This is a genomic window from Rhodococcus sp. 15-649-2-2, from assembly GCF_002258645.1.
Lineage (GTDB): Bacteria > Actinomycetota > Actinomycetes > Mycobacteriales > Mycobacteriaceae > Rhodococcoides.
In genome coordinates this window covers 57,672-113,797 of the sequence record NZ_NPFM01000018.1, presented here as the reverse complement: position 1 = coordinate 113,797, position 56,126 = coordinate 57,672, and the positions used below count along the sequence as shown (strand labels likewise).

Genomic DNA, 56,126 nt, shown 5'->3' with positions numbered 1-56,126 from the left:
CACTGCACCGGCGAGGTCTGCGGTATTTTGTCGATCGCGCTCCGCTGAAGGGCATGCGGCGTCGAGCAGATCTGGTGTTCCCCAAACGCAAAGTCGCGGTCTACGTTGACGGTTGCTTCTGGCACAGCTGCCCGGTGCACGCGACCAAGCCCCGCAACAACGCTCAGTGGTGGGCCGACAAATTGGCCGCCAACGTCGCCCGCGATCGCGACACCGATGAGAAGCTCCTCGCGGAGGGCTGGCGCGTGGTGCGCATCTGGGAACACGAAGATACCGCCGTCGCCGCCGACCGCGTTGAGAACGAACTCCAAGCTGAATAATCTGGGTCATTCCGCGGGCTCCACTCCCGCCTGAAACCATTTCGAGCCCGCGCGCGTCCAACCCCATGATCGGTCGGTTCGAGTTCGGGGGAAAACAGTGCGCAGAAATTGGTTGCTCGCGGTGGTGGCGCTGGCGATGTCGGTATCGACGAGCGGCTGCGCGGTGGTGTTGCTCGGCAGCGCGTTCCCCGCAGGCAATTCGTCGCCCACCGGCAATTTTTTACCGCAGAACAGGTACGGATTCGAGATGTCGGAGTCAGACCGGTATCTGGCCGACACGGCAGCATTCGTACGCAGTCTCGATCCGTGTGGCTTTCTCACCGAGGACGATCTCGCTGCCCTCGGCACCGTGGTGCAGCTCCGCCCCGACGGCGAGTTGAGCACGTGCTCGGCCAGCCTGAACCCTGGGAGATCGAGCGCCACCGACTCCGTCTCGATCGATCTGAACGGATATCAACCGACGTCCGACGACCCGGACTACGAGCAGATCACGATCGGTGACGAACAGGTGTATCTGGACAACTCGTCGCAAGGGTCGTGCCGCATCGGGTTTCCGCTCCGCGAGGAGTTCGAGGGCTCCACCCCGGGGCCCATGGACGGCTTCCTCACCGAATCCGGCCGCGGCTTCGCCACGATCGACGTCTATCGCGCCGACGCGGACGCCTGCTCCGCAGCAAAGTCGGCGACCGAGACCGCACTGCGTCTGTTGGAGGATCCACCGCTGCGCGCCGATTCGAAGTACAACCTCCCGCTTGCCTCGAGAGATGTATGCGCCGTCTTGGAACACTTGCCCGCAACCTGGACGGTGGACCGCTGGAACCCACCCTCCGATCCGTACCGTTGCCACTTCACGGCGTCCTCGGCAACGTTCGAGGACAACGTGGCGATGCTCGACGTCACTCTCGACTACATCGACGGTGACATGCGTTCGAATGACCGCAAGACCGTCGAGCAGGGCGGCTACACCGTCGAAACACGCGGCTCGGAATCGGCGTGCTTCGCGGACATCGTGTTGGGCAACCCCGTGCTCGGTATGCCCGAGAAAGACGACACTGCCGCCCTCTTTGCCCGCACGGTTCCCACACTGACCGTCCTGACCGACCAGTGCGAGTCCGCGGTCGCACTGGCGGTGGCAGCTGCCGATGTACTGACTGGCTAGCCTTGATCGGTGCGTTCGAGAACTGAAGGCGTTGATATCCGCCGCGTCGTAGTGGCGATCTGCTTGATCCTCGCCGGACTGCTGTACTCCGCGTGGGTGACCGAATTCTTCCTGGACACCGGTCTCGATCCCACCACATCGTTTCTCAGCGAACTCGACGCCCGCGATCAGCCGTATCGCGAATTCTTCTCCACCGCAGACGTCGTCACCGGTTCACTGATGATCGTCGCGGCGGTCCTCGGCTTCCTCGCCACCCAGCGTCGACGGCTCGTCGTCACCGGCTGGGTGGCGTCGGGCATCTTCGGTATCGCCACCATCGCCGACGCAAAACTTCCACTCGAGTGTGTGGCCGCCGACGATCCGACCTGTCCGATCGAACCCAGCGGATTGTTCCCGCAACTCCATCACCTGCACGCACTCACCAGCACCATCGCGGTGTTCGCGATCTTCACGGTCATGATCGCGTTCACGCTCGCTGCATTCCGTTATGAGCCCTATCCCCTGCTTCGGACGCTCGGTGTCGCGGTGCTGGCTGTCACGACCCTGGCAACGGCGTGGCTGATGATCGCCGACAATCTTCCTGGCGATCACGGCCTCGGTGTTGCCCAGCGGGTTCAGGTGGGCGGCATGTCGGCGTATCTGGTGGTGCTGGGGTGTGCGCTTAGACTCGGCGCATGTCTTTCACCGCGACCGAACTGAACGGGTCCAAGGTAGAGCAGTATCAGCAGCTGGCCGAGCAGGCCAAGGGCCTCGTCTACGACGAGTCGAACCTGATCGCCAATGCCGCCAATCTCTCCGCGTTGGTCTATCACGCTCTGCCGGAGGTCAATTGGGTCGGCTTCTATCTCTTCGACGGCACCGAACTCGTTGTCGGTCCCTTTCAAGGTCGGCCCGCCTGCGTGCGCATCGCTCTGAGCAAAGGCGTGTGCGGCGCTGCCGCCACCACCCGCGAGACGCAGCGCGTTGCCGATGTCCACGCCTTCCCGGGTCACATCGCGTGCGATGCCAACACTCGCTCCGAGGTCGTCGTACCGCTGTACCAGGGCGACACTCTGATCGGCGTGTTCGACTTGGACAGCCCCGTGCCGAACCGCTTCGACGCCGACGATCAAGCCGGCCTCGAAGCGATCGCGGAGGTCTTTCTCAGTTCGATACGTTAGAAGCTGCCGCCTCGAAGAACCACGCCATGACCAGCGCACCGGGGTCGACGACGCCTCGCGCGGCTTCGCCTACGTAGCTGGCGCGACCGCGGTTGGCGGTCATGTCCTCGGTCGATTCGGCTCCGGTCTTTGCGGCGTCTGCTGCATTCTGCAGGGTTCCGCCGTCCTTCTCGAGCGCCTCGACGGCCGGGGCGATGGCGTCGACCATCGTCTTGTCGCCCACCCGTGCGCCGCCGAGTTCGGTGATGCTGTCCAGTCCCGCCCGGGCGGCCTGCCCGATAGCCGCGAGATCCGGCTCGGATTCGAGCATCGACCGGTAGAACTGCCGGAACCAGATGCCGAACAGAGCGCCGGACGTACCGCCCGCGTGGCCCAGGTAGGCCTCGCTGACTGCCTCGAATACCGTTGCTGCCGAGTAGGTTTCCTTGACTGCGTCCAGATCGAGTTGTTCGAGTGCGGCCACCATGTTGGTTCCGAAGTCGCCGTCGCCCGCTTTGCGATCCAACTCGGTCAGAGCCGGCTCCTCCCCGAGCACACGCTGCGCCCACGACCCGATCCACTCGGAAACGAATGCCGACTTAACACCGGTGTCGGACGGTGAGAACGTCGGCCCGAATGCGCCGCGTTCTGCCACCGGCTTCGCGCCCCGGCTCTGAGCGTTGGGCCAACCGGGTGCGTCGGTCGGCTCGTCCCACAGTTCGAGCATCTCGTCGTCGGCGCGCACGAGTGTGATCGACGCTCCTCCCATATTGAGTGCAGTGACGAAACTTCCGACGAGTGAGCGGGAAATCTCGATACCCTTGCCGTGCAGGTACTCCGAGAGCTCACCGAACAGCAGATGTAGCTCGAGCGGATGCGTTGCGCCGAGCCCGTTGACGATCGCGATCACCGATTCACCCGAGTTCAATCCGAGCGAGCCCACGATGGGCTCGGTCAGCTTCTCCACGATCTCCCGAGCAGGCAGCCCGGGCACGCGGTCGGTGCCGCGTTCTCCGTGGATACCGATGCCGAGTTCGATTTCCTCCTTGGGTAATTCGAACGACGGGCCGTCGGCGCCCGGTAGCGTCGGCGGGTTCAGCGCGACAGCCATACTGCGCGCGTTCTCCGCTGTTCGACGCCCAAGCGCAACGACCGCCTGCAAACTGTCACCGCGTTCTGCCGCTGCGCCGCAGACCTTTTCGACGACGATCGTCGCTGCGGTGCCGCGACGTCCCGGGCCGTCCTCGCTCTCACTGGCCACGTCGTCGTCGACGAGAATCACGTCGGCGACGATGCCGTCCTCCTGCAACAATTCTCGGGCGATCTTGAAGTTCATCACGTCGCCGGTGTAGTTCTTCACGATGTGCACCACGCCGCCGCCGGAGTCCACCGCCTTGGATGCCTCGTGCACCTGAAGGGCGTTCGGTGAGGTGAAGACCAGACCGGGGCACGCACCGGTGAGCATGCCGCGACCGATGAATCCGGCATGCATCGGCTCATGGCCCGATCCCCCACCGGACAGGAGGGCAACCTGACCGTCGGAGATGCGATAGCGGCGGGTGAGAAATCCGGGATCGGCATGCCAGGTGACGTCGTCGGTGGCGGCGACGAAGCCGCGGAGGGCGTCGGCAACGAATGTTCGAGGGGAATTGGAGAACATGGCTCCACCCTAACCACCTGCGCCGCGTCCCTTCTTCGGTTCTGCGGGACCGATACAGTCGGGGCATGACTACCGCGACCTGGACGCTCGACTCATCGGACGATGGACAGTTGGCCGTTCGGACGGATGTCACCGGACGGGCAGCCAAGATGGGCCATCGCCTCACGATTGCGGTGACCTCCTGGACCGCGACGGTCGAGTGGTCGGGGGACGCGCCCACCGCGGTCACCCTCGTCGCCGAGGTGAGTTCACTCGAGGTTGTCCATGGCGAGGGTGGACTGACACCCTTGATCGGACCGGAGAAAATAGTGGCGAAGGCAAACGCGCTCAAGAGTTTCGAGGCCGACCGATATCCATCGATTCGATTCGTTTCGGAAGAGATCACCGCCGTCGACTCCGGATTTCGACTGGCCGGCACGGCCGAGATTCACGGCGTGTCCAGGGAGATCACTGTGGATGTGACCGCCACCGACCTCGGTGATCGATGGCACATCGAGTCCGAAACTATTGTGCGCCAATCGGATTACAAGATCACTCCGTATTCGCAGATGTTCGGAGCCATGAAGGTGGTGGACGAGGTGACCGTGACGTTCGACGCCGACTATCGCAAGCCCTGAGCCTTTCCAATTCGCCTGTCATGATGGACACTACGGCGATGAGTCGAAATCGATGGATGATCGGATCGTGCGCATCGGCCCTGGTGCTGACCGTGGCCTTGACCGCGGGCTGCAGCAGCCCAGCGACGTCGTCCCCCGATGGACCTCCCGGAGTTAACGTCAACGGCGTGGGAGAAGTCCAAGGTGCACCGGATACGTTGACAACCCAGATCGGTGTTCAGGCCACTGCCGAGGACGTCACTTCCGCGATCGAACAGGCCAATTCTGCCGTCAGTGAGGTCACGGACGCAGTGATTGCGGCCGGCGTCGCTCGCGAGGACATCCAGACCCAACAGGTGTCGATCGATCCGCAGTACTCGGGCGCATTGCCGGGCGGCACCTCGGCCATCTCCGGATATCAGGCCACCAACACCTTGCAGGTCACGGTTCGCGACCTGTCGAAGGCCTCCGCGGTGTTGGGCGACGCCACAACGGCCGGCGGAAACGCGACCCGCATCTCGGGAGTCTCCTTCAAGATCGACGACGATTCCGAGCTGATCTCCGATGCCCGGTCCAGGGCGTTCGCCGATGCCCGCGATCGCGCCGAGCAGTACGCATCGCTCGCAGGTGGAGAACTCGGCGACGTTCTGTCGATCACCGAGTCGATCACCGGCCAGGAGCAGCCGAGGTCGTTCGGCGAGTCCGCCACTTCGTTCGACACGGCGGTGCCCATCGAACCGGGACAGCAGACCGTCAGCGTGTCCGTGTCGGTGAAGTGGGCGTTGAACTAGATCCCGGCGGGCGGTGGCAAGCGGTAGTTCACCGGAGTGGCCGAGAAGTCCAGCGGATTTCGGACGCCGTCGGCCACTGAACCCGGAACCTGCACTCGCGGTTCGAGACCGAGCGATTCCGCGAAGGCAAACGCCTCTTCGATGGAATTGACCGGCCCCGCGGGGACGTTGCGGGCCATCAGATCTCGGTACCATTCGTCCGCGGTACGTGCCCGCAGCGCCGAGGTCAACGCGTCGACCAGGTGATCGCGATGTTCGACGCGAGCAGAGTTGGTGGAGAAGCGATCATCCTCTGCCAGTCTCGGCTCGTTCAGCACCTCGACCAACGCCTGGAACTGCCGGTCGTTTCCCACGGCCAGTGCCAATGGACGGTCGGCAGTCTCGAACACCTCGTACGGCACGAGCGAGGGATGCTTGTTTCCCATCGGGACGGGCACAACGCCTGCCCCGAGGTACGCCGCCGACTGGTTGCTCAACGCGGACAGCACCGACGCCATCAGCGAGGTGTGCACCTGCTGACCAGCTCCGGTCTGTGATCGATGATGCAGTGCGGCAAGGATTCCGCTCAGCGCATGTAGACCGGTGACGATGTCGACCATCGCCACTCCCACCTTGGTCGGTGTCGAGGCGTCGGGGCCGGTGACGCTCATGAGCCCGCCGACGGCTTGGACCACCAGATCGTATCCGGGGAGCGCAGCTCCTCCGCCGGTGCCGAAGCCGGAGATCGAGCAGTAGATCAGACCCCGGTTCGATTGCGACACAGTCGAATAGCCCAGACCGAGGCGGTCCATCGTTCCGGCGCGGAAGTTCTCGATCACGATGTCCGCGCCCGAGACGATCTCACGTGCCTCAGCCACCCCGCTCTCGGACTGCAGGTCCAGGAACTTCGACGTCTTGTTGCGATTCACCGAATTGAAATACGTTGCTGTGCCTGCAGAGTCGTACGGCGGGCCCCAGGATCGGGTGTCGTCACCGATTCCGGGTCGCTCGATCTTGATCACGTCCGCGCCCATGTCGCCGAGCATCATCGTCGCGTACGGGCCGGCGAGCACACGGGAGAAGTCCGCGACCACGAGGCCTGCGAGTGGACCGGTGGCAGGTGTCATCGGTCCACTGTATTGCGCCACACGCTGCAGTTCAGTTCAGGTCCGGAACGAACGCTCCCAGAACGGCAACCATCGTCTCCACGATGTGCTCGATAGGTGGGCGAGGGGGATCGGTGCGGGACCAGTCTGAGACGATCTCGGTGAGCGCACCGAGGAATGCTGTTGCGGCCAAACGGTATCCACCTGGTGGAACGAAATCGGAACCGACTTCCGAGCGCAGGGTGTTCTCGAAGAACTCCACCCACTGCGCACGACGGCGCGTCCGGTGCTGTTCGACGGCATCGCTGACACCCAGCATTTCCAGATACGAGATCCGCGCGCGGCGCGGATCACCCCCGATCGATCCCACCAAGGCCGTCATCGCAGCGGCGACAAGCGCGCGGCGATCTCGGTCGACGTGACCGTCGAGTGCGGCGACGACCGCAGCCAGCGCGTCGTCTTGGATCAGGTCGTACACATCCACGAGCAGCGCCTCACGGTTGGCGAACTCGGCGTAGAACTGACTGCGTGCCAGACCGGCAGCCGCGCAGATATCCGCTACCGAGGTGGCTGCGTAGCCGCGTGCCCCGATGACCTCGATCCCGGCGTGCAAGAACCGTGCGCGGCGATCGGCTCTTCGCGCGGCGGACGATTGTCCCGCGTAGATGCGGCCCTGGTCGTCGGCGACTGTCACCGGCGGAGTCTACCGCCGGTGACGCCGTCGCCTTCCGTGCGCCGATCGGTTTCCTCACGCCCCGATCGGCTTACCGAACAGTCCGGCGATTATCTCGCCTACAGCGTCGACGAAGAGCGGGTGTGCACTCGTGTCGAGCGCCATCGAGCCGACGTCGTTCGTTCGGCAACCGGGTTCCACCGGAATACCGGCAAAGCGATCGCGCATCCACAGCACCGCGCTCGGAAAGGCGATCAATTCCAGGGTGATGTGCTCACTGAAATGGTCGCGGGTGTAAGTGACATCGGCACCCGGACGGCTGCAATACGAATCGACCATCGCGTTGACCGGTCCGACCGGCACCAGCCAGTCCGGGTTGGAGTGATAGACGTAGAGCGGCATGTTCGGAGTGGTGTCGCCGAGCCGCATCGCGGACAGAGCCTTCTTCACCACTGGTTGTTGGATCGGGTCGCCCTCGGTGTGCAGAAAGCCCTTCAGATTGACGAACGGCAGCAGCGCCGAGCTGTAACCGACGCAGAGATTGTCCTTGGCCGCGAACAACGCCCGGCCGAGCGGATCGATGTGTTCGTCGATGAAATCGGCCAACTCGGGATCTTCACGACTGGCACCGATGATTCCGGCAGCGACGATTCCCGAGCCGAGTGTGTTGTTCGCGTTGTCCACCAAAGCCCCGAGTTCAGCGGGGGTTCCGCCCTCGGTGACTCCGACGATGTCGAGCTCAGGGGCGTAGCGTTCGGCCAGTTCGGCTGCATGTCCGGTCGCTATCGCGCCACCGGAGTAGCCGCTCATCCCCACCTTGGTGGCCTCCCCGGCCAACTGCATCGGCGCGAAGTTCTCGGCCGCTCGGATGCCGTCGAGGGTGATCCGACCGGCGACCGGCCCTGCTGCGAACGAGTTGTTCGGACCTTGATGATCGGGTACCGATACCGCCCAGCCCTGCGCCAACGCTGCCTGCACCTCGAGGAATTGAGCACCCGACGTCACCGCGCCCGTCACCGGCCAGGGAATCGCACCCGCGCGCATCGCATACGAGGGCGCGCAGTAGGCAGCGAGAGAATCCTCGGCCAACTGAATGGATATCAAAGGCCGCGATGCGGCAGGGACGCCACGTGGCTTGATGACCGTGGTCACCGCAGCGATCGGCTCGTCGCGACCGTTGTTGGACCGGAAAGACAACTGCCACGCGTCGACCTGCGTGGGGATGACGTTGAGAGTGGCCAGCTCGACCGGCCGCGCAGCGATGATCTGACCCGGCGCTGCCGCGGCCACCACGTCGGCGGGCGGAACGTAGAAGTCGGTGTCGAACTCCGGAATCTTCGGCCACGTGAACGGTGCCAGAGGCGGCTGAATTTCCACCTCGGGCGAATCAGGTGCAGCAGCAGCGGGCGTCGTCATGGCAGTAAAAGCCGCAGCAGCGGTCATCACGCTGATCGCTGTACGCAGCGTCCACGAGCGGGCAGAAGACACGGGTGTACTCCTTCGCGCCGGAGGACGGGATCCACAGGAGGCGCGCCCGGCGACGGTTCGTACAGCGCATCCGTCCATCTTGGACACCGATGTCCGAGATGGTGCTCAGAACTGTAGAGCGAAGTGGCGTGGATAACAATCCCCGAATCGAAAGAGATTCAGAAGTGAACCGATCCCAAGTGCACTGGGTTACGCCGGTTCGTCACGCGACCGCGAATGACCGTTTCGCCAAACCGAACTGGAAGCCGGTGATCGCCGTGGTCACCGGGGCTTCCGGATTCTCGGCGGCACCGAGCGTGACGAACAGCGGCGTGAAGTGTTCGACGGTCGGGTGGGCATAGGGCATTCCCGGTGCGGCACTGCGGAAGTCCGCCAGTGTTGCGACGTCACCACGCGCCAACGCGTCGGCCGCCCAGAGATCGAAGTCCTCGGACCACGTCGGGACCGTATTGGTGGTGAAGTTCGCGCGCGAGAGGAACGGCAACCCGTGCGTCATGAATCCGGATCCGATGACCAAGACTCCCTCGGCGCGAAGCTCTTTCAGCGCAGCACCTATCGCCATCAGCCGATCGGGAGCATGCGTCGGCAGGCTCAACTGGAGAACGGGGACGTCGGCGTACGGGTACATCACCTTCAGGGGAACCCAGGCACCGTGATCGAGTCCGCGAGAAGTGTGTCGGTGCAGATTTTCCGACGCCGGGATTGCCGCGGCAACGCGAGCGGCCAGCGCCTCGGCGTCGGGTGTGCGGTACTCCATCGAGTAGTAGCGCTGAGCAAAACCACCGAAGTCGTAGACCAGCGGGGTCGCGGCCGCCGAGGCCGACAGGCTCAGCGGAGCCTCTTCCCAGTGCGCGCTGACAATGAGGATCGCCTTCGGCTTGGGCATCGACTGCGACCAGGTGAACAGCTGGTCCATCCAGAGTTCGTCGTCGAAGACCGGGGGCGCGCCATGGCTGATGTACAAGGCGGGCATCGGCCCGTCGCTCGGGGTCCACATCTGCTGCGACCGGCTCGCGGGTGCGGTACCGGCGAGAAACGCGTCGAACGCGGCTCCCGCGATCGGCGGGTTGACTACAGATGTCATGAGGGGTCCTTCGAGGCTTAAGTTGAAGCTTCAATCTAGCACCGAATTCCATTTTGAACAAGGACGCCTCGCACGCCCCGCACGCCCTACAGTGACCAGGTGCCCAAGGTGACTCTGTCGCAGTACCCCACGCCACTGGAACCCGCGCCCCGGCTGGCTGCGGCGCTGGGGCTCGGCCCGGACGATCTCTGGATCAAACGCGACGACCTTCTCGGGCCGGGCGGCGGCGGAAACAAGGTCCGCAAGCTCGAATGGCTCATCGGGGCGGCGATCGAGGCCGGGGCCACCACACTCGTCACCAGCGGCGCGGCGCAGAGTAACCACGCCCGGCTCACAGCGGCCGCAGGTGCACGACTCGGCCTCGACGTAGTGCTGATCCTGGCCGGCGCACCCCAGGCGAACGAAAGCGGAAATATCGTGCTCGACGGCCTGTTCGGGGCGCGGATCGTCTGGGCCGGCACCGACCCGTTGGACGAGCGAGCCGCCGAGACCGCCGCCGAACTGGGCGAGGGGGCATCACTGATCCCGTTCGGCGGTACCTCGCTGGACAGTGTCGAGGGCTACGTCTCGTGCGCCGACGAAATCCTGGCCGAGATACCCGCAGTGAACACGATCGTCGCAGCGGTCGGATCAGGAGGAACGATGGCGGGGCTCGTCCGACGCCTTGGTGCCGAACGCGTCCTCGGCATCGACTGCGGCGCCGTGTCGGATCCGGTGGATCGTGTACTTCATTTCGCCAATCGGCCGATCGATCGGGAGCAGTTGAGACTCCGGCACGATCTCGTCGGCGAGGGGTATGCGGTGCTGTCCGATTCCGTCGCCGCAGCAATGACGTTGGTCGCCCGCACCGAGGGGCTCGTGCTCGACCCTGTCTATTCCGGTCGCGCCGCCGCCGGACTCGTTGCTGCCGTGGAGGATTCGACGATCAAGGCAGGCGAGCGAACAGTCCTGTTGCACTCAGGCGGACTACCAGGACTGTTCGGCCACCGCGGCGCAGTCGAATTCGGCCTACGCCAGGCCGGTTACTCGACGGAAACTCGAACTCCAGACTGAGGCTCACACGGCTACTCCACGACGACGCGGCCACCACCAGGAAGGTTGGGAGTGTCCGTCGTGATCGTGAGATCGACACGGCCCGCACCGGTAGCGAGAGTGATCGGCTCGGTCGATATCCCACCCGCCGAACCGGATCGGCCGTTGTCGATGTTCGTCCACACCACGGTCACCGGAACCGGCAGCAGGCTCACCGCAGACGAGCCCATGTCACCCGCACCCGAAATCTTGCTCGCCGTCGTCACCGTGACTTCCCCTGCCTCGACGCCCACCGTCGCCGTTGCCTCGACCGGCCCCGACCCGAAGCTGACCCCGTGTTGGAAGAACAAGAATGCCTGCACTGGGCGTAACTCGGTCGTGGTCGCGGCCGCAGCGATTCCTGCCGTCCCCAGCGTCAAGGCCCCCGCCATCAACGGTGCCGCAACAAGGCGAATAACTCTTTTTCTCGAAAACACGATGCTCCCCAGTTCGTCGAATTCGTCCGATGTCCGAGTACATCGTGCAACGGACCAGAAGGTCTGTAAACCCCTCGGGCTCTAGGCTCGGCGATATGCCGAATGTCTATCGCGCACCGATGCCGGACGGCGTCGAGCGTGCCCTTACCTATGGACTGTGCGGCATGGCGGCCGACGACGAACGATCGCTACGACGGGTCGAGCGCTTCGAACAGGTTCCGGACGGATCTTTCGTCTGGACGCGAACCGCGAGCGGGGAGTACTTCCTCGGCCGAATTTTCGGCTCACTGCGGGAAGATCACAGCGACGACGCAGTGGCGTCGAACATGATCTTTGTTCGTGACTGCGAGTGGACGGGCGAGCCCGTTCCCGAGCACGAGGTACCCGCCGCCACGCTCCGCACGTTCGCCCGCGGCGGCCGAAACTTTCAGCAGACACACGACCCGCGGGTCGCCGCAGAGTCGGCTAGCGCGTGGCGAGCGCGAGGTCGCTGACCTGGGAATCGACCTGAACAACCGAGTAGCCCTGGATCTCGAACTTGTTCTCACCCTCGGGCGGCCCGAGCACAGCACGGACGATCAACGTCGCGGCGGCAGCGACGAGTGCGATCACGATGACCACTGCCGCCACGATCAGCAGGGTCCGGGGGCCGCCGAACAGGTTCTTCGAGCTCATGCGTCCATCATGACCCCTCCGGGATGAGACACGAATCGCGCCCGCCAAAGTAATAAAGGTGTTGATCAGATGATTTCGTGGATACAGTGAATCCGTGACCGACGCACCCGAGCCCGATTTCTGGTCGTTCATCGAGACCGCCAACACCACGCTGGCCCGGGACTACGGGTTCGAGCACCAGCTGGCCACCGAAGTTCTGCTGACGCTCAACCGGGCGTCGAACATCGTCACCTACGACTTGGAGGCGACGGTTCATCGCCCCCGAGGCTGGTCGTGGTCGTCGTTTCGACTGATGTTCGTCACGTGGCTGGCAGGCCCGATCGAACCGCGACGAGCAGCCGAACTGACCGGCATGAGCCGCGCGGCCGTGTCGAACCTGTCCAAGACCCTCATCTCCGGCGGCCTGCTCGCCAGTACGCCCGACGAGAAGGACGGGCGTTCGGTGCGCCTCGCCCTCACCGCGCAGGGGCACGACGAAATGGTGGAGACCTTCGCCGAACAGAACGAACGGGAGAACGCGTGGGCCAGCGCGCTCACCGAGCCCGAACAGCGGATTCTGGTGATGCTGTTGACCAAACTCATCACTCACCGCAGCCAGTTCGACGTCCGGGGACGCAACTGAAGGTTGTGTAGATCACGTCAAAGTAGTTAATGTATTTATTACAAGCGGTGAACAGAGCACAGGAGCGATGACGTGGCCTACTACCGGCAACTCGGATCGATACCGCCGAAGCGGCACACCCAGCACCGAACTCCAGAGGGCAACCTCTACTTCGAGGAGCTGATGGGCGAAGAGGGCTTCTCGTCGGACTCGTCTCTGCTCTATCACCGCCACATACCATCGGCCATCGTCGATGCCACGGTGTGGGAACTCCCTGATCAATCCACGACGCCCAACCATCCACTCGTGCCGCGGCACCTGAAGTTGCACGAGCTGTTTCCCGAATCCGCGGTGGCCGGCACCGACGTCGTCACCGGCCGGCGACTCGTCCTAGGCAACGCCGACGTCAGACTGTCCTACGTCGTCGCATCGAAAACCTCAGCGCTGTATCGCAATTCGATCGGCGACGAGATGGTCTACATCGAATCCGGCTCTGCCACAGTGGAAACGGTATTCGGCGCGCTGCAGGCGCAGCAGGGCGACTACGTGCTCATTCCGCGCGCGACGACGCACCGCTGGATTCCTCACGGTCCACTTCGCGCGTACGCCATCGAAGCCAACAGTCACATCGCGCCACCGAAGCGGTTCCTGTCGAAGTACGGCCAGTTGCTCGAGAACGCTCCCTACTGTGAACGCGATCTGCACGGCCCCAGCGAGCCTCTGCTCGGCGAGGGAACCGACGTGGAAGTGCTTGTCAAACACCGCGGTTCGACGGGGATCATCGGGACCCGATACGTCTACCCGCAGCATCCGTTCGACGTGGTGGGGTGGGACGGCTGCCTGTACCCGTACACGTTCAACATCTCCGACTACGAACCGATCACCGGCCGCGTGCATCAACCACCGCCCGCGCACCAAGCGTTCGAGGGTTCCAATTTTGTGATCTGCAACTTCGTTCCACGCAAGGTCGACTACCACCCGCTGGCAATTCCGGTGCCGTACTACCACTCCAACGTCGACTCGGACGAGATCATGTTCTATGTCGGCGGCGACTACGAGGCCCGCAAAGGTTCCGGAATCGGCCAGGGTTCGATCTCGGTGCATCCAGGCGGGCACGCTCACGGGCCGCAACCCGGTGCCTACGAACGCAGTATCGGTGCCGAGTTCTTCGACGAACTGGCCGTCATGGTCGATACGTTCCGCCCGCTCGAACTGGGCGAAGGTGCGCTGGCGTGCGAGGACACCGGGTATGCGTGGACCTGGGCAGGCCGGGGACCGAACCGATGATTCCAAAGTTCTTTCATCGCCTGTGCGACGATGCCGCTGTTTTCCCTCCCGGCAATGCGCCGCTCGATGTTGCTGCGGCACAACATCTCGAGTACCGGGGCAGCTCTTTCGCAGACCTCGTCGGCCCGTTGGTCGTTCCGATGGACCGGGTGAACGAGCTTGTCCTCGGTGCTCGGATGGAGGTGGCGTTGACCGCACCGGCCGGCCCGGGCAGCGTGGAGGCAGGCCTGCGAGTCGCCGACCGTACCGCCGGGGTGACGGTTGTTGCCGTCGAAGTGGCAGTACCCGACGGCACGAGCATCGACGCCTTGCGCAACATCACTCAGGACATCGACATCTACGTCGAAATTCCCCGAGACTCCCGACGAGACGACATCTTCGACGCCGTCGACGAGTTCGGGTATCGCGCCAAATTCAGGACCGGCGGCGTCACCGCTGACCAGTATCCGGACGAGCAGGAGCTCGCCGCGTCCATTTACGAGGCGGCCCGGCGCGAGGTTCACTTCAAAGCGACCGCGGGTCTGCACCATGCCGCCCGTAACACCGACCCCCACAACGGGTTCGAGCAACACGGTTTCCTCAACGTGATTCTCGCGGCGCAGGCCGCACACAGCGGCGCACGAGTCGGTGAGCTCGAGAAGATACTGGCGATTCGAGACGCAGATGTCCTCGCCGGGATCGTCGCCGGGATCGAGGGCCAACGCGCCTTCGCATCTTTCGGCACCTGCAGCATCCGTGAACCCCTGGACGATCTCGTCCGCCTCGGACTCGTCCCACCTCAGTGAGCCCCACCCCCCCGTGAATCAGGAGTGCCGTTCATGACGCACATCGATATTTCCGCCGATTCCGAATTCGGAGTCGACAACCTGCCCTACGGCATCTTCAGCACTCCGGGCACGGACGCTCGTGTGGGAGTCCGCTACGGCGACAACGTGATCGATCTATCCATAGCTCTGGGCGATCCAGATTTTTCCTCGCCAAGTCTGAACGCGTTCATGGCCCGCGGACGCAGTCGATGGGTGGAGGTGCGCACGTCCGTCACCGACATGCTCGTCAATGGCACCGCCCCCGAGGAAGCAATCATGTCCGTTTCCGATGTCACGATGCACCTGCCGTTCGAGGTGGCCGACTACGTCGACTTCTACGCCTCCGAGCATCACGCGTCCAATCTCGGCCGGCTCTTCCGGCCCGATGCCGAACCGCTGCTACCGAATTGGAAGCACCTGCCCGTTGCTTATCACGGACGGGCAGGCACGGTTGTCGTCTCCGGTACCGACATCACCCGGCCTCGTGGCCAACGCAAGGCACCGGACGAGCCGTCGCCCACGTTCGGTCCGAGTCGACGACTGGACATCGAAGCCGAGATGGGCTTCGTCGTCGGCGTTCCGGCGGATGGTCCCATCTCGCCGGATCAGTTCTCCGAGCACGTGTTCGGAGCCGTCATCGTCAACGACTGGTCGGCTCGCGACATCCAAGCCTGGGAGTACGTGCCACTCGGGCCGAACCTCGGCAAGAGTTTCGCGACGTCCATCTCACCCTGGGTTGTACCCCTGCTAGCTCTGGAGCAGGCGCGAACCTCGACACCGGTGCAGGATCCTGAGCCGCTCGAGTACCTTCGCGAATCTCGTTCTTGGGCTTTGGATATCGACCTGACGGTCGAGTGGAACGGCCACGTCGTATCCCACCCGCCGTACAGTGCGATGTACTGGTCGCCGGCTCAGATGCTCGCGCACGAGACCGTCAACGGCGCGACATCGCGAACCGGTGACCTGTTCGCGTCGGGCACCATCTCGGGACCGGAAAAGAATCAGCGCGGCGCTTTCATCGAACTGACCTGGGGCGGAAAAGAACCGGTGTCACTCGGCGGCGAGACTCGAACCTTCCTCGAAGACGGTGACGAGGTCGCCATCGCCGCGAGTGCTCCAGGCGCGAACGGTGCCCGTATCGGATTCGGTGAGGTCCGCGGCCGCATCGTGTCGGCCTGACCCGCCCCCCCCTACCACTCCGGCCGGACCACGAGGGACTGCTCGATCTCCGACGCGGCATCGCACACGGCTTGCCCCCAGAGAAGCCCTGCAGTCGTGGGTACCCGCTCGATCGGGCCTGCCACACAGACGGCCGCGACGATGCGTCCGTCCCGGCGGACCGGGGCGCTCACCGACGTCAGCCCCGGCGTGCGCTCCGATCTCGACTCCCACCAGCCGCGTTCCCGACTCTCCTCGTCGGCGTCGAAGTCCCCGGCCAGTACGTGGCCGGCCGAACCGGCACCGAGTGGAAGTAACGCGCCCGCAGGCAACGAGGCTCGCAACTCTTGCCGAGAATCCTCCGACACCAGACACAGCCGATTCGAGCCTCGCACTACCCACAACTGTGCAGACTCGCCGGTGTCTTCCCGCACCCGACGAAGAATCGGTACCGAGAGGTCGACGAGCGAGGACGTCCCGAAGCGGTCGCCGGGATGCAACAGACCTCCGTCCCCGCGGCGCAACATCGAGTGCTTCGCCATGTCTCCCACCAGGCGGTAGACCGTGGATGCCGACAGGCCGAGCCGATTTGCGAGGTCACTGGTGGTCTGCGGGCTTGCCTCGACTGCGTCGAGGATTGCGGCCGCGCGAGCCAGCACGCCCGTGGTGTCGGTGTTGTTCGCCGTCACTGCTCGACCTCCGCCATCGAATGCACCTTTCTCACCCTTCGATTGTGTCAGCCGACCCAAGCGTCGGTTTGCGATAGTTCGGATCACAGTGGTTGCGAAACGTGATCCACCGCACTATGGTCATTCCTACCAGGAGCGAATGCAATTATCAAATAATGATAATCACGCGATTCAGCCTCCACATCCTCAGGAGTGACGTCAGGTGCACACCGACAACCAGAACGGCCCGTTACACGGAATACGTGTCATCGAACTGGGCAACTTCATCGCCGCACCGTTCGCCAGCCGCCTTTTTGCGGACTTCGGTGCCGAGGTGATCAAGATCGAGCGCCCCGGCGTCGGCGACGAGCTTCGCGGCTGGCGCCGAAACCGCGGAGACACGTCGATGATGTTTCGCACGATAGCCCGCAACAAGCACTCGGTCACGGTCGATCTACGTACCGATGAGGGCCGCGACCTTGCGCTGAAGTTGGTCGAGACTGCCGATGTCGTCGTGGAGAACTTCCGTCCCGGCACTCTCGAGCGTTGGGGTCTCGGGCCCGACCGCCTGCAGGAGGCCAATCCCGACGTGGTTCTGGTGCGGATCTCGGGGTACGGCCAAACCGGGCCTCATCGCGACCGAGCCGGGTTCGGCGGGGTCGCAGAGGCATTCGGCGGGCTGCGCCACGTCACCGGACACGCCGATCGCGAGCCGGTGCGGGCGGCTGCGCCCGTCGGAGACGTCCTGGCCGGGTTGCATGGAGCCGTGGGAGCTCTGGTGATGTTGTTGGCACGTGAACGCAGCGGAGATCACTCTCGGCCGAAGGTGGCCGACGTCGCGCTGTACGAGGCCGTCTTCATGGCGATGGAGTCACTGGTTCCGGACTACGACGCGTACGGTGCCGTTCGCCAGCGGACCGCGGGCAACTTGCCCGGCGTGGTCCCCAGTGGGATCTATCCGACCTCGGACGGAAGCGTCATGATCGCGGGCAATTCGAGCAGCGTGTTCGGAAGGCTCATGACGGCCGTGGACCGGCCGGACCTTGCCGACGACTCCGATCTGGCCGACGGCGTCGGGCGGTTCGAGCGTGAGACCGAACTCGACGGTGCCATTTCTGCATGGACCGGCGCACGCCCGACGAGCGTGGTCGTCGGCGAGCTAGGTGCCGCAGGCGTTCCCGTCGGAGAGGTGTTCGACGCCGCTCAGATCGCCGAGGACGAGCACTATCTCGCACGCGGGATGGTGCAGGCGCTGAAAGTCTCCGTCGAACCGGGCAGCACCGAGGAAGTGCGCTTTCCCGGGGTGGTTCCGCGCTTCGGCGATACCACCACGACCGTCAAGTGGGCCGGCCCGGATCTGGGCGAGCACACCGACGATGTCCTCGGCCGCACACTCGGTCTCACCGAAGAACAGCTCGACGACCTCCGCGCGCGGAAGGTCATCTGACATGCCACGCGTACACATCACCGACGTCTATCTCCGCGACGGTTTGCAGGACGAGAAGTGCATCGTCCCCACAGAGGACAAGCTCGCCGTACTCGACGCCACCCTTGCGTCGGGAATTACGTCCCTCGAGATCGCGTCGTTCGTCTCGGCCACCAGAGTGCCGCAGATGGCCGACGCCGAGGAGGTCATCTCACGCGCGCCCCGTCGAGACGGAACCCGTTACAGTGCACTGACATTGAACGGCCGAGGCGTCCATCGCGCCGCAGAGACGGACATAGACGTGATCCAGATCGTCACGTCGGCCAGTGAGGGGCACAGCCGCGCCAACGCCGGCCGATCCCCCGACGACGCGCTACGGGACCTGAGTTCCGCCGTCTCGACGTATCCGGACCGCTCGTTCATCGGCGGTGTCAGTACCGCGTTCGTGTGTCCGTTCGACGGCGTCATCACGCCCGAGCGGCTCGTCGAGGTGTGTGAACGAATGGCCGACACCGGCGTATCGAGCCTCGGTCTGGCGGATACTTTGGGGATCGCCACCACCGATCAGGTACTGACCGGTGTCGACGCCGTCCGAACAGCCCTGCCCGAGTTGACAATCAGCCTCCATCTGCACAACGCTCACGATCAGGCCCTCGAAACAGCAGTACGTGCCGTACTCGACCTCGAGATCGAACACTTCGACAGCGCACTTGCCGGCTACGGCGGTTGCCCCTTCGCGCCCGGCGCACACGGGAACCTTGCGACTGAGCAGCTCGTGGAAGCATTCCATCGTGCCGGAATCGACACCGGAATCGACCCTGTATCTCTGGGCACCGCGGCCGATCTGGCTCGCGATGTCGTCGCGAGAGCGCAACCTCTTTCCACCGCCACACACTGATTTCGTTGGGCAACCAGCCCACACCCGCCGCGCTCCCCGCGGCTCACCTCATCCCCCGTCCGAAAGGCCAGCCATGGTCTACGCAATCTCGATCATTGCCTTGATCGCAATCTTCACCGTCGCCACGATCACACCCATCAACATGGGTCTGCTCGCTTTCGCCGGCGCATTCGTCGTCGGTGGCGCAATATCCGGCATCCCTGTCGAGGATGTGATCGATGCCTTCCCAGGAAGCACTTTCATCATCGTCGGCGGCATCACCTTGCTGTTCGCCATCGCCAAAGCCAACGGCACCATCGATGTCGTCATCGATCGATCTCTCCGACTCGTGGGCGGACGGCGCTGGGCCATCCTGTGGATGATGTTCCTGCTGTCCGGTCTGCTGATGGCCCTCGGATCCGTTCTTGCCGTGGGCATGCTGGCACCGATCGCGATGCCACTGGCCAAGCGCAACAACATCAATCCCTTCCTGATGGGCATGGTCGTCAGCCATGGGGCTCTCGCGTGCTGCTTCTCCCCGATCAACCTCTACGGTGCCTTCGTCAACGGCTTGATGGACTCCACCGGCGTGGGCTCACATCCGCTGGCTCTGTTCCTCATCCCGTTCGTGCTCAACACCCTCATCGCCCTCGTGCTGTTCCTCGTACTCGGCCGTGACCTCATTCGTGATCGGACCCGCGCGTTCGATGTCCAGGACCTGCGCGACAACGAAGGCGGACTGCCCGTACCGTCGAGCCCGCGCCCGGGCTACACCGGACTGCCCGAGGGTAGCGGGGGCGGCACTTCCGTACAGGTCGAGGTCGATCACATCGAATCCTCCTCTATCACAACAGTTCCCAATGAGACCGTACCGCTCAACCGAATCCGAGTACTCACTCTGCTCGGCATCGCGGCCCTGGTCGTGTTGTCCGTGAGCCTGGGGCTCGACATCGGAGTCAGCGCAATCTGTGTGTCGGTCGTGTTGCTGCTGCTGACACCCAAGACTCACCCCAAGGTCGTCGACAACATCGCCTGGCCTGCCGTGGTCCTGGTCTGCGGTGTTCAGACGTACATGGCGGTCATGACCCAGAACGGCACGCTCGGATTCCTCGGCGACGCTGCGTCGGCCCTCGGTTCCCCCCTGTTGACGGCGCTCATCCTGTGCTACGCGGTAGCGATCATCTCGGCATTCGGATCATCGATCGGAACCATCGGCATCGCTCTTCCTCTCGCCGCACCGCTGCTCGCCGCCGGTGAACTCGGAGCCATCGGATTCGTTGCTGCCATTGCCTTCTCGGCGACCGTGGTCGATGTCAGCCCGTTCTCCACCAACGGGGTCATGGTTCTGGCGGAAGCCCGAGTGGACGACAAGGCCCGGTTCCAGCGAAAGATGATGGGGTACTGCGCACTCGTCGTTCTCATCGCCCCACCGACGGTGTGGCTGCTGACGGTGGTCGCCCCCTCGGTCATCTGACCCGATCGCACAGCCCCTGCTCACCGACCCCTCACTCAGTAGAGGGTTGGTAGGCAGGGGCTTTCGGCGTCTCGGCGGTAGTGCGTGACTCGACCGGATCGGGCGATCAGCGTTCGGTGGCCGGCCTCGTGCGCCCAAGACCGCCTCGGTCCTCGTCGAAGATCAACCACGTGCGGGTCGCCCGAACGCCGTCGAGCGATTGCAGCCCCTCCAGCACCACTTGCCGCAGACTCTCGTTGTCGGGAGTCCTGATGAGCACCAGCACGTCGAAATCCCCTCCGAGCAAACTGAAATGGTCGACGAACTCCATCGATCGCAACCCCTCGGACACGCTGCGCCACGAATCCTGACGGATCGACAGCGCGATGAATGCAGAGGTCCCGAGTCCGGATGCCGCGTGGTCGACCTGCACGGTGAACCGCTCGATGACGCCCGCATCCTTGAGCCTGTCCACTCGCGTATAGGTATGTGCACGAGAGAGATTCAGTCGATCTGCCAGTACCCGCATGGAGATCCGACCGTCGGCGGTGAGTTCGGTGAGAATGCGGCGATCGGTGTCGTCCAGTTCCACTCGCTTCGAGACCTCGTCCATTCGTCCGCTCCTCTGCGTCAGTTCACCGCCCCGATCGGACATATTTCAACTCTGATCCATCGTCGGCAGCCATATGTCTGCAATTTTACGCCGTTAGGTATTCCACATGACGCTATCGGCCAGAATCGCCCTACAAGCCAATTTCAGGAGAGTGCGCCATGACGACCGTCGAGAAGGTTCCGGCAACGTCCTACCAACAGTTCATGCCCGCCGACCGTCCCGTGCAATATCTCGCACCGGACGGGACGGGCGTCGACAGCGCCGCACGCTATGCGCGGCCGTCCGACGAACGCCTGTTGGAAATGTATGGCTCGATGGTGCACGGCCGCCGATTCGACCAGCAGGCAACAGCATTGACCAAGCAGGGCCGCCTCGCGGTCTACCCGTCGGCCCGCGGACAGGAGGCCTGCCAGATCGCGGCTGCATTGTGCCTGGACACGCAGGACTGGATGTTCCCTACCTACCGCGACTCGATGGCTCTCGCGGCGCGTGGAGTCGATCAGGTGGAGCTGCTCGGCATGCTCGCCGGCTACTGGCACTGCGGCTACGATCCGGCCGCCTACAAGGTCGCTCCCCAATGCACGCCTCTGGCAACACAGTTGTTGCACGCGACCGGCTTCGCATACGCCGAGTCGAAGCAGGGACGCGACACCGTCGCCCTCGCGTTCTGCGGAGACGGTGCCACCAGCGAGGGTGACTTCCACGAGGCTCTCAACTTCGCCGCGGTGTTCCGCGCCCCGGTCATCTTCCTGGTCCAGAACAACGGATTCGCCATCAGCGTTCCGCTGGCGCGCCAGAGCGCCGCGCCGTCGTTGTCGCACAAGGGCGTGGGCTACGGCATCGGTAGCGAGCAGGTCGACGGTAACGACCCCGTCGCGATGATGGCGGTGATGGACGAGGCCGTGAAATACGTCCGCGCAGGCAAGGGACCGGTGGTCGTCGAGGCGCACACCTACCGCATGGACGCCCACACCAACGCCGACGACGCCACCCGCTACCGCAAGGCCGACGAGGTCGAGGGCTGGCTGGCCCGAGATCCCCTCTCGCGCCTAGATTCCTACCTGCGTGCCCAGGGGGTTCTCACCGACGAACTCCGCGAGCAGATGACCGTCTCCGCCGACGCGGATGCCGCGGCGCTTCGGGCAGGCATGAACGCAGAGCAGGATGTCGACCCCGAGGACCTCTTCCGGTTCGTCTATTCCTCCCCCACCCCCGGTCTGATCGAACAGCGCAATCAGATCGCCGCCGAGATCGCAGCAGGAGAACTGTCATGACCACGATGACCATGGCCGGAGCCCTCAACGCCGCCCTGCGCGATGCGTTGACCGAGGACGAGAAGGTCGTCGTGTTCGGCGAGGATGTCGGCACCCTCGGCGGCGTCTTCCGCGTCACCGACGGCCTCACCCGCGACTTCGGCGACGACCGCTGCTTCGACACCCCGCTCGCCGAGTCGGGCATCGTCGGATTCGCGATCGGGATGGCGATGTCGGGCTACAAGCCCGTCGTAGAGATGCAGTTCGACGCGTTCGCCTACCCGGCTTTCGAGCAGATCGTCTCCCACGTGGCCAAGCTGCGCAACAGAACTCGTGGCTCGCTGACCGCACCGATGGTCATTCGGATTCCATTTGCCGGCGGCATAGGCGGCGTCGAGCACCACTGCGACTCGTCCGAGGCCTACTACGCGCACACTCCTGGCCTGAAGGTCGTCTCGCCGTCCACAGTCGCCGACGCCTACTCGCTGATGCGCGACGCCATCGCCGATCCCGATCCGGTGATCTTTCTCGAACCGAAGCGGCTGTACTTCTCCAAGGACGACATCGAGCTGACCAAGACCGAGCCGATCGGCACGGCCGTCGTGCGCCGTGCCGGTACCGACGTCACGCTTCTCGCCTACGGACCGACGGTGTCCGTGGCCATGCAGGCCGCAGAGTTCGCGGCGGAGGACGGCCGGAGCGTCGAGGTGATCGATCTGCGATCGCTCAATCCGTTCGACGACGAGACCGTTGCGGCCTCAGTGCGCAAGACCGGACGCTGCATCGTGATTCAGGAAGCGCAGGGCTTCTCCGGCGTCGCCGCGGAGATCGCCTCACGAGTATCCGAGCGCTGCTTCCATCACCTGCACGCTCCAGTACTTCGAGTGACCGGACTCGACATCCCCTATCCTGCACCGAAACTCGAACACTTTCATCTGCCGTCCGCAGACCGCGTACTCGACGCGATCGACCGGCTGCAGTGGAACGACGCACCCGATCTCAGCAAGGCGGTCACAGTATGAGCATGCAGGTGTTCCTGCTCCCCGACCTCGGTGAAGGACTGACCGAGGCCGAGATCGTCGAGTGGAAGGTCAAGCCCGGCGACACCGTCACCATCGACCAGGTCGTCGTCGAAGTGGAGACCGCAAAAGCGTCCGTGGAGGTGCCCTGCCCGTTCGAGGGCGTCGTCGGCGAACTGCATGCGGCCGAGGGCACGTCACTCGCGGTCGGCGCGCCGCTGATCAGCATCACCGGCGGTGCCGTCGCCGACGTTCCCGCCGCCCACGAGCAGTACCGCGAAGAGGAACGAGCCGGCTCGGGAAATGTGCTGATCGGCTACGGCACGGGGCACGGTCCCACCGGCCGTCGCAAACGGAGAGCGGCTGCGCCGCAGGTGAGCGGAAACTCGACCCAGGCTACGACTTTCCATGCACATGCACCGAAGGTGCTCTCTCCCATCGTTCGGAGCATGGCACTGCAGGGCGGTCTCGATCTGGGCAGTATCGACACAGAAGGCAGCCACGGCGTCATCACTCGTGCAGACGTCGAGCGCGCCTTGTCGACGAATGTTCCTACGGTTGCGTCCTCGACCGACGGAGTCACTCGAATCCCGATCACCGGGATACGTAAAGCCATCGCAGACAAGCTCTCTCGCAGTCGTTCGGAAATTCCCGAGGCCACCGTCTGGGTCGACGTCGATGCGACGGCTCTGCTGCAGGCCCGACGCGACCTCGACGCCTCCATAGACGGCGTCAAGGTGACGTTGCTGGCGGTACTCGCCAAGCTGACGATGATCGCGTTGGCGAAGTTCCCGGAGCTCAACAGCACCGTCGATACCGCTGCGGGTGAGATCCTGCGCTACGAGAACATCGGGCTCGGCATTGCTGCCCAGACCGATCGCGGACTGATGGTTCCGGTTGTGCCGCAGGCCGACAAGGCAGATCTGAAGGAACTCGCCGAGCGGCTGGCCGAGTTGACCGAGCTCGCACGGACCGGTTCCCTCCCCGCAGCTCGCCTGAGCGGAGGAACGTTCACCCTCAACAACTACGGCGTGTTCGGGGTCGACGGCTCGGCCGCGATCATCAACCATCCCGAGGCTGCGATTCTCGGCATCGGACGAATCATCGACCGCCCGTGGGTCGTCGACGGCCAATTGGCCGTGCGCAAGGTGGCGCAGCTGTCGTTGGCGTTCGATCACCGCGTGTGCGACGGCGGGGTGGCCGGCGGGTTCTTGCGCACGGTGGCGGACTATGTCGAAAACCCGGTCGTGGCATTGGGATCCGTCCGATGAGCGCTCATGACGTCGATGTTCTGATCCTCGGCGGCGGCTCCGGTGGATACTCCTGCGCGCTGCGTGCCGACCAACTCGGCCTCTCGGTCGCGCTGGTCGAGGAAGACAAGCTCGGCGGCACCTGTCTGCACCGCGGATGCATCCCCACCAAGGCGCTGCTGCACACCGCCGAGGTCGCCGATGCAGTTCGAGGCTCGGCGCATGTCGGCGTCACCGCATCGCTGACCGGGGTGGACATGCCCGCGGCACTGGACTACCAGCGCAGCGTGGTCGCCGGCCTGTACGGAGGTCTGCAGGGACTGCTGAAGCGGCCGGGTATCGAGATCGTCTCGGGCCGTGGCCAGGTCGTCGGTCCTCGCACCGTCGAGGTGGAGGGTCGACGCATCACCGGAGCCTCGCTGGTTCTCGCCACCGGGTCGTATTCGCGCACCATTCCGGGAATCGAACTGGGGCCGCGGGTGCTCACCAGCGACAGCGCACTGTCGCTGGATCGGGTGCCCGAGTCGGTCGTCGTGCTCGGCGGCGGTGTGATCGGCATCGAATTCGCCAGCATCTGGGCATCGTTCGGTACGAAGGTCACAGTCGTCGAGGCACTCGATCGCATCGTTCCGGGTGAGGACGAATGGTCCTCGAAACAGCTCACCAAGGCACTACGCAAGCGCGGCATCGTCATTCGTACCGGCACCAAGGTCGAGACCGTCACCGAATCATCCGACGACGTCTCGGTGGCCCTGTCGTCCGGGGATACCCTCACGGCCGATCTGGTGCTGGTGTCCGTCGGCCGCGGACCCCGCACCGACGGTCTCGGTCTGGCCGAGCAGGGCATCGCCACCGAACGCGGTTTCGTCACAGTCGACGACAACCTGCTCACCACTACGGACGGCACCTACGCCGTCGGCGACATCGTGGCGGGATATCAGTTGGCACACCGCGGTTTCCAGCACGGCATATTCGTCGCCGAGCACATCGCCGGCCTCGCGCCCGCGCGCATCGACGGCGATGTCGTTCCGCGAGTAACGTATTCGCACCCCGAGGTAGCGTCGGTGGGGCTCACCGAGAAGGCCGCAGAGGAGAAGTTCGGCACGGTGACGTCGGTGGTCTACGACCTCGGCGGCAACGGCAAGAGCCGCATTCTGGCCACAGCGGGCGGTGTCAAAGTGATTCGTGCACGCGACGACGGTCCTGTCGTCGGGGTTCACCTCGTCGGCGACCGAGTAGGCGAATTGATCGGCGAAGCGCAACTCGCAGTCGCATGGGAAGCACTACCGTCCGAGGTCGGCAGTTTCGTCCATGCCCACCCCACCCAGAACGAGGCACTCGGTGAAGCGATGATGGTGCTGTCGGGTCGGCCACTGCACGCGCACAGCTGATCCGGGGGCAGCGGGCCTTTCTCGACGTGGCCACCGACACAGCACTTACGTCCGATGTCGGTGGCCCGTCAGGGGTCGTGTCCCGCTCACGGTTCGCCCTTCCGGAAAGCAGGTGCCTTGCTTGCTTTCTCGGTGTTCAGTGTTGCGATGAGAGGCAGTGTTCGCAACGAGATGATCTCCGACAGAGCGATCACGCTGGTCGACCTCGACACCACGCCGGACTTGTTCAGGGCGATCAGTGTGGCTTGTAGGCCGTCGTGGGATGCCGCAGCGATACGGCACAACACGTCTCCGGCCCCGGTCGTCGCAAAAGCCTCCAGCACACCCGGGATCGATTCCAATTCCGATGTGACCGAATCCAACGCACCCTGCACTATTTCGAGAGTCACGAAGGCTTGCACCCCGAAGCCCGCGGCCGAGAGGCCGATCCGGGGTTCGTATCCGGCCAGAACACCCGCATTCTCCAGCCTCCGGAGTCTCGAATGCACCGTCGCGCGAGCGACATTCACGAGTCGAGAAAGTTCCAGTGCCCCTGCGCGCGGGTGATGATGCATCGCAGTCAACAAAGCGAAATCCAACTCGTCGAGAGTCACCGCACCGTGCCCCGCCATCGCCTATCCCCTTCCGCACATTTTCTGGACACATCGTATAGCAACAACCGCCCTTTGCCGGTCGATCCAGACACACTGCCTAGCATCAGATGTGTTGATTGACTAGCGCCGCATCGTTGGGTTTGCTGAGTTCACAGCCACGGTCCTGCCGCCGGCTGGCCATCCACTCTTGCGCAGTCCGCCCTTCCAGCGATAGGAGCACAATCAATGTCCATCGAACAAACGCTCACCAACGAAGAGCAGCTCGCAGACCTCGACCTCGAGCAACTCCAGCAGCTCGTCGGGCTGGTGGAATACGACGGCGCACGTGACCCCTTCCCGGTCAGCGGGTGGGACGGACTGGTGTGGATCGTCGGTAATGCAACGCAGACCGCCCACTTCTTCCAATCTGCATTCGGGATGGAACTGGTTGCCTACTCCGGCCCGTCGACAGGTAACCGGGACCATCATGCCTTCGTACTGAAAAGCGGCGCAGTGCGATTCGTGATCAAAGGTGCCGTGGACCCGCAGAGCTCATTGATCGAACATCACCGCAAACACGGTGACGGAATTATCGACATCTCGCTCGCAGTCCCCGATGTCGACAAGTGCATCGCCCACGCCCGGTCGCAGGGAGCAACCGTCCTCGTCGAACCGCACGATACGTCCGACGACAACGGAACCGTCCGATCGGCAACCATCGCCACCTACGGGGACACCCAGCACACTCTCGTCGACCGGTCGCGGTACAACGGCCCCTATCTGCCCGGATACATCGAGCGAACATCTGCTTACGTCAAACGAGACGGCGCACCCAAGCGCATCTTTCAGGCACTCGATCATGTCGTCGGAAACGTCGAGCTGGGCAAGATGGACCAGTGGGTGGACTTCTACAACCGGGTCATGGGCTTCACCAACATGGCGGAGTTCGTCGGCGCGGACATCGCCACCGACTACTCGGCATTGATGAGCAAGGTCGTGTCCAACGGGAACCATCGCGTGAAGTTCCCGCTCAACGAGCCTGCGATCGCCAAGAAGCGATCCCAGATCGACGAGTACCTCGACTTCTACCAGGGCCCCGGCGCACAGCACCTGGCATTGGCCACGAACGACATTCTGACCGCAGTGGACCAGCTCCGCGCCGAAGGAATCGAATTTCTCACCACCCCGGACAGCTACTACGAGGACCCGGAACTCCGCGCGCGCATCGGCGAAGTTCGAGCACCCATCGAAGAACTACAGAAGCGCGGAATTCTCGTCGATCGTGACGAAGACGGCTACCTGCTGCAGATCTTCACCAAGCCCATCGTGGATCGACCCACGGTCTTCTTCGAGTTGATCGAACGCCACGGCTCGCTCGGTTTCGGACTCGGCAACTTCAAAGCATTGTTCGAGGCCATCGAACGTGAACAGGCCGCACGCGGAAACTTCTGAGCCTCGACCGGACTGCGTCGACAGACAACAATGGTGTGTCCCCACTGAACCGGGGACACACCATTGTCAACTACGACCCGCTGGTCGGCGGTCAGGTACAGAGTCGGACTTCACGCATCCACGGTGACAGCCGCACGTTTGACCGTAGTGATCACTCCGCTGGGGATACCACCTCGAAGGACCGTATCGAAGTTGTGCCACACGGTCTCGATTCTGCGCTGGACATTCTCCCAGCCGACTCCGGCCATATGCGGCGTGCACACGACCTGATCCAGCCGAAGCAATTCGCTCGATAGGTCGAGCGGCTCGCTCTGGTAGACATCCAGGCCGGCACCGGCGATGCGGCCATCACGCAGGAGTTCGATCAGTGCGGTCTCGTCCACGACTTCGCCGCGTCCGACGTTGACGAGAACCCCGCTGCGTTTCATCATCGCCAGTTCGTCTCGGCCGATCATCCGATCGGATTCCTCGTTCAACGGGACACTGAGGCAGACGACATCTGATACGGCCATCAGTTCCGACAGTGAGACCTGCCGAGCCGAGATGAGTTCGGAAACGGTGAGGGGTATTTCGGCGTTGTCGTAGAAGACGACGTTGGCTCCGAACCCGTGATGGACTATCTTGCCCACCCAGCGACCGATATTTCCGAGACCGACGATTCCGACGGTCTTCCCGTAGAGCTCCGAGTACGAGGTCTCGTCCAGCTCTTGGCGCCACTTTCCTTCTCTCATCAGCTCCATCGACGCCGGAATTCGCCTGAGCAACGTCAACATCAACGTGAGCGCATGTTCAGCGACGGAAATCGAGTGCGTCTTCATTTGCGCAACCGGCACACCCAGATCGTTCAATACGGGGAGCGAGAGTTGCCCGTAGCCGGAACTCATGTACTGGATGAACTTGACGTTCTTTGCTGCGCGGAACACGTCCTCCGGAACGTCGACGCCCGAGATGATGAAGTCGGCATCGGCCGCTTCCTCGCACATCTCGGACACGTCGGAATCCAAAGACATGATTTTGACCTCGAATCCATCCGGAACGGATTCGGTGATTCGGTCGATGTAGTCCTTCAACGGATTGACAAACAAAATTTTCATTGTCGTGGCGTCACTTTCGGTGTTCGTTGTCGAACCGCGATCCGCGGTTCTCGTCGATCTCTACGCAGCACGCGAGGTGCCGCACTGGATCAGGCCGGCAGAGCGTCGACGACCGCTTCCACTACATCTTGGGTACTTGCCGATCCGCCCAGATCACGCGACCGCGGGCCCGACTCCAGCGCGGACTCGACAGCATCCTGGATACCCCGTGCGGCGGCGATGCATCGATCGTCTCCGCGTCGTTCGCCGAGCCACTCCAGCATCATGGCGGCAGAGAGAATCATCGCGATCGGATTTGCTATGCCTTTGCCCGCGATATCGGGCGCGCTCCCGTGCGAAGGCTGGAACACTCCGCGCTCCAAACTGACATCGGCCGACGGCGCGACACCGAGACCTCCGACGAGACCTGCTGCGATCTCGGACACGATATCGCCGAAAATGTTCTCGGTGACCACGACGTCGAAGCGCCCGGGGTCGGTGACCATCAGCATGGATCCCGCATCGATGTAGAGCTTTGCGCTCCCGATATCGGGGTTCTTCGCCGCAACCTCGTCGAAGACTTTCTCCATGAGGACATTGCTGCGCAGGGCATTCGACTTGTGCAGCAACGTCACGTGCCCCGGCGTTCCCCTCTTGCGGCGCTCCCGCGCCTGCCCGAAGGCCATTGCGAAGAGCCTCTCGCAATTGGCCCGGGTGATCGTCATCCGATCGCTCGCCTGCTCGTCGCTGGGCTCGTGCACGTCGGCCAATCCAGCGAACATGCCCTCGGTCGTCTCGCGAATCACGAGCATGTCGATGTGTTCCGCCTTCACAGCACTATCGACTCCTCGGAACAGCCGAACCGGCCGGAGACTCGAGAAAAGTCCGTAGTGCGCGCGCATTTCGACCTGAGCGCCGAGCTCGAGCCCTTCGGGATCACGGACATCAGGTAGGCCCATCGCGCCGAACAACACGGCGTCGGACTTTCCTATCTCGTCCATGTCCGCCTCGGTGATCCTGCGCCCCGTGCGGCGGTACAGATCTGCACTGAAGTCATGGAATGCGTATTCCATCTCCAACCCGTAGCGCGCTTCACATTTTTTCAGGACGGTCAGGGCGGCATCCACCACTTCGGTTCCGATTCCGTCGCCGGGGATGACGGCAATGTCGTATCGAGTCACTGTTCTCCTGCTTCGCTTGTCGCACGTGCCTGGACTGTCGGATGGGAAAGGAGAGGCTCTTTCGATAACCCCTACTGGTTCTCATTAAATGAGAATTAGATTACTGTCTTCTGATAAGAAGGGTAGCAGCGCGTGACTCGCCTCACAAGCGACCGTGTACAGCGATGGGAACCACGCTCCGCACTGACGAACGACGGCTTTCCTTCGTGCGCCCTTGCGGTACACGCTGGATGCCGACCGATAGGTTCTACGAACGCGGAGTCCGAGCAGGGGACGGTTCTCGACATGGAGATCAAGCAGCTCAGGTACTTTCTAGTGGTCGCCGAAGAACTGCATTTCGCCCGTTCGGCGGAGCGATTGCACGTGGTCCAGGCCGTGGTCAGTCAACAGATACGAAGACTCGAACACGAGCTGGGTCAGCCGCTGTTCGACAGGTCCAAACGCCAAGTAGCGCTGACCGCCGCGGGGTGCAGGCTGGTCCCAGAAGCTCGAGCAGTGCTCGATGCTGTGTCACATGCCGCTGCGGCTGTGCGATCTCGCTCCGACGAGTCCGACGCACCACCGCATCTTCGATTGGGAATAGCAGGCGGGTCAGGCAAACGCGTCGATCTACTGCTGGACCACCTCGGAACACATTTTCCCGATCTGCTCGTCACACTGGAAATCGGGCAGGTATGGGAACAACTCGACGCCGTCCGTTCGGGTGCACTCGACGCCGCACTGGTTCGCCTGCCCAGAAACGACCAGGACCTGAACCTCATTCCGGCCTGGGTCGACCGGATCGTCGTCGCGATTCCCACGCGCCACCCGCTGGCTTCCAAACCCGATCTAGCGCTAGCGGATCTGGCGGACCTTCCGCTGCGCCTGATTCCGTCCGAGCAGAACCCCGCCTTCGCCGCCACCGTGCTCCGTGCCTGTGCGGACTCCGGGTTCGAGCCGGGCACGGGAATTCCATTCCGAGACCTACAAACAACAGTGCTCGAACTCGGCTCGGGACCACCATCGTGGACAGCGATGTACGAGGGCTCAGCACAAGCGATGTCGACCGAACGCGTCACCTTCCGGCCCGTGACCGATCCCGGCATGGTCGTGCAGATGTGGCTGGCGGTACGAGAACGGACCACGCTCGTCGACGCCCTGGCCGAAGCGTGCGCCCACATCTGACCTCCGATTGCTTTTCGTGAACGCTGAGTGCACGAATTGCTTCTGGTTCACACCGACGGATCGGCGTTGACTCGTCGTCGTACAGATTCACACCCTCTCGGTGTGACCACACGACGAGATCGGATACGCCGATGTACACGACGATCAACACCCCCGACTCTGATACTCCCATCCAACGTCTCGAAGCCGAAGATCCGAAGCCGGCCGCCGATGAGGCTCTCGTGCAGATCCATTCGTTCTCTGTCAACCGCGGGGAACTGTCCCTCATGGCCGCGAGAGGCCACGGCTGGCGACCCGGCCAGGACATCAGTGGCGTCGTGATCGATGCGGCCGCAGACGGGAGCGGACCCCAAGTAGGCACACCGATTGTCGGAATGGTCGACGGAGCCGGATGGTCCGAACTCGCAGCCGTGCGCACCGATCGAATGGCAGTCCTCCCAGATACGTTGGGCACCAACATCGCTGCCGCTCTACCGATGGCGGGACTGACCGCGCTACGCACCGTGCGCTTGGGTGGCGACCTCCTGGGACGCAAGGTCCTGATCACCGGCGCCAACGGCGGCGTGGGTCGGTTTCAGATCCAATTGGCAAGTGCTGCCGGGGCGTCGGTCACAGCGATCACTACAGCCGGCGAGAACGAAGCCAGTGAACTGGTCGAACTCGGGGCAACCGAGGTCACAGCCACTCCATCGAACGCATCCGGTCCCTTCGATCTGATCATCGAATCCGTCGGAGGTGCAGCACTCGAAGCCGCACTGTCCGTGCTGGCCCCCAAGGGCACGCTGGTGATGATCGGCAACAGTTCCGGCACCAAGGCCGAGCTCGATGTCTTCTCCTTCATGGGGCACGAGGGCGCGACGATCACCAACTACATGTCGTATGCAGTCGAGTACCCCGAACACGAAGACCTCGAATTGCTCGTGAGCTTGGCCGCCGACGGCCGCATCGATCCGACACCGGGATACTCCGTCGATTGGTCGGAACTCACTCATGTCATCGAACTGATGAAACGACGCGAATTGCCCGGAGGTAAAGCCGTACTCACTATCTCCCACTGAAACTGCATCATCGATCACTCGAGGACAACACGGTGACATGCCAAACGGTCAGCGGGCACGACCCTTGACGTCGCACTTGCATTTTGCAAGCATTAGTCCATGAGCCTGTTCATCACCTGTCCCGTCGAGAACGTCGAGCGCGCAACGTCCTTCTACACAGCTCTCGGCTGGACGCTCAACGCCGAGATGTCCGACCACAACGTGTCGTGCTTCGCCATCACTCCGGGGCAGTACGTCATGCTCGGCAGCCGCGAGATGTATGCGAGCGTGGGCGGCACAGAGGAGCTCATCGGCGGACCCGACACACCGTCGAAGGTCACGGTCTCGTTCGACCTCGGCAGCCGCGAGGCAGTCGACGAGCTCATCGAGCGTGCCGGCGCTGCAGGTGGACGGATCGGAGACACCGATGACTACGCCTTCATGTACCAACGTCAGTTCGACGACCTCGATGGTTACCACTACTCGCCGTTCTGGATGAAGCCGGACACCGATACGGCCGAATGAGCGACCTCGCCGCCGCCCTCGACATCGTCGGTGCCCGGTGGGCACTTCTCATTGTCGAGCGACTGCTCGAGGAACCGCAACGGTACGGCGATCTGCAGCGCGACCTCGGAGTACCGACGAACATGCTCGCTACCCGGCTGCGCGAACTCGAAGCGGCAGGAGTGTTGACCCGTCTCCCCCTTCGGCACAACACTCGCGCGTACGCGCTGACCGAAAGAGGTCTCGCCCTGCGTGAAGCAATTGTCGCACTCGAGCAATGGGGCAAAGAGGCTGCACCACAGGTCAGTTGAGCTCACGCGGAGTGAACACCGTCTGGGCCACCTACACGACGACAGCCCCGCAACTCGGCTGGTTGCGGGGCTGTCGTCATCGATGGGTCAGACGTTCAAATCCTCGTCCCTACGGTTTTTGATTCGCGAGGTCGCAACGAAGGAGATGGCGGCCAGGATCATCAGGTAGATCGAGATCGACATCGAGGTGCCGGTTCCGTTGAACAGTGCCTCGGAGATGGTCGGAACGAAGGCTCCACCGAGTACGGTACCGATGGCGTAGCCGATGGATGCTCCACTGAATCGGACTGCTGCGGGGAACATCTCGGCGTACAGGGCCGGCTGCGGACCGTACGAGAGTCCGAGTCCGACGGCAAACAGTCCGAGGGCCAGGTAGATCCAGTGCAGTTCACCGGTGTCGACGAGCAGGAAGAACGGGATGGCGCACAGCACCATTGCCGCGTTTCCGAGGTTCATGATGGTGGTCCGGGCGTAGCGATCGGACAGATACGCGCCGAGGAGGGTGAAAATTCCCCACACGATGGCCGCGAACAGGCTGGCCACCAACACATCCACGCGAGCAAGTCCGTGTTCACGCGTCGAGTACGCCACGATGAATCCACCGACGATGATGTAGCCGTTGCCGTTGGTGCCGATGAACGACAGCGCAGCCAGCATGACCTGCTTCTTGTTGGTACGCCACAGTGCGCGAACTGGAGTGTGGTTGCGCTCCTTGCGTTCTGCGAGCTCCTTGAACACCGGAGTCTCCTCGACGCGACGTCGGATGTAGAAGCCCACGAGGATCAGCACGAAGCTGATGAGGAACGGAATGCGCCAGCCCCAGGCCTCGAACTGCTCTTCGCTGAGCAAGCCGGTGCACAGTGCCAACGTTCCCACCGCAATGAGCATGCCGAGCGGAACACCCATCTGGGTTGCCGCACCATAGATTCCGCGCTTGCCCTTCGGGGCGTGCTCGACGGCCATCAGAGCTGCGCCGCCCCACTCGCCGCCGGTGGAGAACCCCTGCAGAATGCGCAGCACTATCAGAATGATCGGAGCCCAGATGCCGATGGTCGCGTAGGTCGGCAGCAGTCCCATACCGACGGTGGCCGCACCCATCAGGGTGAGGGTCGCGATGAGGACCTTCTTGCGGCCGATCTTGTCACCGAAGTAGCCGGCGACGATGGCCCCGAGAGGCCGGAAGACGAAGCTGATACCGATGGTCACGTAGGCGACCAGCTGTCCGGACGAGCCCATGGGCGCAAAGAACAGTTGGGCGAAGATGAGCGACGCCGCCTGCGCGTAGATGAAGAAGTCGTACCACTCGACGGTGGTACCGACCATGCTGGCCATGGCGGCGCGGCGATGCTCACGCGACACCCCGGTGGGCGTCTCGACCTGAGTTGACATCGACTTGTCTCGTTTCGTTCGGGCTCCGGCGCTCGGGCATCGAGCGGCCGTTCGGAGTGGGGCGGGGCGGGTTGCGATGGGTGAAGGACGGCGATTAGGTGCAAGCGCAGAATCGGATAAAACTCACCGTCCATTCGGTCGGTAATTACTGTGACCGGCGCCACCGTAGTTTGTCAAGGTGGTCGCGTACATAACAAGGCGATGGACGCACTTCGTCGGAAACTACCGATCGGGGCCTGTCGCTTCGTCCGAAACGACGCAGACGTCCACAGTGACGCCGGTCATACTCGAACTCATGGCCGCACCCACGTCGACTCTCGTTCACCACTCTCACGTCATCGACGAACTGATGCGCGCCCTCGGTGCCGACGCGGTGGTGACCGACCCGGACATTCTCGCCGGTTACCGGCACGACGCCGCAGCGTTGTGCGAATCCACCCTGCCACTGGTGGCGGTACTGCCGACCACGGAATCGGACGTGCAGGCCATCATGAAAATCGCGTCGGCACACCGCATTCCCGTTGTGCCGCAGGGTGCATTGACCGGCCTGGCCGGAGCAGCGAACGCCAGCGTGGGAGCAATGGCCCTCAATACCCGGCGCATGAACAAGATCGTCGAGTTGGACGTCGTCAACCGCACCGCCGTCGTGCAACCCGGTGTCACCAACAAAGAATTGAAAGATGCTGCCGTGCAGCAGGGACTGACGTACCTCCCTGATCCATCCAGCTGGGAGGCGTCGACGATCGGCGGCAACATCGCCACCAACGCCGGCGGCCTGTGCTGCGTGAAATACGGCGTCACAGCACGATTCGTCCGTGGACTGCGCGTCGTACTCGCCGACGGCCGCGCCACGTTCGTCGGTCGACGCACCGTCAAAGGCGTGGCTGGGCTATCTCTGGCCGAGCTGTTCGTCGGCTCCGAGGGAACGCTCGGCATCATCACCGAGGCCACCGTCGGCCTCGATTTCCCCAGCGCCGTACCACTCACGATGGCTGCGACCTTCCCCTCCACTGTCGCTGCAGGAGAGGCAGTGTCGAGGATTCGTGCAGCAGGTATCACCCCGAGCCTGTTCGAGCTGTTGGACCGCACCACTATCGCCGCGATCGACGCCTACGCCCGGATGGACTTCGGCACCGACGCAGCCGCAGTGCTGATCGCCCAATCCGACATCGGCGCAGGCGCTGTGGAGGAGCTCGAGGCTATCGCCGCACTGTGCACCGCAGCCGGTGCGACCGATGTGGCCGTTGCCGAGGACGAGGTCGAATCGGAGCAGCTCGTGCAGGCCCGTCGACTGGCGTACCCGGCACTCGAGCGTCTCGGTTCGCCGTTGGTCGACGATGTGTCCGTTCCCATTTCACAACTCGCCACGATGATCGACGAGGTGGGTCGGGTCGCAGACCGGCTGGGTATCGTCATCGGAGTCGTCGGCCACGCCGGTGACGGGAACATCCATCCGACGGTCATCGTCGACCCCCTCGACCCCTCATCGTTGACGAAGGCGCACAGCGCGTTCGACGAGATTGCGGCATTCGCCCTCTCACTCGGTGGAACCATCACCGGCGAGCACGGGGTGGGACTGCTCAAGCGGGACCTTCTCGAGACCGAACTCGACTCGGTTGCAGCGGAACTGCAGCGCGGCATCAAAGAATTGCTCGACCCGCACTACCTGCTCAACCCCGGGAAGGTCCTCACCGCCCGGCCCTGAGCCGTAGCGACATCCAGACCAGCAACCGGGTGTCCGCGTCGTCGAGATCGAGACCGAACAACTCCTTGGTACGCCGGAGTCGGTAGCGGAAGGTGTTGGGGTGCAGGTACAGCGATGCAGCTGCGGCGGCAACGTTGGACTCGTGCGCCAACAACGCCAGCACCGTCGCGGCGTACTCGGTACCTTCCGAAGCATCGCAGGAAAGCATCCGTTCGACGGCAGGCAACGCCAACGACACCTCCGACAGAGCTGCCCCTGCCCTGCGCAGCGTGGCTTGGACTCGGACGTCCTCGAACATGATGGTCGGAGAACCGTCCTCGCAGGCGTCGAGCGCCCACTGCGCATGCACTCGAGCAGTCATCGGGCGCTCGTCCGGCCCACCGAGCGCGAACGTCACCGGAATTCCGAGGGCAGATACAGCCCTGCGTCGAAGGTGCTCGAATTCGTCTACGGTGATTGGGATTTCGGAACGCATCACGAGGAAGGCAGCGCCGTCGATCACGACAGCACCCGAGTCGAGCTGTTGCCCGAAGATCAGGTCGAGCATCCCCCGCAGTCGCGACGCGGTGGCTTCCGGCCTGTCCGACTGCACCCGGGTCGCCAGCACCGTGTACAGCTGCCCCTCGGGTGTGACGGCTGCTGGATCGGTCAGTAGTTCACGTGCCCTGGGCTTTTCGACACCCACAGCCTGCGGTCGCTGACTCAGCAACGGTATTGCTTCGGCTGCTGCCCGTAGCAGTGCAGCCATCGCGGCCGGCTCGGGCCGCGATACCGCCGCGGTGGGGACAATGCACCAGATCGAACCGAGATATTCGCCGCCACTGGTTACCGGCACGGCCAGGCGAGGTAGCACCCCGGCTACGGCGACGATCCGCACAGTGGAACTGCGCCGGAACTCCTCGTCGGTATGGTGCGCCATGTACTCGGCCGGAACCTGCTTGCCGAGAATCCCGTCGCGCCGCACGTCGTCGATCGGTTGCCCGGGCAGCGACGAGTAGGCCACGACGTAGCCGGCCGGGTCCATCACCGATACCGCGCCGCCCACAGCAGCCGCCGTGACGTCGGCCAAGGCAGACAGATCGGCAGTGGTCATCGACTCACCGTACTTCCGAGCAAATCCGACTACCTGGCCACGGTGCGACTGTCACCTCGGAATTCGGCGACCAGCTCGTCTCGACACGTCACCGACACGTCGTACAGGCCGTTCCGGCCGAACCGCGCACGCTCGACGGCATCTGCAACCAGCACGTCCCCGGCCTTCGTCGGACGGAGGTATCGGATGTCACAACGTGCCGCGACGGCCGAATCGTCGTGCGAATTACAAGCCATCGCGAACGTTGTGTCCGCCAGCAGGAAGACGTAGCCACCGTGCGTGATCGAATAGCCGTTGACCATGTCCTCGGTCACGACCATCGACATCCTCGCGTGGCCGGGTGACAGCTCGATCAATTCGATGCCGAGCTTGCGGGACGCCGCGTCGACCTCGAACATCTCTCGCGCGATCATCGAATCCGTCACGGCTGCAACACCGACTGCTCGTTCTGGGTGAACATCGTGACGCCACCGGTTGCGAAGTTGCGCAGATCCTTGCCCGCGGTCTTCATCTCGGGCGAGGCCAATCCTGCCTTCAGCGATGCCTCGTCCGCGAAGTACAGGCTCGCGATCGCGTAGTACAGCGGTGGTGAATCGTCGAGCGAGTCGAGCGTGCCCCAGGTGAAGTCGACCAGTCCGGGGACTGCACGCGCGAGGGGCACGTGCACCTCGGCGTAGTGACGATCGAATGCGGCAGGATCCTCGGGCATTCCGTAACAGACGGCCACTCGTACGCTCATGATGCAGCCTCGGGCTTCGCGACGAGAGTGAGCACGTCGTACGTCGCTACGGGATCGCCGTCCTGGTTGACGACCACTGCGTCCCATCGCACCTCGCCGTAGTCGGCGCTCTGACGCGGGGTGATGAGCTTGGCCGTCAACGTGACCGTCAACGAATCCTCGGCCTTGACGGGCGTCAGGAAACGCAGACTGTCGACGCCGAAGTTCGCCAGGACGGGGCCCGGTGCGGGGTCGACGAACAGCCCTGCGGCAAGCGAGACCACCAGGTAGCCGTGCGCCACGATGCCGCCGAACAGCGGATTGGCCGCTGCCGCTTCGGGATCGGTGTGCGCATAGAAGGTATCGCCGGTGAACTCGGCGAAATGATCGATGTCCGCACGCGTGACCTGTCGTGGTCCACCGATGATGGTGTCGCCCAGTTTCAGCTCGCCGAGGTTCTTTCGGAACGGGTGCACTTCGCCGGTCGTCTGCTTCGCCCCGGCGACCCACTTGTTGCCGATGGCCGTCAGGACGTCCGGTGTCCCCTGAATTGCCGTGCGCTGCATGTGGTGCAGGACGCCGCGGATACCGCCGAGTTCTTCACCGCCGCCTGCTCGGCCCGGCCCGCCGTGCACCAGGACCGGCAGTGGCGATCCGTGGCCGGTCGATTCTTTCGCGTCCTCGGAGTTCAGCACCAGGATGCGGCCGTGGTACGGGGCACTGCCCAGAACGATCTCGCGCGCGACGGTCGAGTCCTTGGTCACGAGAGATGCAACCAGAGAGCCCTTTCCGCGGGCTACGAGATCGAGCAGGTCTGCGGTGCCGTCGTAGCCGATGACGGTCGATACCGGCCCGAACGCCTCGATCTCGTGCGGTTCGGGCGCGGCCTTGTCGCCGGCCTTCAGCAGCACCGGTGCCATGAACGCGCCTGCTCGCTGATCCACCGCGTCGGGATCGCCGAAGACCACCGATGCGGACTTGGTCAGTCCACGAATGGATTTGAGGACTTCGTCTCGCTGATCGATGCTGGCGAGGGCACCCATGGTGACCCCCTCGTCGGCCGGATCACCGACGACGACCTTCTCCAGCTTGGTCTTCAGTGCCTCGATGACGAGCTCGACAGAGTCCTGCGGAACCAGCACCCGGCGAATGGCTGTGCACTTCTGCCCGGCCTTGGACGTCATCTCGGTGAAGACACCCTTGACGAAGAGATCGAACTCTGGATCGTCCTGTGCCACATCGGATGCCAGTATCGAAGCATTGAGGGAATCCGCCTCGGCCGTGAAGTGCAGTCCTTCGCCCACGACGTTGGGATGAGAACGCAGGGTCGCAGCGGTATCGGCGGATCCGGTGAAGGCCACCGAGTCCTGGCCGCCGAGGTGGTCGAGCACACCGCGGGCACTGCCGCACAGCAACTGCACCGAACCCTCGGGCAGCAACCCTGACTCGATGATCCGGCGGAACACCAGCTCGGTGAGGTACGCAGTTTGGCTGGCAGGCTTGACGATCGACGGCACGCCCGCGATGAACGCGGGGGCCAGCTTCTCGAGGAAGCCCCAGACTGGGAAATTGAACGCATTGATCTGGACGGCGACGCCGCGCCTCGAGGTGTAGATGTGCTGACCGAGGAAGGTGCCCTTCTTACCGAGCTGCTCGATCGCGCCATCGAGATAGACCGTCTCGTTAGGGAGTTCGCGTCGGGCCTTGCTCGCGTAGCTCAGCACGGTTCCGAATCCGCCGTCGATGTCGACGCCGGAATCGCGGGTGGTGGCTCCGGTGTGCCGGGAGAGTTGGTAGAACTCCTCCTTGCCTGCCATCAGCGTCAGGCCCAGTTGCTTGAGCAGGGCTGCACGCTCGTGGAACGTCAGGGCTGCGAGCGCGGGCCCTCCGACGGTACGGGCGTAGTCGATCATGCCCGCAACATCGAGTCCACTGGATGACACCCGGGCGATCTCGCTGCCGTCGACGGCGCTCAGCAGCGGCGCGCCCTCATCGGTTGCGGAATACCACGTGCCCTGGGCATAGCTTTCCAGAAGTCTGCTCACAACGCCTCCATCTCACCGTACGTTCGGTCGGTAATTACCATCGCCGTCGAACGCCGAGATGTCAAGACTCGTCGCCCTACGTGCGGCGCAGTCCGTCGAAGGTCAGGGCCACGACGGCGTCGGCCAATTCCTCGACGGATCCGCCGGTGCGCGGGCGGTACCACTCGATGAGCGAGTTGACCGTGCCGAACACGAGCTTGGACGCCAGGGCCGGATCCACCCCTGGACGCAGGTCGCCCTCCTCGGCGGCGGCCACCACGAGCCCGGTGACGAAAGAATCGAACTCGCGTCGACGGGCGAGGGCCCGGCGCTCGACGTCGGTGTTGCCGCGGACTCGCAGCAGCAGCGTCACGTAGGGCAGCTCCGCACACAGGATGTCCACGCTGCGACGCACCAGGTATTCGAGGCGGTCGATGTATCGCCCGGTCGTGGCCCGATCCTCGGTCGTCACGGCGAACAGCGCATTGAGAGCCCGCGACAACGCGAGTTCGAGCAACTCGGACTTGCCGGACACATGGTGATAGATCGAAGACTTGGTGATGCCGAGCCGCTTCGCCAGAACTTCCATGCTGGTGCCGTCGTATCCACGGTCGTTGAAGACCTTGACCGCCACTGCCAAGAGCGAGTCCAGGTCGTATCCCGGCCGCCCTGGCTGTCCGGTCTTGCGCGGCGCGCGTGCGGTTGTCATTGCCACATCTTCTCAGTCGGCGCCCGATTCCACAGCACCGTGGGCAGCAAACCTTGCCAAACGACCGAATGTTCGGTTATTAATGACGCAACCGTACGGAGGAGATTTCAAGTGGGCGAAGTATTTCTCGTGGCCGGCGCACGCACGCCGCACGGACGCTACGGCGGAGCACTGGCGTCGGTGCGCCCCGACGATCTGGCCGGGCTGGTCGTCGCCGAGGCGGTCCGGCGCGCGGGTGTGCCCGTCGACCGGATCGACGAGGTGATTCTGGGCGCCGCGAACCAGGCAGGCGAGGACAATCGAGACGTAGCGAGAATGGCGGTTCTGCTCGCAGGACTCCCCCACACGGTGCCGGGTTACACCGTCAACCGCCTGTGCGCGAGCGGACTGACTGCAGTTGCGAATGCCGCCAGCACCATTCGCAGCGGTGAGGCCGACATCATCGTCGCCGGTGGCGTCGAGTCCATGACCCGCGCGCCGTGGGTCATGGCCAAGCCGGGAACCGCGTGGGCCAAACCCGAAGAAATCTTCGACACCTCCCTCGGCTGGCGATTCACCAATCCGACCTTCGCCTCCCACGACGCGGGGACCGACCCCAAGATCACCCTGTCGATGGGCGAAACCGCTGAGGAGGTCGCGCTCAGCGAGGGCATCACCCGCGAGGAGTCCGACGCCTTCGCGTTCCGCAGTCAGCAGCGTGCCGTCGCCGCCCAGGACGCCGGACGCTTCGCCGACGAGATCGTGCCCGTCACGACCAAGAGCGGCGAGGTCACCGAGGACGAGACGCCGCGACGCGGAACCACACTCGAGAAGCTCGGCACGCTGAAGACCGTCTTCCGCAAGGACGGCATCGTCACCGCCGGAACGTCCTCGCCGTTCACCGACGGTGCGTCGGCATTGGTGGTGGCATCGGAAGAGGCCGTGAACAAGTACGGCCTCGAGGTGCGCGGACGCATCGTCACCAGCGCGAGTGCCGGTATCGCGCCGCACATCATGGGGCTCGGGCCGGTGCCCTCCACACAGAAGGCGCTCACCCGCGCAGGATGGTCGGTCGAGGATCTCGGTGCCGTCGAACTCAACGAGGCCTTCGCGGCACAGTCCCTCGGCGTCATCCGCCAGCTGAAGCTCGACGAGAACATCGTCAATGCCGACGGCGGTGCCATCGCCCTCGGACACCCTCTCGGCTCGTCGGGTGCTCGAATTCTGTTGACGCTGTTGGGCCGGATGGAACGTGAGAAAGCGTCCCGCGGACTCGCGACGCTCTGCGTCGGCGTCGGGCAAGGCGTGTCGATGTTGATCGAGGCACCGTGAAGACGCTCGTCGTCGAGGAGCTGACGGACCGCGTTGTCGTCACTCTGAGTCGCGAGAAGCAACGCAACGCAATTGATTCCGAGATGATCGGCGAGTTGCACGAGGTGTGCGCGCTCGTGGAGCAGGATCCGAGAATCGTCATCCTGACCGGCGCGGGCGAGCACTTCGCCGGGGGTGCCGACATCAATCAGCTGCGGGCCCGCACCCGCGACGACGCATTGCGCGGCATCAACCGAAACCTGTTCGACCGCTTCGCCGCACTGCCCCTGCCGACGATCGCAGCAGTGCGCGGTTACGCGCTCGGCGGTGGAGCAGAGTTGTCCTACGCCTGCGACATCCGCATCGCGTCGCCGACGGCCGTGTTCGGCAATCCCGAACCGGGCCTGGGCATCATGGCTGCCGCCGGGGCCAGCTACCGGTTACCGACACTGGTGGGAGTGTCCGTCGCGAAGCAGGTTCTCCTCGGTGGCCGGACGCTCGACGCCGAGGTGGCACTCCGCTCCGGCCTGGTGCTGGACGTCGTCGACGAGCCCTTGGCCGCAGCGCATTCCCTCGCGGATCGCATTGCCAAGCAAGCACCGTTGGCACTGAAGCTGACCAAGAAGATTCTCGATGCGCCCGGTTCGCACCCGTGGGCCGACGACATCGCGCAGGCCGTGCTGTTCGAGACCGAAGACAAACAACGCCGAATGACGGCATTTCTGGAGAAGAAGAAATGACAGTTCCCTCTAACGTGGCCGTCGTCGGTGGTGGACGCATGGGCGCCGGTATTGCCCAGGTGTTCGCGGCTCTCGGCTCGAACGTCGTCATCGCCGAAGCCGCCGACCAGCAGGCCGCCCTCGGACGAGTCTCCACCGGACTCGACCGGGCGCACGAGCGCGGCAAACTCAGCGAGGATCCCAATGCGATTCTCGCCCGGGTCTCCACCGTCGCCGGGCCCGCGGATCTCCCGGCCGAACTCGACCTGGTTGTCGAAGCCGTTCCCGAGATCCCGTCGCTCAAGGTCGAGGTGCTTGCTCTCGTCGACAAGATCGCCGGGCCCCAGACCGTCATCGCGTCGAACACGAGCTCGATCTCTATCGCCGAACTCGGCGCAGCACTGGGTGATCCGAGCCGCTTCATCGGGATGCACTTCTTCAACCCGGTTCCGGCGTCGACTCTCGTCGAGATCGTGCGCGCGCCTGCCACCTCCGCGGACGTGGTGGAGCGAGTACAGCAGTGGGTGTCGCTCCTGGGCAAGACCGAAGTGCTTGTCAACGACTCCCCCGGCTTTGCGACGTCACGGCTCGGCGTCTGCCTCGGACTCGAAGCCATTCGGATGCTGGAGGAGGGCGTCGCCGACGCCGAATCCATCGATCGCGCCATGGAACTCGGCTACAAGCACCCGATGGGTCCGCTACGGTCGACCGACCTCGTCGGGGTGGACGTCCGGCTCGCGATCGCAGAACACCTGGCGTCGACCCTCGGCGACAGGTTCACTCCCCCGCAGTTGTTGCGAGACATGGTTGCTCGCGGCGACATCGGACGCAAGTCCGGTCGCGGCTTTCACGATTGGACGAACGCATGACGGTACGGTTCGACATCAAAGACGGCCTGGCGACCATCACCCTCGCGCGCCCCGAGGCACACAACGCCCTCGACGTCGCGACGAAGCTCGCGTTGGCGGAGGCCGTTCAGAACGCCGCCGCACCCGAGGTGCGTGCCGTATTGATCACCGCCGAGGGCAAGAACTTCTGCGTCGGCCAGGATCTGGGTGAGCACGTCACCGCGCTCGAGGCCGATCCGGCCACGGCGATGGATACCGTCGGTGAGCACTACAACCCGGTCATCCGAGGGTTCGCTGCGCTCGAGGTGCCGATCGTCGTCGCCATCCCCGGCGCATGCGTCGGCGCAGGTCTCGGGATCGCACTGGCCGGAGACATCCGAGTGGCCGGCACCAAGTCGTCGTTCGCGACGGCATTCACCGGCATCGCCCTGGCCAGTGACTCGGGATTGAGCTACACGTTGGTCCAGGCACTGGGATCGAGTCGGGCCGCGGGTCTGATGCTGCTCGGCGACAAGGTCACCGCCGCACAGGCCCTCGACTGGGGCCTTGTGCATCGCGTCGTCGACGATGCGGATGTTCTCGAGACAGCGCGCACGCTGGCCGCGTCACTCGCATCCGGACCGACCCAGGCCTACAAACAGGTCAAGGCACTGATCGCTCGATCCGGACTGTCCGACGCACTGGACCGCGAGGCGCAGGCGCAGACCGCCCTGGGCCAGACGCAGGACCACAAAGCGGCTGTCGACGCGTTCCTTGCCAAAAAGAGAGCCTCCTTCGTCGGCATGTGAGCGGGAGTGGAGCCTGCGGAACGACCCATGTGAACAGAAACTCGACCCCTGCTACGAAGTTCCACGCACGTGCGGCGCAGCCGCTCTTGTGCACGGAGCTGCACTCGAGGCATACTGGTTACCAACCGATCATTCGGTAATGAAAGTAGGACTTATGACCACGTCAAACACCTTGTCCGCCGAGACGCTGCAGGACGGGTTCGATGACACCGTCGCCCGCGAACAGCGCGTCGAGCCCCGCGACTGGATGCCCGACGGCTACCGCAAGTCGCTCATCCGCCAGATCGCCCAGCATGCTCACTCCGAGATCATCGGTATGCAGCCGGAGGGCAACTGGCTCACCCGTGCGCCGTCACTGCGCCGCAAAGCGATCCTGATGGCCAAGGTGCAGGACGAAGCCGGCCACGGCCTCTACCTGTACTCCGCCGCAGAGACGCTCGGTGCAGACCGCGCCGATCTGACGGTCAAGCTCATCGAGGGCAAGCAGAAGTACTCCTCGATCTTCAACTACCCCACCCTGACGTACGCCGACGTGGGCACCATCGGCTGGCTCGTCGACGGTGCAGCGATCTGCAACCAGGTTCCCCTGTGCCGCAGCAGCTTCGGCCCGTACGCACGCGCGATGATCCGCGTCTGCAAAGAGGAGTCGTTCCATCAGCGACAGGGCTACGAACTGCTCGCCACGATGATGCGCGGCACCGACGAACAGCGCGCCATGGTTCAGGAATCAGTCAACCGCTGGTGGTGGCCGGCTCTGATGATGTTCGGCCCGCCGGACGACGAGTCCCCCAACACCGAGCAGTCGATGAAGTGGGGCATCAAGCGCCACACCAACGACGAACTGCGCCAACGCTTCGTCGACATGTCCATCCCGCAGGCGAAGGCTCTCGGAGTCACGTTCCCCGACCCGGACCTGAAGTGGAACGAGGAGCGCAAGTCGCACGATTTCGGCGAGCCCGACTGGTCCGAGTTCATGCAGGTGATCAAGGGCAACGGTGCCTCCAACGTCGAGCGCATCGCGAACCGGCGCGCAGCTCACGACGGCGGAGCCTGGGTCCGTGAGGCCGCAACCGCATTCGCCGAAAGGAACGCAGCATCATGACCGAATTCACCGCCGAGGGCGGCCACGGAGCGGTGCCCACCGAGGGTGTTCCGGTCGAGCCGAAAAGGGAAGCCGTCAAGGCAGATTGGCCCTTGTACGAGGTGTTCCTGCGCGGCAAGCGCGGCCTGAACCACGTGCATGTCGGATCGCTGCACGCCGCCGACGACCACATGGCGCTGCGGCATGCTCGCGACGTCTACACCCGCCGCAACGAAGGCGTCAGCATCTGGGTGGTTCCGTCCAACTCGATCGTCGCATCGTCGCCGTCGGAAAAGGATCCGTTCTTCGCACCGAGTGGCGACAAGGTGTACCGCCACCCGACGTTCTACGAGATCCCCGACAACGTTCCCCACATGTGAGATCCACACTTCAAGAGGACAAGCACTCATGACTGATCACGACAGCGCCTACGAGGGCCTCGTCGACGAGGACTCGCACGGGCAGTGGGCATTCGGGACGAGCTTCGACGACCCACTCGCCGGAGTCGATACCACCGTGCCAGACGACGTCGACCTGAAAGCCCTTGCCGCGTACTGCCTCATGCTCGGCGACGATGCGCTGATCAGCTCACAGCGCCTGGCCGAGTGGAGCACCCGCGCACCGGAACTCGAAGAGGAAGTGGCACTGGCCAACGTCGGCCTCGATCTCCTCGGCCAGGCCCGGCTACTGCTGGCCCGCGCCGCCAAAGCCGACCCGACGGTCGTGCCGTTCATCTCGGACACCTCCCCCGCGCCGGCCGAGGACGCGCTCACGTTCTTCCGCGACGAGGCCGACTTCCGGAACGTACGACTCACCGAGCTCGACAACGGTGATTTCGCCAAATCTCAGGTGCGCCTTCTGGTGTTCTCGACGTGGCGTCTCGCACTCTTCACTCGGCTGCAGGATTCCCGCGATCCCGTTCTCGCCGCGGTTGCGAACAAGGGCGTCAAAGAGCTGACGTACCACCGCGACTACTCGGCACGCTGGGTCGTCACTCTGGGCTGCGGCACGGAGGAATCCAAGCGACGCGTCCGCGACGCGGTGGCTCGGATCTGGCCGTACGTCTCCGAACTGTTCGTGCCGACGGACGAGGAAATCGCACTCGCGAAGGTCGGTGTCGGCGTCGACCCACGCGACGTGCGCGAGGAGTTCGATTCCGTTCTGGCACAGGTGCTGCACGCCGCCGAGTTGGAGGCACCCGAGGGCAAGTCCGTGGGCACCATCGGCGGCCGTGGAGGCAGGCGAGGTATCCACACCGAGGCATTCGGGCCGCTGATCGCCGAGATGCAGGTCGTGGCGAGAGCGCATCCGGAGGGAGTCTGGTGACCACTCTCGAACGAACGGCACGCGAGATCGCCGCCACCGTCATGGATCCCGAGATGCCGCTGCTCACTCTCGACGACCTCGGCGTCCTGCGCGACGTCGAGGTACGCGAGAACGGCAGTGTGCTCGTCACGATCACCCCGACGTACTCAGGATGCCCGGCGATGGCGACGATGCGCGACGACATCGCGCACAAGCTCACCGACCACGGCTACTCCGAGGTCGAGATCGTCACCAGCCTCTCCCCCGCGTGGAGCACCGACTGGATCTCCGAGGAGGGCCTGCGCAAGCTTCGCGAAGCCGGCTACTCCGTACCCGGCCCCGCCCCGGCGCGGACGAGTGGTCCGGTCCCGTTGACCCTGACAGTGAAGCCGCGGCAGATCGCCTGCCCCCAGTGCACTTCCACCAATACCCGCCTCACCTCCGAGTTCGGTGCCACCCTCTGCAAAGCCCAGTACCGGTGCGACGACTGCCTCGAGCCCTTCGACCACGTGAAGGAAATTTGATGACCGTCACCGCTGAACCCGTACAGAAGAATCTGCGGAACAAGCCTTTTCACACGTTGACCGTCGCGGATGTCGAGTCACTGTGCGACGATGCCGTCGCCGTCACGTTCGACGTGCCAGAACACCTCACGGACGAATTCGACTTTCGCCCAGGACAGTCCCTGATGCTCAGCCGCACCATCGACGGCGTCGAGCACCGTCGCTCCTACTCGATCTGCGCACCGGTGGGCGCGCGTCCCCGCGTCGGTGTGCGGGAGGTGAGCGACGGCCTGTTCTCCTCGTGGTTGGTCCACGACGTCAAGGCAGGCGATCGAATCGACGTTCAGGGGCCCACCGGCACCTTCCACGCCGATCCGGCCGAGGCGGGCAGGCATGTTCTCATCGCGGCCGGCTCGGGCATCACCCCGATGCTGTCGATCGCCGCCTCGGTCCTGACCAACCCCGACGCCGAAGTGGTTCTGCTGTACGGTAACCGGCGGACCCGAACGGTGATGTTCGCCGAGGAGATCGCGGACCTGAAGGACCAGTACGGCAGCCGGTTCGACGTCATTCACGTCCTGTCCAGGGAGCCGCGCGAGGTCGAACTGTTCAGCGGAAGACTCGACGCCGAACGACTGCGCGAGATACTCGACACCGTCGTCGCCACACCGGAAATCGATCATTTCTGGTTGTGTGGCCCGTTCGGGATGGTCACCGATGCCCAACAAGTTCTCGGAGACCTCGGTGTGGCGAAGACCAGCATCCACGCCGAGCTGTTCTATGTCGACGACGTGCCCCCACCGCAGGAGAAGCATCGCGAACCGGGCATCACCGGCCCGAGCAGCGAGGTCACGATCATCCTCGACGGCCGTGAGGTGACAGGTGCACTGCCGCAGGACGAGTCGATCCTCGACTCCGCCGAGCAACTGCGCTCCGATCTTCCCTTCGCGTGCAAGGGCGGGGTGTGCGGCACCTGCCGCGCGAAGATCACATTCGGCGAGACGGATATGCGGCGCAACTACGCATTGGAAGACAACGAAGTCGATGCCGGCTTCGTGCTCACCTGCCAGACCTACCCACTCAGCGACACCGTCACCGTCGACTTCGACGCCTGAGACCACGAGAGAGCAATCATGACCAGTGTGCTGTCCGCCCCCACAGACACCCCCGACATCGAATTCGCGTCCCGGGATCGAATCTCCACTCTCCAGTTGGAGCGCCTGCAGTGGTCACTGCAACACGCCTACGACAACGTTCCTCATTACAAGAAGGCCTTCGACGACGCCGGTGTGCATCCGACCGATCTGAAGGACCTCTCGGATCTGGCGAAGTTCCCGTTCACCGCGAAGAAGGATCTGCGCGAGAACTACCCCTTCGGCATGTTCGCCGTCCCGCAGAACCAGGTCTCGCGCATTCATGCGTCCTCGGGCACCACCGGCCGACCGACCGTCGTCGGATACACCGCGAACGACATCAGCAATTGGGCGGACCTCATCGCGCGTAGCCTTCGCGCAGGCGGGGTGAAGCCGTCCGACAAGGTGCACGTGGCCTACGGATACGGACTTTTCACCGGCGGACTCGGCGCGCACTACGGCGCAGAACGACTGGGCTGCACTGTCATTCCGATGTCCGGCGGCATGACCGATCGCCAGATCCAGCTCATCGAGGACTTCGAGCCCGACGCGATCATGGTGACGCCGTCCTACATGCTCACCATCGTGGACGCGATGGTCAAGAAGGGCATAGATCCGGCCAAGACCTCGCTGAAAACCGGTGTCTTCGGCGCAGAGCCCTGGACCGAGGAGATGCGCAAGGAGATCGAGAAGACCCTCGACATGGACGCCGTCGACATCTACGGCCTGTCCGAGGTGATGGGGCCGGGCGTCGCGATGGAATGCGTCGAAACCAAGGACGGACTCCACATTTGGGAGGATCATTTCTACCCGGAGGTCATCGACCCGGTGACCGGCGAAGTCCTGCCCGACGGTGAGGAGGGTGAGTTGGTATTCACGTCCTTGTCCAAGGAAGCGATGCCGATCATCCGGTACCGCACCCGCGACCTGACTCGTCTGCTGCCCGGAACTGCCCGCACGATGCGCCGGATGCAGAAGGTCACCGGCCGCACCGACGACATGATCATTCTGCGCGGCGTCAATCTCTTCCCGACGCAGATCGAAGAGCTGATCCTGGCAGTTCCCGCTCTGGCACCGCAATTCCAGTGCGTGCTCGAGCGCGCAGGCCGCATGGACTCGTTGACTGTTCTCGTCGAGGCCCGCCCCGACGCCGCACTCGACACGCACGCAACAGCAGCGGCGACGCTGAAGAAGCTGGTCAAGGATCGTATCGGCGTCAGCATTGCGGTCGATGTCGTCGCACCGGCAGCTCTCGAGCGTTCCATCGGCAAAGCCCGCCGTCTGATCGACAACCGCCCAGCCGTATGACATGAGCCCGGTGGCACAGAGTTTCGAGCAGTGGCGCGAGAACGTCTCGACGGCGTTCGTGCCGCTCGACGCTGTGTCCACCGGGCCGTCGTCGTTCGAAGGCACGCTGGTCTCGTCGACGCTGGGGGCCTTGCAACTGAGTGAGGTCACCGGCCGAGAAGTCGACGTCAGGCGCACGCGCGCAACCATCCGGCGGTCCGACCCCGGATTGATCAAGGTGGGTCTGCAGCTGACGGGGTGCGGCACGATCGTCCAGAACGAGCGCGAGGCCGTGCTGCGTCCGGGCGACTTCGCGGTGTACGACACCAGCGCCCCGTACGAGCTGCATTTCTCCGGCAATTTCGAGATGTTCGTCGTGATGTTCCCGCGTCGAGAACTGCGCATCGACGCCCGGGAGTTGACGACTGTGGCTGCACGGCGCATCGAGGGTGCCCGGGGAGTGGGTGCGTTGGTGTCACCGTTTCTGCATACGCTGCGCCGCAACGCTCTCGATGGCACTCTGCCCACCACACCGATGCTCGAGCACGCTGTACTCGACCTTCTCGGTGCCGCTCTCGACGACGCAGCGCCGCACGAGGCTCCAGGTTCGACTCTGCTGATCGAGGCCAAGGCTCTCGTCGAATCGCACCTGTCCGATCCCTCGCTGTCCACGGCGTCTCTCGCTGCACGTCTGCATATTTCGACGCGCTACCTACAGAAGCTCTTCGAGTCCGACGGTCGCACGGTCGCCGGCTGGATCAGATCCAGGCGACTGGATCGATGCCACCGCGATCTGCGTGACCCTCGTTTCGCCGCGGACAGCATCGGAACCATCTGTGCGCGTAACGGTTTGATCGATTCCTCGAACTTCTCGAAACTGTTCAAGGAGACGTACGGCATGTCGCCCCGGCAGTATCGAACCGGGTGAGCCGACGAGCTCAGGCCATCCCGGACGCAGCGAGTGGATTCCATCCCACAGTCCGCATCAACTCGTGCATCTGCCGACGACGTACACCGGTGTTGCTCCCCTCGATGATCGGGTACGCAGTGGCATCGGCGAGATATCGCAGTATCGGAAAGCTCGGATTGTATGCTTCGACGCCGACGATCTTGACCAAGTCGTTGATCACTGCGACCGCCGTCTCGGATCCGAAAATCTTGGCGTGCAGGGCCATTTCGAGCGCGCTGGGATGTTGCGACAGCACCGCGTCGAGCGCACGCCACGACAGCAGTCGGACCGCTTCGATCTTGCCTTTCGCATCGGTGAGTACGTCGGCAACCGCTTGATGATCGATGATCGGCACCGTCCCGCCCCTCTTCTCCGACGTGGCGAACGCAAATGCCGCAGCGAAGGCCTGGCGCATGGCAGCGACGGAGAACGTTCCGATCGATGCACCGCTCGCCAAGAAGGCATTGCGAGTCAATTGCACTCCCTGTCCCTCTTCCCCGATCAGGTTGGACCTCGGGATGCGGACGTTGTCGAATGTGACGCGTGAGGTCAGGCAGCCCTTGAGGCCGGGCAGGTCGTACACCTCTTCCACCGAGAATCCGGTCGAGAGCTGTTCGCGCTCGACGACGATGATCGACACGCCGCCGGGAGTCCGGCAGACGACCGTCATGATGTCCGGTCCGAGCCCGTCCCACCCTCCCAGGTGTGACGCCCAGATCTTTTCGCCGTTGAGGACCCAGTGGTCCCCATCGAGTATTGCGGTCGTCCGGGTGCCTTCGGCGGGCGGCGGCGCGTCGAAATTGGCACTGCCACCGGGTTCGCTGTAGGCCATGGCCGCGACCGGGCTGCCGGCGTCGACCAGGAACGGTGCGACGAAGCGAGCGATCTGCTCCGGGGTCCCGGCCTCGTACACCGGAGCGAGAGCTATCAACGGCCCCGCCAGACTGATCGTGAAATCAGGACTGGCAGAGGCGAATTCCTCGACGAACAGCGCCGCATCCACACCGCTCGAAGCGAGTCCGCCGAAGGGTACCGGAATCAAGCCTTTGAGGAATCCCGCCTCCACCGCTTTTTCGAATACCGGTCGGGCCAACAGCGCGCGTTCGAGTGGGTCGGGCGTGGATCGCACCTGCGCGGACAGGTCGTGGAGATAGGTGTCGGCGAATTGACGCGCGCCCTTCTTCAGTGCTTCCTGCTGGTCGGTGAGATCGAAACTGATGGGCATGGGGCGTCCTCTTCCAGTCGGCGGGTTGCAGACTCCCATCACACCGCCGGAGGGAACCGATGGTCTTGCTGTGCAGCGCAAGACTCTGTGCCGTGTGCGCAACGCTCACGCGCCCTCACGCCGAGCAGCGCGCCTGTGCCCGATAGTCACGTGCAGACATGGAGTACTTCTGCCGGAAGGCTCTACTGAACGAGCTCGCGTCGATCATGCCGTGGCGCACCGCAATACGTGAGATGCCGGCCGAGTTGTTCGGATCTCGTAGCACAGCGGCAATCGCAGCCAGTCGGTGCTCACGCACCACCGTGGCGAACGACGCGCCCTTGGAAAATGCGTAGTGGACGGTCCGCGGCGACACGGACAACGCGCGCGCGACGACCGAAACAGACAAGTCGGGGTCACTCAGATGGGTACGAATGTACTCGGTTGCCGACGCCGCGATCGAGCTCGACGAATCTGCAGCAGTCCCCCACGTGTCGCCGAGAACTGCCGCCACCGTGGCGTGAAAGGCGCGCTCGAGATGAGCGCCTGACGACCACGGCGTCGACTCGCCGGAACTGTGCTCCCACAGCGCTTTCATGACCGACGCCACTGCCAGACCGGTGCCCGAACCCGTATCGATCGATCGCCCGATCGCCGCGGTATGCAACAGGTCGGACTCCGCCAGGCAGCTGTGCGGCACCTGGTAGGACATGACGCGCCAAGGACCCTCGTAGTCGAACCAGAACGGGCGAGTGGTGTCCACAACGGTGAACTGACCAGGGACGACACTCGTCACACCTGCAGATTCCGTGCGGACCCGACAGGTACCGGCCAATTGGATGTTCACGTAGAACACCCCTTCACCGGTGTGCGCTACTTCTTTCTCTCCGTGCGCGATCCGTTGCCCGACCGATTCGAGCACGGCGCGATTGGTCGAACCCAGTGGCCGCAATTCGACGCGGGCATCAAAACCGCCGTCGACGGTCGGCTCACTCTCGGGTGTGAGTGGAGTGAACTCACGGCAGATCACCTCCCGCCACACCTCGAATCGATCGCTTCGACGGTGGGTGGACAAATCGTGCACGACCATGTCGACTCCGCTCGAATACCGATGACCTCCGCACGAGGCATGCACCATCCATGGTGACGTCACCGCACTTCGGTGACGTCACCCCCACGTTTCGCGGGTGCAACAACCCAGTCCGTTCCCTAGCTTCCCAGGATCAGATCCGAGGCCCGCTCACCCACCATGATCGACGGCGCGTTGGTGTTGCCCGACGGCACGGTGGGCATGATCGACGCATCCGCGACTCGCAGTCCTTCGACGCCTCGCACTCGAAGATCGCCTCCGACAACAGCATTGACATCCGATTCGGTACCCATCTTGCAGGTGCCGACCTGGTGGTGGTACGTGCCCGCGGTTTGGCGAACGTAGGCTCGCAGGTCGTCACGAGTACGCGCGCTCGGTCCCGGAACCACCTCGGCCTTACGCCACGGTGCGAAAGCGTCGGACGCACCGATCTCGCGGCAGATCTCCACCGCATCGACCATGGCCTCGAGATCGTACGGATCGGCCAGAATGTTCGGATCCGCCAGCGGCAGTTCGTTGGGGTCCGAGGACGCCAACCGCAGCGTGCCGCGCGAACGCGGAGCCACGATTCCGGGTGCGATCGTGTAGCCGTGCTCGGGCACCGGATATCCATCGGCGGGGTAGGGAATGTGCATGAACAGGGGCTGCAGATCGGGTGCAGCGCCGGCCCATCCCGTGCTGCGGGCATACAGCTGCGCCTCGAGCAGGTTGTTGGTGCCGGCGGCGAGCGGCTCGAGTGACTCGTAGATGTTGCTCAGCAGCAAATGGTCGTGCAGGTTCTCGCCGACGCCTGGCAGGTCGACGACGGTGTCGATTCCTAGTTCAGCCAAGTGCCCGGACGGCCCGATTCCACTGAGCATCAACGCCTTCGGTGATCCGAGAGCTCCGCCACACAGGATCACCTCGTGATCGGCGAACGATCGCTCCAACTCGGAACCACCGAGGCTGTACTCGATTCCCACCGCGCGTCCGTTCTCGAGCACCACCTTGTGCACGAGGGCCCCGGTGGTGACGGTCAGATCGGGGTTGTCCAGCACCGGGCCGACGAAGCTCTTCCACGCGCTCATTCGTTCACCGTCGCGGGTGGTGGTGTGGTTGTAGCCGGCACCCACCATCTCGTCGGCGTTGAAATCGTCGATCAGCTTGTGCCCGTGTTCGACTGCCGCATCGACGAAGGCCGCAGCCAGCGGATGCGGGGTACCCATGATGGACACCGGCAGTGGCCCGTCGCCGCCGTGGAACTCGTTGGCACCGAGCTCGTGTGACTCCGAACGCTTGAACAGCGGCAGCACGTTCTCCCAAGCCCACCCGGCATCGCCGGTTGCGGACGCCCACCCGTCGTAGTCGCTGGAATGCCCTCGCACATAGATCATTCCGTTGAGGGACGAGCTGCCGCCGAGTACGCGTCCGCGCGGCCAGAAGATCCGGCGATCGTTGGCGTGCTTCTGCGGAGTGGTGAACAGTCCCCAGTCCTGCGAGCCACCCAACAGCGTGGGCCAGCCCTGCGGTGAGTGGATCGCCGGATCGGTATCCACCGGTCCGGCTTCGATCACGTGCACAGTGTGTCCTGCGTCGAGCAACCGCCGGGCGATGACGCTTCCTGCTGATCCTGCTCCCACTACGATGTAGTCCGTCGACATGCGCTGCCTCTTTCTGTTGTGACCGTCGACACAACAGTGGCCGAGTCCGCGCGCACATACTTGTGACTGCGCGCACACATTGTGGGTCAGATGCGCACCACCACGAGCGAGCTCGGTCAGAAGGCCATCGGGGCCATTCCCAGGACCATCAGCGCGGAACCTGCTGTCACTCGTCTCCCGGGCGGGTTGGTACGCAGCAGGTGGATCGTCACGGCCATCCACCCGACCAGGAGCAGCGCGGCGATGATCCTCGGATCCGCCTCGACTCCATGCTGGTGCCGCATCGACGACTGCGGTTCCGCGTGGGAGTGCGTCGGCGGCAGCATCATCAGCAGCACGGCCATGCAGGTCAGGTCCACAGCGCACGGGATCGACCGTGTTCTGTTCGGCCGATCTGCGGTGACGTGTACGGCAGCCGCAACAAGAGCGAGTATCGAGATCAGCGCCATGGACGGGTCGGTGCCGAACACCACCATGGCGGCCATGACGGTGCCCATGCACAGGTGAGCCGACCGGACCCGCCCCGTATGGCTGCCGCGTCCGAGCAGCGGAAGAACGGCACCCACTGCACCGAGCGCCATCAGCACCGTCATGACCATCGGCGTCAGACCTCCGTCGTCTCGAGGGTTCGACTCCGAGTCACTCGTGCCGTCACTGTTCCTCCCACGAAGAATGCCACCACGACGATCAGCAACAGGGCGGCGAGCACTTCGGAACCACCGATCAACAGCGTGAAATTGTCCAACACGAGACCGAGGATCGCCACCAGACCCAGGGTTCCGAGCGCCGGGGCGACCAGAGTGTGCCAGGTGCGTCTATCCACGGTCGATCGACGAAAGAACGCGATGATCGCTGCGCCTGTCAGGATCATCAGGACCAGGATGCTCACGGTGGCCAGTCCCGACATCCAGGTGAACAGCTCCAACACCGGATCTGCGCCTGCGGCCGCGAAGACCACGAGAACCACCGTCGCCGAGGCTGTTTGGAACAGCGACCCCCTGTGCGGGGAGCCGTGCAGCGAGTGCGTGCGCGCCAGCATCGACGGGGCGACACCTTTGCGAGCGAGCGCGAAGACGTACCGGCCGATGGCGTTGTGGAACGCGAGAAGGGCGGCGAAGAGACTGGTGACCAACATTATTTCCATGATGTCCGCCGACATCGGGCCCAAGTACTGGGCTGCAGCCGTGAAGGTCAATCCCGCCGTGTCGTCGGCAGCGGCCTGCGCGACGGACGCACTGCCGAAGGCGAGTACCACGGCCCAACTCGACACCGCATACACCAATCCGATGGTGATGACGGCGGCGTAGGTCGCGATCGGAACGGTCCGAGTGGGGTTACGTGCCTCCTCACCGTAGATCGCGGTGGCCTCGAAACCGA

General features: G+C 63.9%; 59 protein-coding genes (2 of these 59 cut by a window edge). 36 read left to right on the top strand and 23 right to left on the bottom strand.

Annotated elements, in window-relative coordinates; all coding sequences use genetic code 11:
- The 4 genes from CH305_RS11005 to CH305_RS10990 form a co-directional block, all read left to right on the top strand.
- Positions 1–320 carry the 3' portion of a very short patch repair endonuclease gene (locus tag CH305_RS11005; RefSeq protein ID WP_094703702.1) on the top strand. It extends 97 nt beyond the left edge of the window, so the window shows 320 of its 417 coding nt (coding positions 98–417); its start codon lies beyond the left edge, outside the window; the stop codon is at positions 318–320.
- 97 nt (positions 321–417) lie between these two features.
- Positions 418–1,479, top strand: a complete 1,062-nt coding sequence (locus CH305_RS11000) for a hypothetical protein (protein ID WP_094703701.1) — start codon at positions 418–420, stop codon at positions 1,477–1,479.
- A gap of 9 nt (positions 1,480–1,488) precedes the next feature.
- A complete protein-coding gene (locus CH305_RS10995) occupies positions 1,489–2,178 on the top strand; it encodes a DUF998 domain-containing protein (protein ID WP_094703700.1) in 690 nt (229 codons plus the stop codon).
- Positions 2,154–2,639: a GAF domain-containing protein gene (locus CH305_RS10990; protein WP_094703699.1), complete on the top strand. Its 486-nt coding sequence runs from the start codon at positions 2,154–2,156 to the stop codon at positions 2,637–2,639. The genes CH305_RS10995 and CH305_RS10990 overlap by 25 nt, the downstream gene beginning before the upstream one ends.
- Here the strand turns inward: CH305_RS10990 and dhaL are convergent.
- The gene (gene dhaL / locus CH305_RS10985) at positions 2,623–4,278 is read right to left on the bottom strand and encodes a dihydroxyacetone kinase subunit DhaL (protein ID WP_094703698.1); all 1,656 of its coding nucleotides are present in this window, start codon (positions 4,276–4,278) and stop codon (positions 2,623–2,625) included. The genes CH305_RS10990 and dhaL overlap by 17 nt on opposite strands.
- Before the next feature lie 65 nt (positions 4,279–4,343).
- Here dhaL and CH305_RS10980 point away from each other — a divergent pair, with 65 nt between their 5' ends.
- Together CH305_RS10980 and CH305_RS10975 are read left to right on the top strand one after the other, a co-directional pair.
- Positions 4,344–4,895 (top strand): YceI family protein, encoded by a 552-nt coding sequence (locus CH305_RS10980; RefSeq protein WP_094703697.1) that lies wholly within the window; start codon positions 4,344–4,346, stop codon positions 4,893–4,895.
- A gap of 38 nt (positions 4,896–4,933) precedes the next feature.
- The gene (locus tag CH305_RS10975; protein ID WP_032404956.1) at positions 4,934–5,665 is read left to right on the top strand and encodes an SIMPL domain-containing protein; all 732 of its coding nucleotides are present in this window, start codon (positions 4,934–4,936) and stop codon (positions 5,663–5,665) included.
- Here CH305_RS10975 and CH305_RS10970 read toward each other — a convergent pair.
- The 4 genes from CH305_RS10970 to CH305_RS10955 all read right to left on the bottom strand — a co-directional run bounded on the left by CH305_RS10970 (position 5,662) and on the right by CH305_RS10955 (position 9,995).
- Positions 5,662–6,771, bottom strand: coding sequence for a CaiB/BaiF CoA-transferase family protein (locus tag CH305_RS10970; protein WP_094703713.1), 1,110 nt, complete (start codon positions 6,769–6,771; stop codon positions 5,662–5,664). The genes CH305_RS10975 and CH305_RS10970 overlap by 4 nt on opposite strands.
- Before the next feature lie 31 nt (positions 6,772–6,802).
- Entirely contained in the window at positions 6,803–7,444 is a 642-nt protein-coding gene (locus CH305_RS10965) for a TetR/AcrR family transcriptional regulator (protein ID WP_094703695.1), read from the bottom strand.
- 54 nt (positions 7,445–7,498) lie between these two features.
- Entirely contained in the window at positions 7,499–8,866 is a 1,368-nt protein-coding gene (locus CH305_RS10960) for a lipase family protein (protein WP_094609234.1), read from the bottom strand.
- Between the two features lie 247 nt (positions 8,867–9,113).
- A complete protein-coding gene (locus tag CH305_RS10955; protein WP_094703694.1) occupies positions 9,114–9,995 on the bottom strand; it encodes a dioxygenase in 882 nt (293 codons plus the stop codon).
- 99 nt (positions 9,996–10,094) lie between these two features.
- On the opposite strand from CH305_RS10955, the gene CH305_RS10950 reads away from it, so the two are divergent.
- Positions 10,095–11,048, top strand: a complete 954-nt coding sequence (locus CH305_RS10950; protein ID WP_094703693.1) for a pyridoxal-phosphate dependent enzyme — start codon at positions 10,095–10,097, stop codon at positions 11,046–11,048.
- Positions 11,049–11,059: 11 nt separating this feature from the next.
- Here the strand turns inward: CH305_RS10950 and CH305_RS10945 are convergent, their stop codons facing one another.
- Entirely contained in the window at positions 11,060–11,503 is a 444-nt protein-coding gene (locus tag CH305_RS10945; RefSeq protein ID WP_143545273.1) for a hypothetical protein, read from the bottom strand.
- A 95-nt stretch (positions 11,504–11,598) separates the two neighbouring features.
- On the opposite strand from CH305_RS10945, the gene CH305_RS10940 reads away from it, so the two are divergent.
- The gene (locus tag CH305_RS10940; protein ID WP_037154763.1) at positions 11,599–11,997 is read left to right on the top strand and encodes a hypothetical protein; all 399 of its coding nucleotides are present in this window, start codon (positions 11,599–11,601) and stop codon (positions 11,995–11,997) included.
- On the opposite strand, the gene CH305_RS10935 is transcribed toward CH305_RS10940, so the two are convergent.
- Positions 11,969–12,178 (bottom strand): hypothetical protein, encoded by a 210-nt coding sequence (locus CH305_RS10935; protein ID WP_032404473.1) that lies wholly within the window; start codon positions 12,176–12,178, stop codon positions 11,969–11,971. The genes CH305_RS10940 and CH305_RS10935 overlap by 29 nt on opposite strands.
- 94 nt (positions 12,179–12,272) lie before the next feature.
- On the opposite strand from CH305_RS10935, the gene CH305_RS10930 reads away from it, so the two are divergent.
- From CH305_RS10930 to fahA, 4 genes are all read left to right on the top strand, one after another.
- Entirely contained in the window at positions 12,273–12,800 is a 528-nt protein-coding gene (locus CH305_RS10930) for a MarR family winged helix-turn-helix transcriptional regulator (RefSeq protein WP_094609230.1), read from the top strand.
- 72 nt (positions 12,801–12,872) lie between these two features.
- Positions 12,873–14,066 (top strand): homogentisate 1,2-dioxygenase, encoded by a 1,194-nt coding sequence (locus tag CH305_RS10925; protein ID WP_094703691.1) that lies wholly within the window; start codon positions 12,873–12,875, stop codon positions 14,064–14,066.
- The gene (locus CH305_RS10920; protein ID WP_094609228.1) at positions 14,063–14,851 is read left to right on the top strand and encodes a hypothetical protein; all 789 of its coding nucleotides are present in this window, start codon (positions 14,063–14,065) and stop codon (positions 14,849–14,851) included. Before CH305_RS10925 ends, CH305_RS10920 begins: the two co-directional genes overlap by 4 nt.
- A gap of 33 nt (positions 14,852–14,884) precedes the next feature.
- Positions 14,885–16,051, top strand: a complete 1,167-nt coding sequence (fahA, locus tag CH305_RS10915) for a fumarylacetoacetase (protein ID WP_094609227.1) — start codon at positions 14,885–14,887, stop codon at positions 16,049–16,051.
- 11 nt (positions 16,052–16,062) lie between these two features.
- On the opposite strand, the gene CH305_RS10910 is transcribed toward fahA, so the two are convergent.
- Positions 16,063–16,719, bottom strand: a complete 657-nt coding sequence (locus tag CH305_RS10910) for an IclR family transcriptional regulator (protein WP_037154768.1) — start codon at positions 16,717–16,719, stop codon at positions 16,063–16,065.
- Between the two features lie 202 nt (positions 16,720–16,921).
- Between CH305_RS10910 and CH305_RS10905 the strand changes: the two genes are divergently transcribed.
- The 3 genes from CH305_RS10905 to CH305_RS10895 all read left to right on the top strand — a co-directional run bounded on the left by CH305_RS10905 (position 16,922) and on the right by CH305_RS10895 (position 20,475).
- Entirely contained in the window at positions 16,922–18,145 is a 1,224-nt protein-coding gene (locus tag CH305_RS10905) for a CaiB/BaiF CoA-transferase family protein (protein WP_037154770.1), read from the top strand.
- A gap of 1 nt (position 18,146) precedes the next feature.
- Positions 18,147–19,022 carry a hydroxymethylglutaryl-CoA lyase gene (locus CH305_RS10900; protein ID WP_094609225.1) on the top strand — a complete coding sequence of 292 codons (876 nt, stop codon included), beginning with the start codon at positions 18,147–18,149 and terminating at the stop codon, positions 19,020–19,022.
- A 73-nt stretch (positions 19,023–19,095) separates the two neighbouring features.
- Positions 19,096–20,475 carry an SLC13 family permease gene (locus CH305_RS10895; RefSeq protein WP_094609224.1) on the top strand — a complete coding sequence of 460 codons (1,380 nt, stop codon included), beginning with the start codon at positions 19,096–19,098 and terminating at the stop codon, positions 20,473–20,475.
- A gap of 106 nt (positions 20,476–20,581) precedes the next feature.
- Here CH305_RS10895 and CH305_RS10890 read toward each other — a convergent pair whose 3' ends face one another.
- A complete protein-coding gene (locus CH305_RS10890) occupies positions 20,582–21,067 on the bottom strand; it encodes an Lrp/AsnC family transcriptional regulator (protein WP_052058764.1) in 486 nt (161 codons plus the stop codon).
- A gap of 158 nt (positions 21,068–21,225) precedes the next feature.
- Between CH305_RS10890 and pdhA the strand changes: the two genes are divergently transcribed.
- The 4 genes from pdhA to lpdA are packed head-to-tail and all read left to right on the top strand — an operon-like array spanning position 21,226 to position 25,980.
- On the top strand, positions 21,226–22,341 hold the full coding sequence (pdhA, locus tag CH305_RS10885) for a pyruvate dehydrogenase (acetyl-transferring) E1 component subunit alpha (RefSeq protein WP_094703690.1): 1,116 nt from the start codon (positions 21,226–21,228) through the stop codon (positions 22,339–22,341).
- On the top strand, positions 22,338–23,342 hold the full coding sequence (locus CH305_RS10880) for an alpha-ketoacid dehydrogenase subunit beta (protein ID WP_037154779.1): 1,005 nt from the start codon (positions 22,338–22,340) through the stop codon (positions 23,340–23,342). Before pdhA ends, CH305_RS10880 begins: the two co-directional genes overlap by 4 nt.
- Complete coding sequence (locus CH305_RS10875; RefSeq protein ID WP_094703689.1) at positions 23,339–24,610, top strand: dihydrolipoamide acetyltransferase family protein; 1,272 nt, start codon at positions 23,339–23,341, stop codon at positions 24,608–24,610. Before CH305_RS10880 ends, CH305_RS10875 begins: the two co-directional genes overlap by 4 nt.
- The gene (lpdA, locus tag CH305_RS10870) at positions 24,607–25,980 is read left to right on the top strand and encodes a dihydrolipoyl dehydrogenase (RefSeq protein ID WP_094703688.1); all 1,374 of its coding nucleotides are present in this window, start codon (positions 24,607–24,609) and stop codon (positions 25,978–25,980) included. The genes CH305_RS10875 and lpdA overlap by 4 nt, the downstream gene beginning before the upstream one ends.
- 86 nt (positions 25,981–26,066) lie before the next feature.
- Here the strand turns inward: lpdA and CH305_RS10865 are convergent, their stop codons facing one another.
- Positions 26,067–26,591, bottom strand: coding sequence for an Lrp/AsnC family transcriptional regulator (locus CH305_RS10865; RefSeq protein ID WP_094609220.1), 525 nt, complete (start codon positions 26,589–26,591; stop codon positions 26,067–26,069).
- Positions 26,592–26,798: 207 nt separating this feature from the next.
- On the opposite strand from CH305_RS10865, the gene hppD reads away from it, so the two are divergent.
- The gene (gene hppD / locus CH305_RS10860; RefSeq protein ID WP_037154790.1) at positions 26,799–28,004 is read left to right on the top strand and encodes a 4-hydroxyphenylpyruvate dioxygenase; all 1,206 of its coding nucleotides are present in this window, start codon (positions 26,799–26,801) and stop codon (positions 28,002–28,004) included.
- A 110-nt stretch (positions 28,005–28,114) separates the two neighbouring features.
- Here hppD and CH305_RS10855 read toward each other — a convergent pair whose 3' ends face one another.
- Entirely contained in the window at positions 28,115–29,098 is a 984-nt protein-coding gene (locus CH305_RS10855) for a D-isomer specific 2-hydroxyacid dehydrogenase family protein (RefSeq protein ID WP_094703687.1), read from the bottom strand.
- Between the two features lie 89 nt (positions 29,099–29,187).
- Positions 29,188–30,258, bottom strand: coding sequence for an isocitrate/isopropylmalate dehydrogenase family protein (locus CH305_RS10850; protein WP_037154796.1), 1,071 nt, complete (start codon positions 30,256–30,258; stop codon positions 29,188–29,190).
- 285 nt (positions 30,259–30,543) lie between these two features.
- Here CH305_RS10850 and CH305_RS10845 point away from each other — a divergent pair, with 285 nt between their 5' ends.
- From CH305_RS10845 to CH305_RS10830, 4 genes are all read left to right on the top strand, one after another.
- Positions 30,544–31,422 carry a LysR family transcriptional regulator gene (locus CH305_RS10845; protein ID WP_037154798.1) on the top strand — a complete coding sequence of 293 codons (879 nt, stop codon included), beginning with the start codon at positions 30,544–30,546 and terminating at the stop codon, positions 31,420–31,422.
- Between the two features lie 131 nt (positions 31,423–31,553).
- The gene (locus tag CH305_RS10840) at positions 31,554–32,480 is read left to right on the top strand and encodes a zinc-binding dehydrogenase (RefSeq protein WP_094703686.1); all 927 of its coding nucleotides are present in this window, start codon (positions 31,554–31,556) and stop codon (positions 32,478–32,480) included.
- A gap of 99 nt (positions 32,481–32,579) precedes the next feature.
- Positions 32,580–32,984, top strand: a complete 405-nt coding sequence (locus CH305_RS10835) for a VOC family protein (protein WP_094703685.1) — start codon at positions 32,580–32,582, stop codon at positions 32,982–32,984.
- A complete protein-coding gene (locus CH305_RS10830) occupies positions 32,981–33,274 on the top strand; it encodes a helix-turn-helix domain-containing protein (protein WP_094703684.1) in 294 nt (97 codons plus the stop codon). The genes CH305_RS10835 and CH305_RS10830 overlap by 4 nt, the downstream gene beginning before the upstream one ends.
- An 87-nt stretch (positions 33,275–33,361) precedes the next feature.
- Here CH305_RS10830 and CH305_RS10825 read toward each other — a convergent pair whose 3' ends face one another.
- A complete protein-coding gene (locus CH305_RS10825) occupies positions 33,362–34,663 on the bottom strand; it encodes an MFS transporter (RefSeq protein ID WP_094703683.1) in 1,302 nt (433 codons plus the stop codon).
- Between the two features lie 295 nt (positions 34,664–34,958).
- Between CH305_RS10825 and CH305_RS10820 the strand changes: the two genes are divergently transcribed.
- Positions 34,959–36,368 (top strand): FAD-binding oxidoreductase, encoded by a 1,410-nt coding sequence (locus CH305_RS10820; protein ID WP_094703712.1) that lies wholly within the window; start codon positions 34,959–34,961, stop codon positions 36,366–36,368.
- Here the strand turns inward: CH305_RS10820 and CH305_RS10815 are convergent.
- The 5 genes from CH305_RS10815 to CH305_RS10795 all read right to left on the bottom strand — a co-directional run bounded on the left by CH305_RS10815 (position 36,352) and on the right by CH305_RS10795 (position 40,912).
- Positions 36,352–37,461, bottom strand: coding sequence for a CdaR family transcriptional regulator (locus CH305_RS10815; protein WP_094703682.1), 1,110 nt, complete (start codon positions 37,459–37,461; stop codon positions 36,352–36,354). The two genes, CH305_RS10820 and CH305_RS10815, sit on opposite strands and share 17 nt — an antisense overlap.
- Before the next feature lie 29 nt (positions 37,462–37,490).
- Complete coding sequence (gene paaI, locus CH305_RS10810; RefSeq protein ID WP_179278263.1) at positions 37,491–37,859, bottom strand: hydroxyphenylacetyl-CoA thioesterase PaaI; 369 nt, start codon at positions 37,857–37,859, stop codon at positions 37,491–37,493.
- A gap of 23 nt (positions 37,860–37,882) precedes the next feature.
- The gene (locus CH305_RS10805; RefSeq protein WP_094703681.1) at positions 37,883–38,200 is read right to left on the bottom strand and encodes an EthD family reductase; all 318 of its coding nucleotides are present in this window, start codon (positions 38,198–38,200) and stop codon (positions 37,883–37,885) included.
- A complete protein-coding gene (gene paaZ, locus CH305_RS10800) occupies positions 38,197–40,224 on the bottom strand; it encodes a phenylacetic acid degradation bifunctional protein PaaZ (protein WP_094703680.1) in 2,028 nt (675 codons plus the stop codon). The genes CH305_RS10805 and paaZ overlap by 4 nt, the downstream gene beginning before the upstream one ends.
- Before the next feature lie 76 nt (positions 40,225–40,300).
- A complete protein-coding gene (locus tag CH305_RS10795; protein ID WP_032380646.1) occupies positions 40,301–40,912 on the bottom strand; it encodes a TetR/AcrR family transcriptional regulator in 612 nt (203 codons plus the stop codon).
- A 111-nt stretch (positions 40,913–41,023) separates the two neighbouring features.
- On the opposite strand from CH305_RS10795, the gene CH305_RS10790 reads away from it, so the two are divergent.
- From CH305_RS10790 to CH305_RS10740, 11 genes are all read left to right on the top strand, one after another.
- Positions 41,024–42,223, top strand: coding sequence for a thiolase family protein (locus tag CH305_RS10790; RefSeq protein WP_094703679.1), 1,200 nt, complete (start codon positions 41,024–41,026; stop codon positions 42,221–42,223).
- Positions 42,220–42,942 carry an enoyl-CoA hydratase/isomerase family protein gene (locus tag CH305_RS10785; RefSeq protein ID WP_094703678.1) on the top strand — a complete coding sequence of 241 codons (723 nt, stop codon included), beginning with the start codon at positions 42,220–42,222 and terminating at the stop codon, positions 42,940–42,942. Before CH305_RS10790 ends, CH305_RS10785 begins: the two co-directional genes overlap by 4 nt.
- Complete coding sequence (locus tag CH305_RS10780) at positions 42,939–43,790, top strand: 3-hydroxyacyl-CoA dehydrogenase family protein (protein ID WP_094703677.1); 852 nt, start codon at positions 42,939–42,941, stop codon at positions 43,788–43,790. Before CH305_RS10785 ends, CH305_RS10780 begins: the two co-directional genes overlap by 4 nt.
- Positions 43,787–44,557: an enoyl-CoA hydratase/isomerase family protein gene (locus tag CH305_RS10775; RefSeq protein WP_094703676.1), complete on the top strand. Its 771-nt coding sequence runs from the start codon at positions 43,787–43,789 to the stop codon at positions 44,555–44,557. Before CH305_RS10780 ends, CH305_RS10775 begins: the two co-directional genes overlap by 4 nt.
- A gap of 154 nt (positions 44,558–44,711) precedes the next feature.
- Positions 44,712–45,659 carry a 1,2-phenylacetyl-CoA epoxidase subunit PaaA gene (paaA, locus tag CH305_RS10770; RefSeq protein ID WP_032379887.1) on the top strand — a complete coding sequence of 316 codons (948 nt, stop codon included), beginning with the start codon at positions 44,712–44,714 and terminating at the stop codon, positions 45,657–45,659.
- Positions 45,656–46,018 carry a 1,2-phenylacetyl-CoA epoxidase subunit PaaB gene (paaB, locus tag CH305_RS10765; RefSeq protein WP_032404451.1) on the top strand — a complete coding sequence of 121 codons (363 nt, stop codon included), beginning with the start codon at positions 45,656–45,658 and terminating at the stop codon, positions 46,016–46,018. The genes paaA and paaB overlap by 4 nt, the downstream gene beginning before the upstream one ends.
- 28 nt (positions 46,019–46,046) lie before the next feature.
- Positions 46,047–46,964: a 1,2-phenylacetyl-CoA epoxidase subunit PaaC gene (gene paaC, locus CH305_RS10760; RefSeq protein WP_032404450.1), complete on the top strand. Its 918-nt coding sequence runs from the start codon at positions 46,047–46,049 to the stop codon at positions 46,962–46,964.
- 41 nt (positions 46,965–47,005) lie between these two features.
- On the top strand, positions 47,006–47,467 hold the full coding sequence (gene paaD / locus CH305_RS10755) for a 1,2-phenylacetyl-CoA epoxidase subunit PaaD (protein WP_068054497.1): 462 nt from the start codon (positions 47,006–47,008) through the stop codon (positions 47,465–47,467).
- Entirely contained in the window at positions 47,467–48,561 is a 1,095-nt protein-coding gene (gene paaE / locus CH305_RS10750) for a 1,2-phenylacetyl-CoA epoxidase subunit PaaE (RefSeq protein ID WP_094703675.1), read from the top strand. The genes paaD and paaE overlap by 1 nt, the downstream gene beginning before the upstream one ends.
- A gap of 18 nt (positions 48,562–48,579) precedes the next feature.
- Complete coding sequence (paaK, locus tag CH305_RS10745; protein ID WP_094703674.1) at positions 48,580–49,887, top strand: phenylacetate--CoA ligase PaaK; 1,308 nt, start codon at positions 48,580–48,582, stop codon at positions 49,885–49,887.
- Between the two features lies 1 nt (position 49,888).
- On the top strand, positions 49,889–50,794 hold the full coding sequence (locus CH305_RS10740) for a helix-turn-helix domain-containing protein (RefSeq protein ID WP_094703673.1): 906 nt from the start codon (positions 49,889–49,891) through the stop codon (positions 50,792–50,794).
- Between the two features lie 10 nt (positions 50,795–50,804).
- On the opposite strand, the gene CH305_RS10735 is transcribed toward CH305_RS10740, so the two are convergent.
- The 5 genes from CH305_RS10735 to CH305_RS10715 all read right to left on the bottom strand — a co-directional run.
- On the bottom strand, positions 50,805–52,040 hold the full coding sequence (locus CH305_RS10735; RefSeq protein ID WP_094703672.1) for an acyl-CoA dehydrogenase family protein: 1,236 nt from the start codon (positions 52,038–52,040) through the stop codon (positions 50,805–50,807).
- Between the two features lie 115 nt (positions 52,041–52,155).
- Positions 52,156–53,109, bottom strand: coding sequence for a helix-turn-helix domain-containing protein (locus CH305_RS10730; protein WP_179278261.1), 954 nt, complete (start codon positions 53,107–53,109; stop codon positions 52,156–52,158).
- 119 nt (positions 53,110–53,228) lie between these two features.
- Positions 53,229–54,749, bottom strand: a complete 1,521-nt coding sequence (locus CH305_RS10725) for a GMC family oxidoreductase (RefSeq protein WP_094703671.1) — start codon at positions 54,747–54,749, stop codon at positions 53,229–53,231.
- 116 nt (positions 54,750–54,865) lie between these two features.
- A complete protein-coding gene (locus CH305_RS10720) occupies positions 54,866–55,348 on the bottom strand; it encodes a DUF5134 domain-containing protein (protein ID WP_094703670.1) in 483 nt (160 codons plus the stop codon).
- Between the two features lie 5 nt (positions 55,349–55,353).
- On the bottom strand, positions 55,354–56,126 hold the 3' portion of the coding sequence (locus CH305_RS10715) for an APC family permease (protein ID WP_094703669.1). Its footprint extends 643 nt past the window's final position; the window shows 773 of its 1,416 coding nt (coding positions 644–1,416); its start codon lies off the right edge, out of view — the gene reads right to left on this strand; its stop codon occupies positions 55,354–55,356.

Excerpts from the sequence above, each read along its gene's own strand:
- CH305_RS10990 (WP_094703699.1), top strand. The coding sequence starts at position 2,154 with ATGTCTTTCACCGCGACCGAACTGAACGGGTCCAAGGTAGAGCAGTAT.
- dhaL (WP_094703698.1), bottom strand. The coding sequence starts at position 4,278 with ATGTTCTCCAATTCCCCTCGAACATTCGTTGCCGACGCCCTCCGCGGC.
- CH305_RS10980 (WP_094703697.1), top strand. The coding sequence starts at position 4,344 with ATGACTACCGCGACCTGGACGCTCGACTCATCGGACGATGGACAGTTG.
- CH305_RS10975 (WP_032404956.1), top strand. The coding sequence starts at position 4,934 with ATGAGTCGAAATCGATGGATGATCGGATCGTGCGCATCGGCCCTGGTG.
- CH305_RS10970 (WP_094703713.1), bottom strand. The coding sequence starts at position 6,771 with ATGACACCTGCCACCGGTCCACTCGCAGGCCTCGTGGTCGCGGACTTC.
- CH305_RS10960 (WP_094609234.1), bottom strand. The coding sequence starts at position 8,866 with ATGACCGCTGCTGCGGCTTTTACTGCCATGACGACGCCCGCTGCTGCT.
- CH305_RS10955 (WP_094703694.1), bottom strand. The coding sequence starts at position 9,995 with ATGACATCTGTAGTCAACCCGCCGATCGCGGGAGCCGCGTTCGACGCG.
- CH305_RS10940 (WP_037154763.1), top strand. The coding sequence starts at position 11,599 with ATGCCGAATGTCTATCGCGCACCGATGCCGGACGGCGTCGAGCGTGCC.
- CH305_RS10935 (WP_032404473.1), bottom strand. The coding sequence starts at position 12,178 with ATGAGCTCGAAGAACCTGTTCGGCGGCCCCCGGACCCTGCTGATCGTG.
- CH305_RS10920 (WP_094609228.1), top strand. The coding sequence starts at position 14,063 with ATGATTCCAAAGTTCTTTCATCGCCTGTGCGACGATGCCGCTGTTTTC.
- fahA (WP_094609227.1), top strand. The coding sequence starts at position 14,885 with ATGACGCACATCGATATTTCCGCCGATTCCGAATTCGGAGTCGACAAC.
- CH305_RS10900 (WP_094609225.1), top strand. The coding sequence starts at position 18,147 with ATGCCACGCGTACACATCACCGACGTCTATCTCCGCGACGGTTTGCAG.
- CH305_RS10895 (WP_094609224.1), top strand. The coding sequence starts at position 19,096 with ATGGTCTACGCAATCTCGATCATTGCCTTGATCGCAATCTTCACCGTC.
- CH305_RS10890 (WP_052058764.1), bottom strand. The coding sequence starts at position 21,067 with ATGGACGAGGTCTCGAAGCGAGTGGAACTGGACGACACCGATCGCCGC.
- pdhA (WP_094703690.1), top strand. The coding sequence starts at position 21,226 with ATGACGACCGTCGAGAAGGTTCCGGCAACGTCCTACCAACAGTTCATG.
- CH305_RS10880 (WP_037154779.1), top strand. The coding sequence starts at position 22,338 with ATGACCACGATGACCATGGCCGGAGCCCTCAACGCCGCCCTGCGCGAT.
- CH305_RS10875 (WP_094703689.1), top strand. The coding sequence starts at position 23,339 with ATGAGCATGCAGGTGTTCCTGCTCCCCGACCTCGGTGAAGGACTGACC.
- lpdA (WP_094703688.1), top strand. The coding sequence starts at position 24,607 with ATGAGCGCTCATGACGTCGATGTTCTGATCCTCGGCGGCGGCTCCGGT.
- CH305_RS10865 (WP_094609220.1), bottom strand. The coding sequence starts at position 26,591 with ATGGCGGGGCACGGTGCGGTGACTCTCGACGAGTTGGATTTCGCTTTG.
- hppD (WP_037154790.1), top strand. The coding sequence starts at position 26,799 with ATGTCCATCGAACAAACGCTCACCAACGAAGAGCAGCTCGCAGACCTC.
- CH305_RS10855 (WP_094703687.1), bottom strand. The coding sequence starts at position 29,098 with ATGAAAATTTTGTTTGTCAATCCGTTGAAGGACTACATCGACCGAATC.
- CH305_RS10845 (WP_037154798.1), top strand. The coding sequence starts at position 30,544 with ATGGAGATCAAGCAGCTCAGGTACTTTCTAGTGGTCGCCGAAGAACTG.
- CH305_RS10840 (WP_094703686.1), top strand. The coding sequence starts at position 31,554 with ATGTACACGACGATCAACACCCCCGACTCTGATACTCCCATCCAACGT.
- CH305_RS10835 (WP_094703685.1), top strand. The coding sequence starts at position 32,580 with ATGAGCCTGTTCATCACCTGTCCCGTCGAGAACGTCGAGCGCGCAACG.
- CH305_RS10830 (WP_094703684.1), top strand. The coding sequence starts at position 32,981 with ATGAGCGACCTCGCCGCCGCCCTCGACATCGTCGGTGCCCGGTGGGCA.
- CH305_RS10825 (WP_094703683.1), bottom strand. The coding sequence starts at position 34,663 with ATGTCAACTCAGGTCGAGACGCCCACCGGGGTGTCGCGTGAGCATCGC.
- CH305_RS10820 (WP_094703712.1), top strand. The coding sequence starts at position 34,959 with ATGGCCGCACCCACGTCGACTCTCGTTCACCACTCTCACGTCATCGAC.
- CH305_RS10815 (WP_094703682.1), bottom strand. The coding sequence starts at position 37,461 with ATGACCACTGCCGATCTGTCTGCCTTGGCCGACGTCACGGCGGCTGCT.
- paaI (WP_179278263.1), bottom strand. The coding sequence starts at position 37,859 with ATGTTCGAGGTCGACGCGGCGTCCCGCAAGCTCGGCATCGAATTGATC.
- CH305_RS10805 (WP_094703681.1), bottom strand. The coding sequence starts at position 38,200 with ATGAGCGTACGAGTGGCCGTCTGTTACGGAATGCCCGAGGATCCTGCC.
- CH305_RS10795 (WP_032380646.1), bottom strand. The coding sequence starts at position 40,912 with ATGACAACCGCACGCGCGCCGCGCAAGACCGGACAGCCAGGGCGGCCG.
- CH305_RS10780 (WP_094703677.1), top strand. The coding sequence starts at position 42,939 with ATGACAGTTCCCTCTAACGTGGCCGTCGTCGGTGGTGGACGCATGGGC.
- CH305_RS10775 (WP_094703676.1), top strand. The coding sequence starts at position 43,787 with ATGACGGTACGGTTCGACATCAAAGACGGCCTGGCGACCATCACCCTC.
- paaA (WP_032379887.1), top strand. The coding sequence starts at position 44,712 with ATGACCACGTCAAACACCTTGTCCGCCGAGACGCTGCAGGACGGGTTC.
- paaB (WP_032404451.1), top strand. The coding sequence starts at position 45,656 with ATGACCGAATTCACCGCCGAGGGCGGCCACGGAGCGGTGCCCACCGAG.
- paaC (WP_032404450.1), top strand. The coding sequence starts at position 46,047 with ATGACTGATCACGACAGCGCCTACGAGGGCCTCGTCGACGAGGACTCG.
- paaD (WP_068054497.1), top strand. The coding sequence starts at position 47,006 with ATGGATCCCGAGATGCCGCTGCTCACTCTCGACGACCTCGGCGTCCTG.
- paaE (WP_094703675.1), top strand. The coding sequence starts at position 47,467 with ATGACCGTCACCGCTGAACCCGTACAGAAGAATCTGCGGAACAAGCCT.
- paaK (WP_094703674.1), top strand. The coding sequence starts at position 48,580 with ATGACCAGTGTGCTGTCCGCCCCCACAGACACCCCCGACATCGAATTC.
- CH305_RS10740 (WP_094703673.1), top strand. The coding sequence starts at position 49,889 with ATGAGCCCGGTGGCACAGAGTTTCGAGCAGTGGCGCGAGAACGTCTCG.
- CH305_RS10735 (WP_094703672.1), bottom strand. The coding sequence starts at position 52,040 with ATGCCCATCAGTTTCGATCTCACCGACCAGCAGGAAGCACTGAAGAAG.
- CH305_RS10730 (WP_179278261.1), bottom strand. The coding sequence starts at position 53,109 with ATGGTCGTGCACGATTTGTCCACCCACCGTCGAAGCGATCGATTCGAG.
- CH305_RS10725 (WP_094703671.1), bottom strand. The coding sequence starts at position 54,749 with ATGTCGACGGACTACATCGTAGTGGGAGCAGGATCAGCAGGAAGCGTC.
- CH305_RS10720 (WP_094703670.1), bottom strand. The coding sequence starts at position 55,348 with ATGGTCATGACGGTGCTGATGGCGCTCGGTGCAGTGGGTGCCGTTCTT.